Here is a 53,717-nt window from a genome sequence, read left to right on the forward strand (position 1 = left end):
TCGATGTCGCCTCGGAGTTCCGCTACCGCGAAATGCCGCTATCGGCTGATGACGCGGCCTTCTTCATCTCGCAGTCGGGCGAAACCGCCGACACGCTGGCGTCGCTGCGCTATTGCCGCAAGGCGGGCATGAAGATCGGCGCCATCGTCAATGTGCGCGAATCGACCATGGCGCGCGAATCCGACGTCGTGCTGCCGACGTTGGCCGGGCCGGAGATCGGCGTCGCCTCGACCAAGGCTTTCACCTGCCAGCTTTCGGTGCTGGCCTCGCTGGCGGTGCGTGCGGGTGTGGCGCGCGGCACGATCTCGAAGGATGAGGAAAAGACGCTGGTGCGCGCTCTTTCGGAGGCGCCTCGCTACGCCAACCAGGTACTGAAGCTCGAAGAGCAGATCGAGCGCATCGCGCGCGAAATCTCGCGCTACAAGGACGTGCTCTATCTCGGACGCGACACCAATTTCCCGCTGGCCATGGAAGGCGCGCTGAAACTCAAGGAAATCTCCTACATCCATGCCGAGGGTTATGCCGCGGGCGAACTGAAGCACGGGCCGATCGCGCTGATCGACGAGAACATGCCGGTCATCGTCATCGCGCCGCATGATCGCATCTTCGAAAAAACCGTGTCGAACATGCAGGAAGTGGCGGCGCGCGGCGGCAAGATCATCCTGATCACCGACGCCAAGGGCGCGGCGCAGGTCAGCGTCAAGACGATGGAGACGATCATCCTGCCCGACGTGCCGGAAATCATCTCGCCGATCATCTATGCGCTGCCGATCCAGATGCTGGCCTACTACGCCGCCGTGTTCATGGGGACGGACGTCGACCAGCCGCGCAACCTGGCGAAATCGGTGACGGTGGAGTAGTCGGCGCTCATCGGGGGTCTAAAAAACTTCGCAGTTCCAAAGCGCCGTCCGCTTCACTAGTGTGGCGCTGCAACCCGCGTCCCCGGTGAACCATGTCCGATGCTCCCAGAACTTCAGGCATGACCCGGCTGAGGAACTATTTCCTCACAGGCTTTATCGTCTGCGCGCCGCTGGCGATCACCGCCTATATCGCCTGGTCGTTCGTCGGCTGGGTCGATTCCTGGGTGAAGCCGTACATTCCGGCGCGCTACAGCCCCGACACCTATTTGCCGTTTCCGGTGCCCGGCTTCGGCCTGATCGTGGCGCTCGTGCTGATCACGCTGATCGGCTTCATGACCGCCAACATCGTCGGTCGCGCCATCGTCAATTTCGGCGAACGGCTGCTTGGCCGTATGCCGCTGGTGCGCGGCATCTACGGTTCGCTGAAGCAGATTTTCCAGACGGTGCTGTCGAACAAGGGCGATATGTTCCGCCAGGTCGGGCTGGTCGAATATCCGCGAAAAGGCGTCTGGTCGCTGGTCTTCGTCGCCAGCGAGAAGGAAACCGAGATCAACCAGAAGCTCGACCATGCAGGCGACCCGATGATCGCCGTGTTCATGCCGTGCACGCCGAACCCTACCACCGGTTTCCTGATGTACGTGCCGAAATCCGACATCGTGCTGCTCGACATGACGATCGAGGACGGCGCCAGGCTGATCGTCTCGGCCGGGCTGGTGGCGCCCGAAGTCAAGCCGAAAATGGTGACGATGAACGGCCAGCCGATCGACGGAGATCTCGCCAACCCGCCGCTTGGCGGGCTGATCGCCGAGGGCGCTCAGCCGGCGCGCAAGAGCCGTACGGCCTCGTCGCGGCCGAACAAATAGAGCAGCAGGCGCAGCGCCTCGCCGCGCTCAGACTGTAGTTCCGGGTCGCGCGACAGGATCAGCCTTGCATCGTCGCGGGCTGCTTCGAGCAAGTCGGCGTGCACCTCGATGCGCGCCACCTGGAAGCCCGGCGTGCCGGACTGGCGGGTGCCGAGCAATTCGCCTTCGCCGCGCAGCTTCAGATCCTCTTCGGCGATCAGGAACCCGTCCTCGGTCTCGCGCATCACCGACAGCCGGCGCTTTGCCGTCTCGCCGAGCGGGTCCTTGTAGAGCAGCACGCAGGAAGAAGGCTTGTCGCCGCGCCCGACGCGGCCGCGCAGCTGGTGCAGTTGCGCCAGGCCAAAACGCTCGGCGTGTTCGATGACCATGATCGTGGCGTCCGGCACGTCGACGCCGACCTCAATAACGGTGGTGGCGATAAGGATGCGGGTTTCGCCGGCCTTGAAGGCGCGCATCGCCTCGTTCTTTTCGGCGCCCTTCATGCGGCCGTGCACGAGGCCGATGCGATCGCCGAACAAGGGCTGCAGCGAGGCAAAACGGTCCTCGGCCGACATAAGCTTGATCTCTTCGGATTCCTCGACCAGCGGGCAGATCCAGTAGATCTTCTGACCGTCGGCAACCGCGTCCAGCATGCGACCGACCAGCTCGTCAAGCCGTTCCAGCGGCAGCGTGACGGTGCGGATCGGCTGGCGGCCGATCGGTTTTTCCGTCAGCTTGGAGACGTCCATGTCGCCGAAGGCGGTCAGCACCAGAGTGCGCGGGATCGGCGTCGCCGTCATCACCAGCATGTCGGGGGCGTCGCCCTTGGCGGTGATGGCAAGCCGCTGGTGGACGCCGAAGCGGTGTTGCTCGTCGACCACGGCAAAGACGAGGTCGTGATAGGTCACCGTTTCCTGGAACAGCGCATGGGTGCCGACGACGATGTCGATCTCGCCGCTGGCGAGACCTGATAGCGTTTCAGTGCGTTCGCGGCCCTTTTCGCGGCCGGTCAGGATAGCGACGCGCAGGCCGGCCTGTTCGGCCAGCGGCGTGATTGTCGCCAGATGCTGGCGCGCCAGGATTTCGGTCGGCGCCATCAAGGCCGCCTGGCCGCCGGCCTCGACTGCGCGCCCCATGGCCAGCAGCGCCACCACCGTCTTGCCGGAGCCGACATCGCCTTGCAGCAGGCGCAGCATGCGCTCGGGGTCGGCCAGATCGGCATTGATTTCGGCAAGCGCGAATTCCTGGCTGCCGGTCAATGAATAGGGCAGGGCTGCGCGCAGTTTCTCGACGATGCGACCGTCGCCGATGAGCGGCCGGCCCGACAGGCGGCGCACTTTTGCCCGCACCAATGCCAGCGAGACCTGGCCGGCGAGAAGCTCGTCATAGGCAAGGCGGCGCCATGCCACCCCCTCGATGGCGACATCGATCGGGTCCGCGGGATAGTGGATGCGGGCGAGCGCGTCGGCGAAGGCGGGGAAAGTCTGCTTGCGCATGAAGGCGCCGTCCTGCCATTCCGGCAATTCCGGCAGCCGGCCGAGCGCCTGGCCGATGGCGCGGCGCAGCACCTTGCCCGACAGGCCGGCGGTCAGCGGATAGACCGGTTCGATCAGCGGCAGTGTTTCCGCCTCGCTCACCAGGGCGATATGGTCGGGATGGACCATGGTCGGGCGGCCGTTGAACCACTCCATGCGGCCCGAGACGATGACATGCTCGCCCACCGGCATCGCCTTTTCGAGATAGGCGGCATGAGCGTGGAAGAAGATCAGGCCGATCTCGCCGGTGTCGTCATGGGCATAGACGCGGTAAGGCACCGACCGGTTGCCGCGCGGCGGCGGCTGGTGGCGGTCGATGCGCACGTCGAGTGTGACGATGGCGCCGGCAGGCGCAAGCGCGATGCCGGGACGATTGCGACGGTCGATGACGGTGTGCGGCAGCACGAACACCAGGTCGCCCGCGCGCGCCGGCCGTTCGCCGAGATCGGCCGCCACTACCTTCTCGATCAGAGCGCCAACCTTGGGGCCGACGCCGGCAAGCGAAGTGATGGGGACGAAGAGAGGGTCGAGGAGGGAGGGGCGCATGCCTTTACCCTCCCCCCTGTGGGGAGGGTCGATCCGCGAAGCGGAGCGGGGTGGGGGTAGGTGCGCGTCTAACTTCAGAAGAAGGCGGCGCACCAGCGCCGCACCCCGTCTCACCCGCTTCGCTTTGCGAAGCGTGCTCGCCGACCCTCCCCACAAGGGGGAGGGTGAAGTGCGGGCGGTGTCCGGCACCAGCGTTGTCAGGAGTGTTCTTCACACCCGGGATGTTTAGCCGCCCACCCGTGCGTTGCAAGGCTGACACCGCCCTCTATCCACGCTATATGCGCCGCACCAAGCAAGGATGCGGCACGATGACCGGGACGAAACGATCGAGCGAGGGGCTGGATATCAGGCGCCGCAAGCTGTTGTTCCGCTCCTGGCATCGCGGGATGCGCGAGATGGACCTTATCCTCGGTACCTTTGCCGACAACGAGATCGGCGCCTTGACCGGCGATGAAATCGACCAATATGAAAAGCTCCTCGACATTCCCGACACCGAATTCCTGCCCATGGTCACCGGCGAACGCCCGGTTCCCGGGAATATCGACTGTGCCGTCCTGCAAAAGATCTTGGCATCGCGCCGGACCATGACATTTTAAACGTGCAACCATGAGCCTCATTCCCAAAATCGGCCTGCCGAAAGGCCGCGCCGGCCAGTTCATCGTCGACGGCGTTGCCGATGGCTACGAAGCCTTTGCGCTGGTGCAGGCGATCCATGAGATTGCGCCTGACAAACCCGTGCTGTTTGTGGCGCGCGACGGCCAGCGCCTGCCGTCGATCATCGAGGCGCTGACCTTTGCCGCCCCCGGCCTGCCGGTGCTGGAGTTGCCGGCCTGGGATTGCCTGCCCTATGACCGCGTTTCGCCAGGCTCCGATGCCGCTGCCAAGCGGCTCGATGCGCTGACGGCGATGATCGCGCTGGCGAAAAAGCCGCATCGCGCCGTCATCCTGACCACTGCCAATGCGCTGTTGCAGCGTATTCCGCCGGCCGATCTGGTCGAAGCGCAGACTTTCCACGCAAAGCCAGGCAATCAGATCGACATGAACGCGCTGGTGTCGCGGCTGGAGATTTCCGGCTTCGAGCGGGTGCCGACGGTGCGCGGTATCGGCGAATTCGCCGTGCGCGGCGGCATCCTCGACCTCTACGCACCCGGCTGGACGGAAGCACTGCGGCTCGATTTCTTCGGCGACACGCTGGAATCGATCCGCGTCTTCGACGCCGCCACGCAGCGCACCACCGGCCAGCGCAAGTCGATGGCGCTGCAGGCGATGAGTGAGGTGGCGCTGACCCCCGAAACCATCAGCCGCTTCCGCCGGTCCTATATCGAAGCCTTTGGCGCACCGCAGCGTGACGACGGGCTTTATGCGGCGGTGAGCGAGGGCCGGCGCTTCGCCGGCATGGAGCATTGGTTGCCGTTGTTCTACGAGCGGCTGGAGACGGTATTCGATTATCTGCCTGATGCGCCGGTGATCTTCGACCACCTGGCGCATGAGGCGCTGGCCGAACGCCACACGCTGATCCTCGACCATTACGAAGCGCGCCGCAAACAGGCCGACGCCGCGTTGAAGGACGCCGTGCCGTACAAGCCGGTGGCGCCGGACCTGCTCTATCTCTCGCCGGAAAACCTCGTGGCGTCGCTCGGACCGCGCGAATCCATCGACTTCACTGCTTTCGATGCGCCTGATGTCGGGGCCAGGAAGGTCTTCCATGGCGGTTCGCGCCATGGCCGCAGCTTTGCCGAGGAACGGGCTGACCCAAACATCAACGTCTTCGATGTCGTCGTAAAACACATCGCCGACGAGCGCGCGGCGCGCCGGCGGGTCATCGTCGCCGGTTGGACCGAAGGATCGCTCGATCGGCTCGGCCAGATCCTGGCCGAGCATCATCTCGGCAATCTGGTGCCGGTGGCGACGTTGGCCGAAGCCGAAAAGCTCGAGCCGGGGCAGGCCGCCCTTGCGGTGCTGCCGCTGGAATCCGGCTTCGAGACCGAACAGCTGGTTGTCGTCGCCGAGCAGGACATTCTGGGCGACCGGCTGATCCGCCGCTCGAAGCGCAAGAAGCGCGCGTCGGATTTCATCGCCGAGGCCTCGTCGCTGTCGGCCGGCGACATCGTCGTCCACGCCGATCACGGCATTGGCCGCTTCATCGGCCTGCGCACCATCGAGGCGGTCGGCGCGCCGCATGACTGCCTGGAAATCCACTATGCCGGCGACGACCGGCTGTTCCTGCCGGTGGAAAACATCGAGCTTCTGTCGCGCTACGGCTCTGACACAGCCGAGGCGACGCTGGACAAGCTCGGCGGCGGCGCCTGGCAGTCGCGCAAGGCGCGGCTGAAGAAGCGCCTGCTCGACATGGCCGGACAGCTGATCCGCATTGCCGCCGAGCGCCAGATGCGTACCGCGCCGCCCATGGTGCCGGCGGAAGGGCTTTACGGCGAATTCTCGGCGCGCTTTCCCTATGAGGAGACCGACGACCAGCAGGGCGCGATCGATGCCGTCGTGGACGATCTCGGCGCCGGCAAGCCGATGGACCGGCTGATCTGCGGCGATGTCGGCTTCGGCAAGACCGAAGTGGCGTTGCGCGCCGCCTTCATCGCGGCGATGGAAGGGTTCCAGGTCGCGGTCGTGGTGCCGACGACGCTGTTGTCGCGCCAGCATTTCAAGACCTTTTCGCAGCGCTTCTCCGGCCTGCCGATCCGCGTCGGCCAGGCCTCGCGGCTGGTCGGCGCCAAGGAACTGGCGGAAACCAAGAAAGCCATCGCCGGGGGGCAGGTCGACATCGTCATCGGCACCCATGCACTGCTCGGGTCGGCGATCTCGTTCAAGAATCTCGGCCTGCTGATCATCGACGAGGAGCAGCATTTTGGCGTCAAGCACAAGGAACGGCTGAAGGACCTCAAGACCGATGTCCACGTGCTGACGCTGTCGGCGACGCCGATCCCGCGCACGCTGCAGCTTGCCTTGACCGGCGTGCGCGAACTGTCGCTGATCGCCACGCCGCCGGTCGACCGCATGGCGGTGCGCACCTTCATCTCGCCTTTCGACCCGCTGGTCATCCGCGAGACGCTGCTGCGCGAACGCTACCGCGGCGGCCATTCCTTCTATGTCGTTCCGCGCATCAGCGATCTCGCCGAAATCCATGATTTCCTGCGCGAATCCGTCCCCGAGCTGAAGGTGGCGGTGGCCCATGGCCAGATGCCGCCGGGCGAACTCGACGACATCATGAACGCCTTCTATGACGGCCAGTACGACGTGCTGTTGTCGACCACCATCGTCGAATCCGGGCTCGACATTCCGACCGCTAACACGCTGATCATCCATCGCGCCGATATGTTCGGCCTGTCGCAGCTCTACCAGCTGCGCGGCCGCGTCGGCCGTTCCAAGGTGCGGGCATATGCGTTGTTCACGCTGCCGGCCAACCGCAAGCTCACCGACACGGCCGAGCGCCGGCTGAAGGTGCTGCAGTCGCTGGACACGCTTGGCGCGGGCTTCCAGCTCGCCAGCCACGACCTCGACATCCGTGGCGCCGGCAACCTTCTGGGCGAAGAGCAATCCGGTCATATCAAGGAGGTCGGATTCGAGCTCTACCAGCAGATGCTGGAGGAGGCGGTGGCCGAGGTGAAGGATTCCGGCGAGGTGCAGGATGGCGGCTGGTCGCCGCAGATCGCCGTCGGTACGGCGGTCATGATCCCGGAAAGCTACGTGCCGGACCTGCAGCTCAGGCTGGCGCTTTACCGCCGCCTTGGCGATCTCGAAAACACGGAGGAAATCGACGCCTTTGGCGCCGAGCTGATCGATCGTTTCGGTCCGCTGCCGGAGGAAGTGAAACATCTTCTCAAGATCGTCTTCATCAAGGCGCTCTGCCGCAGGGCCAATGTCGAAAAGCTCGATGCCGGCCCCAAGGGCGTCGTCATCCATTTCCGCAAGCGCGAGTTTTCCAACCCGGTCGGGCTGGTCAAATACATCGGCGAACAGGGCTCGCTGGCCAAGATCAGGGCCGACCACAGCGTGGTCTTCATCCGCGACTGGCCGACGGCGGAAAAGCGCCTGGCGGGCTCGGCTGTCGTCATGACGCAGTTGGCGCGGCTGGTGGAGAAGGCCGCATAGCCCGCCGGCTACCATTCGCCAGCGCTTGAATTCCGGTCTAGAATAGAAAATCGGCTTCGTGTATGGAGCCGCCATCCCCATATGGGGCCGGGAATGGCGGGCAAAAGCCTGCTGGAAAGAGCGTTTGGGTGCAGCGATGACGAAATGGTCGCCGAATTCTTGGAGAGCAAAGCCGATCAAGCAGGTTCCTGCTTATCCGGACCTTGCCGCGCTGAAGAGCACGGAGGCCCAACTCGCCACCTTTCCGCCGCTGGTTTTTGCCGGTGAGGCGCGCAAGCTGAAGAAGCAGCTTGCGGCCGTTGCTGCCGGTGATGCATTCCTTCTGCAGGGCGGCGATTGCGCCGAGAGCTTCGCCGAGCATGGCGCGGACAACATCCGCGATTTCTTCCGCGTCTTCCTGCAGATGTCGGTGGTGCTGACCTTTGCCGGCGCGCAGCCGGTGGTGAAGGTCGGCCGTGTCGCCGGCCAGTTCGCCAAGCCGCGCTCGTCCGACAATGAGACCAAGGGCGAGGTGACGCTGCCAAGCTACCGTGGCGACATCATCAACGGCATCGAGTTCGACCCGAAGTCGCGTATTCCCGACCCGGCCCGCCAGGAAATGGCCTACCGCCAGTCGGCGGCGACGCTTAACCTGCTGCGTGCCTTCGCCCAGGGCGGCTACGCCAGCCTGGAGAATGTGCATCGCTGGATGCTGGGCTTCGTCTCCGACAGCCCGCAAGGCGAGAAGTATGGCATGCTCGCCAACCGCATCACCGAGACGATGGACTTCATGAAGGCCGTCGGCATCACCTCGGAGACCAACTACGCGCTGCGCGAGACCGACTTTTACACCAGTCACGAGGCGCTGCTGCTCGGCTATGAAGAAGCACTGACCCGCGTCGATTCGACCTCGGGCGACTGGTACGCAACGTCGGGCCACATGATCTGGATCGGCGACCGCACCCGCCAGCCCGACCATGCCCATGTCGAATATTGCCGCGGCATCAAGAACCCGCTTGGCCTCAAATGCGGCCCGTCGCTGACGGCTGACGGTCTGCTGGAGCTGATCGACCTGCTCAATCCGGAGAACGAGCCGGGCCGGCTGACGCTGATCGCCCGCTTCGGCTCCGACAAGGTCGCCGACCATTTGCCGAAGCTGGTGCGCGCGGTGCAGAAGGAAGGCCGCAGCGTGGTGTGGTCGTCCGACCCGATGCACGGCAACACGATCGAGGCCGCCGGCTACAAGACGCGGCCGTTCGACCGCATCCTCAAGGAAGTCCAGACCTTCTTCGAGGTGCATCGCGCCGAAGGCACGCATCCCGGCGGCATCCATGTCGAAATGACCGGCAAGAATGTTACCGAATGCACCGGCGGCGCCCGCGCCATCACCGCCGAGGAATTGCAGGATCGTTATCACACCCATTGCGACCCGCGCCTCAACGCCGACCAGGCGATCGAACTGGCATTCCTGGTGTCCGACCTCTTGAAGAAGAGCCATCCGGTCCAGCACAAGCAGGCCGTGAACGGCTAAGAGCCTGTTTTCAGAATTGAAATGATAAGCGCCGGAGAAATCCGGCGCTTTTTCGTTTAGATCAACGCCCGCGTTCCCAGCGCAATCCGTTGAGCCGGGGATCATTGGCGAAGGCGGTTCTGGAAAACTCGAGGCGCCTTTCCGGAAATTCGCAGATCGCTTGGACGCCGAAGGAGCCGAGCCGGATGCGCCATGTGTGCGGCTCCAGCGGCTTGGCCTTGGTAAAGCCGCGGCATGTCAGCAGCGCCACATTGACGCCCTTCGGGTCGCGCGCCGAACGGTAACGGATCGCCTCCAGCCCAGCCTCACGCGCGACATCGGCAATCGCCTGGCTGGCGGCGTAGTCGGTCGGATGCGTCCACTCAGCCTGATCGCGGTCGAGCGGCGGCCGCGTGAGGTCGACAGCCTTGTCGGTGCGGATCGCGGCGGCGAAGGCGGTGTATTCGGCGGCGTCGTGCGGCCATGGCGTGTCGGGCGAATCGGCGAAGAACAACAAGCGGTAGAAGGCCATTTCGGCGACCGCCGTCATGATCGTCTCCGCGGCATAGTAGACACCCAGGGTGCGGCCAGCGCGGCGGAAGCGCGAGCCGTAGGGATAGATCGAGCCGTAGCGGAAGGGCGTCGCCAGGAGATAGTGGAGATGCCGGCATTCCATGGGGATTTGCGGCTTGGTCTCCTCGATCAGATCCTCGAGCAGCGCCTGTTCGTCCAGCGTGTCGACGATCTTCAGCGTCGAGACGCGGTGCTGCGCCTCGACCATGCGCCAGTATTTGCCGTCGAGCCGGACGGCTTCAGACGAGAGCGCGTCGGGAGTCCAGATAGGCAATGACATCGACAAGCCCGGTAATGGTGAGGATCTTTTCAAGCGGGCTGCCATCGAAAGCCGTGTTGGCGTTCTTCAGCCATGCCCGGGCTATCGTCTCGTCACCGCCGACAATGGCATCGAGCGAACGGAACAGCCGCACGAACAGCACCGCGAGTTCGAACGGCTTGGTGCCGCGCTCCAGCAGGAATTCCTGCCTGCGCATGCGTGAAACCGTGGCTTCCGAGACGCCGATGATCGACGCAAGCACCCTGGCGGTTATATCCAAGAGTTCGGCGGCGCGCAGCGTGGCCTTGGTCAGAACCGCGTTTTCGGCCGCCGTCGCGGTGAGATCAGGGGCGGCATTGGGTTGTGTAACAGACATGGCCTCTCTCTTTCCATGGAAAATATAGTCCACTAAAATTCATATGGAAAGAGGCGGGATCCGATAAATTTGCCTGTGCCCGGGAATTGGCTGCACGCCGAAGTGTCAGTCTTTCTTGTATAGCAGCCAGTTCTTGCCCGTGCGGCCGGCCATTGTCGAGTGCCGGGTGACGCGGTTGCGCCCGCCAACCTTGGAGCGGTAGAGCGCCCGGTCCGCCTTGGTGTAAAGATCCTCCGGGCTTTCCGCTTCGGAAGCCATGCAGATGCCCATGGAAACGGTCACCGTGCCGTAATTGGCGCCGGTCTGGCTGCTGGTGAACGGCGTCTGTTCGATCAGCACGCGGATGCGTTCGGCGATCTCGTAAGTGGTATCCTCGCTGGCGCCCTCGACGATCAGCGCGAATTCCTCCCCGCCGGTGCGGGCAACGAACATGTCTTCACGGATGCTGGTCTGGAAGATTTCAGCGACGATCTGGATGATCTTGTCGCCGACCGGGTGGCCGTAGCGATCGTTGACACCCTTGAAATGGTCGATGTCGGCAAGGATCAGGGCGTTGAACAGGATCCCCTTGTTGGAGGTGTAAATCGCCGTGATTTGCTTGTCGAAGGCGCGGCGGTTCCAGATATGGGTCAAGGGGTCGGTGTCGGCGAGCCGCTTGTACTCCTCAAGCTTCGACTTGACGCTCTCCAATTCCGCCGTCTTGTCGCTCAGCGTGGTTGCAACCTGCTTGCCGTGGTCGAGGGTCGAGTTGGTGGCCGCCGCCATGGCGCTGGCGACCTTCTGCAGCAGATCCTGCGAAAGCAGGCTGCGGTTGGCGAGGCCACTCGATGTCTCATCGAGGATCTTGCCGTATTTCTCGATATGGCTACGTTCGCTGCGCAGCAGCAAGGCGATGTCCTCGAGTTCCCTGGCCAGCACGTCGCGCGCCTGCTCGACAATGCCGGGACCGTGATGCTGGGCAAAGAAAGCGCGGCCGATGCGGTCGAGATCGTCCTGCGTCGGCTGGTTGCCCAGCGCGACGACGGCCAGGCCGAGTTCGCGATTGGTGCCTTTCAGTGCTTCGTAGAAGATTTCGTAATTGCGCGGCAGGCCAAGCACGCCGAGCTGACGCATGGTCGCCACAACGGCTGTTGCAATGTCGCTGTTTCGGTCGGTCTGGACGGCTGCCGGCTGCATGTTCTGTTCACTCTGCCTCTGGGAACCATCGCAGACCGTGCGAGATGCCGCCGACCGGAGAGTGCCAGCCGTATTTCGGATCATCCTGCGAAAGACACGTCCCCAATCGCGACATTCGCTTGGCAACGACCATAGATGCGCCGGCGCTAAAGTTTCCTTAATGTGCCGCCAGGTAACGCGTCCGTTCTACCGCAGGCTGCAGAAATGGTTTGCAAAGATCCTGAGGTCAGGTCCGAACACGCCCACCCCATGTCGCATTTGCCGGTGCCCGGCTGCGGCAAAACTGAAATCCTCTCGGCCAGCGGCGAAGCCGTGAACGATGGACGGTGGAGGCAGGGATGAGCAACAACCACAGCGGATCTTGCCTGTGTGGAGCAGTGCGTTTCCAGACGCGAGGGCCGTTGCGCGGCGTCATTTATTGCCACTGTTCGCAGTGCCGCAAGCAGAGCGGGCATTTTTACGCCGCGACCAACGTCGCCGACGGCGACATCACGATAACCGGCGCCGACAACATCAGCTGGTACGAATCGTCTTCCTTTGCCAAGCGCGGCTTTTGCAAGATCTGCGGCTCGGTGCTGTTCTGGAAGCCGGGTCAGGATGCCTATGTCTCAGTTCTGGCCGGATCGTTCGACAACCCGACCGGGCTCCAAGGCCAATGCCACATCTTTGTCGGCGACAAGGGCGACTACTATACGATCGACGATGGACTGCCGCAGTTCGAGAAGTCGACGCCGACGACCAAGGTTGCGGAGGAGTGATTTTGCGGCGCCTGCCTTATTCCCTTCATCCAGCCATTGCGATATCCCCTGCCGGTGATTCGAAGGGGATGCGGCATGCAGCGGCTGATCGGTGCTTACTTCAATTCTGTGCGAGCCTTTCGCAAGCTCGCCGCCAGCGAAAGGGCATTTCAGCAGGAACTGATGCTGCTGGTGCTGGCGCTGCCGCTCGGCTGGTTCGTCTCGGTCTCGTGGCGCGGCTACGCGCTGTTGATCGGCGCGGTGCTGCTGCTCATCATGGTCGAAGTGCTGAACACCGGCATCGAGGCAGCCTGCGATGCCTTCAGTCGCGAGTTCAACGTCGACATCCAGCTCGCCAAGGACTGCGGCTCGCTGGCGGTGCTGATTTCGGTTGTTATCGTCGCCGGCGTCTGGGGAATCGCCCTCATCGAGCGCATCACGGGACTACCGATCTGATCTGAACGCTCCCATATGTTAGTCACCAAAGGAGACTGACGTCGTGGAAGCCAATTTTCTGCTGCTTGAAAGAGCCGGCCTGCCGGAAGACCTGCGCTGGCTGGCGGAAAAATATCCGCGCGAGACATGGCAGGGCCACGCCAACATCCACGGCATGGCAAACATGTGCCTGCAGCGGCACGACATGTTCCGAGAGCTGGGCGGCATGCTCACCAACGGCATTGGCGACTATCGCGAAGGCAGGCTGGCGGCGCCGGATTTCGCGCGCTGGTTCGCGCCACGCCTCAACCATTTCCTCGGCAATCTCGACGGTCACCACAATGTCGAGGACTACCAATATTTCCCGGCTTTCGCCAAGGCGGAGCCGCGCCTGAAGCGCGGCTTCGAAATCCTCGATGCCGACCATCACACCATTCATGAGGGGCTGGAGCGCAACGCCGAGACGGCGAACGCCTTCATCCGCACGCTCGAGGAGAGCGAGGACAGGCAGCGCTTCGCCGCCGACGCCTATGCGGACGAGAACAGCCGGCTGATCGCCATGCTGAAGCGGCATCTGGCCGACGAGGAAGATCTCATCATCCCGCTGATCCTCGATCGCGGCGACCGGGCTCTGGTCGAGGACGACGACTGAACCTTACGATGTGGTTTCGCTGTCGCGGGCGTCCTTGGCGCGCTCCCTGCCGGCGACGGTGCGGGCGATGAGCCAGGCAAGGATGGCGACACCCAGACCTATGGCAAGCGCGATCAGCAGCCGTTCGTGATGGAGCAGTGCCTTGCCTATCATCTGCTCGGCGCCGAGACCGAAGACGTAGCCGATGCCGCAGAACAAAGCCGCCCAGACCAGCGACGACACCGCGTTGAGGATAACGAAGCGCGCTACCGAAATGCTGGCGAAACCGGCCGCGATGCCGCCGACCAGGCGCAGGCCATAGATGTAGCGGTTGGACAGGACGAATATGTTGGGATGGGACGAGACGAGACGGTAGGCGTGGTTGAAGCCGGGCCTCGCCTTCAGTTTCAGCACCCTGGGATGGTCGGCAAAGCTGCGGCCGAGGACGAAGAAAAACGTGTCGCCGACGAAGGCGCCAATGGCGGCCGCGAGGAAAGCTTTCCAGAGGATGAAGACATGCTGATGGGCGAAGAAGCCGCCGAGGATGGCCGCACTTTCGCCTTCGGCGACACAGCCCAGGAAAACCGCGATCAACCCGTATTGCTCGATGAGGTGATGGACGATCCCGGTCATTGAGAGGTTTGCCGGCCCGACAGTTTTTCGTCTATGCGGTTCACCTGTTCGGCCAGGCGCGCAATGTCCTCGCGCACGCCGATGATCTGGCTGTGGCGCAGTTCGTCCAGCTTTTCATGCAGAGCCATGATCTCGATCTCGGCCTTGAGGTTGACCTCATAGTCATGCGCGGCGTCGATGCGGTCGCGCGCGGCCTGGCGGTTCTGCGACATCATGATCACCGGCGCCTGCAGGGCGGCGATCATCGACAGCACGAGATTGAGGAAGATGAAGGGGTAGGGATCGAATGAGTCTCGTCCCAGCAGCCACCAATTGGCGCCGATCCACAGCACCAGGAAAGCAATGAAGGACAGGATGAACGTCCACGAGCCGCCGATGCGGGCAATGGCATCGGCGATCCGGTCGCCGGCGCCCTGAAGGCCGGTGAGGCTGTCGTTGATATCCTGCGAGATGGGCTTGCGGTCGACAGTGCTCTGCAACACCCGCCGCTCGAGCTCGCTGAGGGTTTCAGGCGTTCGCCTCAACCAGCGGTTGGCAAGTTCTGGCACGGTCTTGTGCATGGATGTCTCCATAGGAAAAGCGTCGGCTTGGCAGCCTTGTTTGCATATAGGAAGATGGCGTTTCGTCAAAAGCGCGGCGCGAGGATGCAGGATGCCCGATTTCGCGAAGATTCGCGCCCGTGCTGCAAAACGCAAAGGCGGCGACGCGGTGCTGACCTCGCTGCTCGGGCCGGCGCCTGACAATGCTGCCGTTGCCGACATTACGGACGATCGCATCCTGTCGACGATGGCCGAGCGGGTATTTGCCGCCGGCTTCGTCTGGCGCGTTATCGAACAGAAATGGCCCGGGTTCGAGGACGCGTTTCTCCATTTCGAGCCGAAACGGCTGTTGTTTCAACCTGATGACTTCTGGCACGACCTGACGGCTGATCAACGCATCGTGCGCAACCCGCAGAAGATCAAATCCGTCCGCGACAACGCCGCCTTCGTTGAGCGTGTGTCGAAGGAACATGGCGGTTTCGGCAAATTCCTCGCGGAGTGGCCTGACGACGACCAGGTCGGGCTGATGGCGTATCTCGGCAAGCATGGCAGCCGGCTTGGCGGCAACACCGGCCAGTATTTCCTGCGCTGGCTGCATTGGGACGCCTTCGTCATCTCGGCCGATATGGTCGCGGTTTTGCGTGACGCCGGCCTCGACATCGCCGAAAGTCCGACGTCGAAGAGGGATCTCGACAGGATTCAGGCGCAGATCAACAAATGGGCGCAGGAAACCGGCCTGCCGCGCCGGCACATTTCGCGCATTCTGGCGATGTCGATCGGAGAGAACCATTCGCCGCAATCGCTGCGCGAATATATGGGCGACGACTGATCACCGAATTGGTCCAAACGAACGCCATTGCTCGGGCAAATTTGCCGCGCTAAACCGCACAGATGACCCAGAAGACCGCACCCGATATTCTGCGCATCGCCGTTGCCCAGCTCAACCCGACGGTCGGCGATGTCGCCGGCAACCTTGCCAAGGCGCGCGAGGCGAGGGCGGATGCCGCCCGCCAGGGCGCCGACATCGTGCTCTACACCGAGCTTTTCCTTGCCGGTTATCCGCCGGAGGATCTGGTGCTGAAGCCGGCCTTCCTCAAGGTTTGCGAGAAGGCCGCTCAGGATTTTGCCGCGGATACCTCCGATGGCGGGCCGGGCGTCATCATCGGCACGCCGCTGAAGCGCAAGAGCGGCACCCACAATTCGATCATCGTCGCCGATGGCGGCAAGATCCTCGCCGAGCGCTACAAGCTCGATTTGCCAAACTATGGCGAGTTCGACGAGAAGCGCGTCTTCCAGGCCGGGCCCGAGGCTCAGGGACCCGTCAACTTCCGTGGTGTGCGCATCGGAATTCCGATCTGCGAGGACATCTGGGGCGACGTCGGCATCTGTGAAACCCTGGCCGAGAGCGGCGCGGAAATCCTGCTGGTGCCGAACGGCTCGCCCTACTACCGCGCCAAGATGGACGTGCGCCATCAGGTCGTTATCCGCCAGGTCATCGAGACCGGTTTGCCGATGATCTATGCCAATCAGATCGGCGGCCAGGACGAGCTGATCTTCGACGGCGCCTCTTTTGCCATCGGCGCCGACAAGACGCTCGCCTTCCAGATGAGCCAGTTCGAGGAAACTGTCGACGTCACCACCTGGAAGCGCAACCGCGTCGCCGCAGGCGCGCAAAACGCAGAAGAGTTCGACGGCTGGGTCTGCTCGGAAGGGCCGATGTCGAAAATCCCCGAGCGCGAGGAGGCGGACTACCGCGCCTGCATGCTCGGCCTGCGCGACTACGTCAACAAGAACGGCTTCAAGAACGTCGTGCTGGGTCTCTCCGGCGGCATCGATTCGGCGATCTGCGCCGCATTGGCCGTCGATGCGCTCGGCGAGGAGCGGCTGCGGGCGGTGATGATGCCCTACCGCTATACCTCGGAGGATTCGCTGAAGGATGCCGAGGATTGCGCCCGTGCGCTTGGCTGCCGCTATGACATCGTGCCGATCTTCGAACCGGTCGAGGGTTTCCTACACACGCTGGCGCAGCTTTTTGAAGGCACCAAGGAAGGCATCACCGAAGAGAATCTACAGAGCCGCGCGCGCGGCACGATCCTGATGGCGATTTCCAACAAGTTCGGCTCGATGGTCGTCACCACGGGCAACAAGAGCGAGATGTCGGTGGGCTACGCCACGCTTTATGGCGACATGAATGGCGGCTTCAACCCGATAAAAGACCTCTACAAGATGCAGGTCTATGCGCTGTCGCGCTGGCGCAACAGCCATGTGCCGCCGGGCGCGCTCGGTCCCTCAGGCGAGGTGATCCCCAGGAATATCATCGACAAGGCGCCGTCGGCGGAATTGCGCGAGAACCAGACCGACCAGGATTCGCTGCCGCCCTATCCGGTGCTGGACGACATTCTGGAATGCCTGGTCGAGAACGAAATGGGCGTCGACGACATCGTCGCGCGCGGCCACGACCGGGCGACGGTGACGCGCGTCGAACATTTGCTCTACATTGCCGAGTACAAACGCCGGCAAGCGGCGCCGGGTGTGAAGATCACCCGGAAGAATTTTGGCCGCGACCGCCGCTATCCCATCACCAACCGTTTCAGGGATCGCGGCTAAACCTCTGATTAAATTGAAGAACCTTGGGGGGGACGCATGTTTATCAGCTATTTCAAGGGAACACCTGAGTATCACATCCTGCGCTTCAAGAACGGCAAGATCAGGGAGCAGGGGCGCGGCATCTCCTTCTGGTACGGCACGTTCGGCACCACGATAGCGATGGTGCCGGTGACGTCGCTCGATAACCCCTTCATCTTCACCGAGACGACGGCGAATTTCCAGGATCTGGCAATCCAGGGGTCGGTCAGCTACCGCATCATCGATCCACTCAAGGCAGCCGAAGGTTTTGATTTCAGCGCCAAGCTCAGCCGTGCCGACGTCGTCGGCGACGGCCGGGAGAAGATCGCCGAGCGCCTGGTGCTGGCGATACAGAGCCGCGCCCGCGCGGTGGTTTCGAGCATGACGCTGGAACAGGCGCTAGCCGAGGTGACCAAGCTCGGTGGCAATCTCGCCGAACTCCTGCGCAACGATCCGATTGCCGCGACCGCCGGCCTGTCGATCGAGGAGGTTCACATCACCTCGGTCCAGCCGACGCCGGAGATCCGCAAGGCGCTCCAGACCGAATATCGCGAGGCGCTGCAGCGCCAGGCCGATGCCGCGATCTATGGGCGCCGTGCCTGGGGCGTGGAGAAGGAGCGCGAGATCAAGCAGAGCGAGCTGGCGACCGAAATCGAGCTTGCCGAACGCAACAAGCTGCTGGTCGATACCGAGGCGCGCAACAAGCTGACGCTTGCCGAGGCGGAAGCCAAGGCCCAACAGCTCGAACTCACCGTCTATTCGTCGGCGCCGGCGCACGTGCTCACGGCGATGGCCTTCAAGGCCTGGGCGGAAAAGGGCGGTTCGGTCGGCAATCTGTCGATCACGCCTGATATGCTCACCAGCGCGCTCAGCCAGCTTTCCACTCCGAAAGCCGGGTCCTGAAAGGCAAGCTCGGGTGGCAAGCGACCAGAGCGGCAGGCCGATCGACCGGGTGATCGTCGTCACCCGCAAGACCGAGCTGGAGGAGCTGACGACGCGCTTCAACACGCAGGGACAGGCGCGCTTTTATCTCCGGCAGGCCGGCATGAATTTCGACCCGGTCAAGGCGGCGCATGACGTCTATCACCAGGCGCTCGACCGGGTGATGGGTTCGCTTCCCCAAGGCCTCAAACAGTTGCGGCTCGACCGCGAACTGGTCCCGCAGTTCGAATTCGGCTCCGACGCGGTGATCGCGCTCGGTCAGGACGGGCTGGTGTCCAACACCGCGAAGTACCTCCCGTACCAGCCGCTGATCGGCATCAACCCGAACCCGGCGCTTTTCGACGGCGTGTTGCTGCCGTGGAATGCCGACGATACCGAAAAGGTCCTCGGCCTGACGATCGCCGGCAAGGCGAAGCGCCAGGCGGTGGTGATGGCCGAAGCGCGCTCCAATGACGGACGCCGGCTGATCGCTTTCAACGATCTGTTCGTCGGCGCCTCGACGCATGTCTCGGCGCGCTACGAGTTGACCTATGGCGGCAGGACCGAGCGCCAGTCGTCGAGCGGCATTATCATCTCCACGGGCGCCGGCTCTACCGGCTGGCTACGCTCGGTGATGGCGGGCGCCGCGGGACTGGCTGCGGCCTATGGTGACAACTCCGTGCCGACCGTGCCGCCGCAAGGCTATGACCGCGAAGGCGAACAGCTGTTCTTTTCGGTGCGCGAACCGTTTCCGAGCAACACGACCGGCGTGTCGCTTGTGCATGGCGTCATCACCCGCGACCGGCCGCTGGTGGTTTCTTCGCGGCAGAGCAGGGGCGGCGTCATCTTCAGCGACGGGATGGAGCTCGATTTCGTCGAGTTCAATTCCGGCACCGACGTGACCATCGCGATCGCCGACCAGAAGGCCTATCTCGTGGTGCCGTAAGCGCGCCAGGTCGGTAACCAAACCACGGGCCGGACCGAAATTCGGCCGCCCTCATTCTTTGCGAGGCACCATGCCCGACTCTGAGATCAGCTTCGACATGTCACGGATCGACTTCCGGGCGACCTCCGACCTGTTGATGGCGAGTTATTGGGGCGCCGGCCGCAGCGATGAGTTTCATCGCCGCGCTTTTGCCAACTCGTTCTGCACCGCGGCCTATATCGATGGGAACCAAGTCGGTTTTGGCCGGGCCATCACCGACCGTACGGTGTTTGCCTATCTCGCCGACATCATCATCTGGCCGCAGCATCGCGGCCAAGGCATTGGCACGCAACTGGTGCGGGCGCTCATCAACCACCCTGAACTCAGCACGGTCTCGCACTGGAGCCTGTCGACCAGTGACGCGCATGGCCTTTATGAGAAGCTGGGCTTCAAGGCATCGATCGACGGCCGCTACATGCGCCTCGATCGCAACCCGGAATGAGGCATAGCGAGGGGGTTGACCGGCTGTTGTTGCAAGATAACCTCACTGGTTGGACCAGTTACGCTTTGCCACGTGCCCGGCCTTGGCGATCCTTCATGGCGTCTCTATAAGGACCGCTCCGCAAGTGCCTTGCGGGAGGTCCGAATGGCAGTATTTCACATGGTAATGCGAGGCCGCGAAGCCTAGGTCTCACCTGGCGTCCGGCGAAGGTTTGTCCTTCGCACCGATGCCGGGTCGAGCACAGGCTTCTGCCGATGCCGGTCGCCACCCGGCAAATCGGGCGCGCCGCCACCTATGCCGAACCTCCGCAGCCCCGGGCGAATTGCCCAGCGCGGTTTTCAATTTCAGACCTTACCGGGACCGGGCAGATTTGCGCCCGGATGACAACATGGCTCGTTTCCGAATCGATCTGCGTGCAAGCGCCTTTCGCAGCGTTCTTGGCTTCACGCTCAGCCACTGGCGGCGCCAGCCGTGGCGGCTTTCGCTGATCATGGGCAGCTTCCTGCTGTCGACCCTGGCCGACGTCTTGACGCCGCTCTATTCCGGCCGGCTGGTCGACGCCGTCGCCAGCAGTGCGTTGGCTGACGATGTCGCGTGGAATGCGGCAATGGCGGCGTTCTCCGCGCTCATCGCTTTGGCGCTGACCGGCGTGGTGCTGCGCAACCTGGCTTTCATGGGTATTGTCGAGCTGACGCTGAAGATGATGGCCGACGTCGCCGCCGACGCGTTCCATCGCGTGCAGCGCTTCTCAACCGACTGGCACGCCAATAGCTTTGCCGGATCGACGGTGCGCAAGGTCACGCGCGGCATGTGGGCTCTCGACCTGCTCAACGACACCATCCTGATTGCGTTGCTGCCGTCGGTCGCCATGCTGGTCGGCTCGACGTTGCTGCTCGGCTGGTTCTGGCCGCTGATGGGGCTGGTCGTGGCAGTCGGCTCGCTGCTGTTCATCACCGTGACGGCGCTGCTGTCGCTCGGCTATGTCGCGCCCGCGGCACGGCTCGCCAACAGCTGGGATACGCGGCTTGGCGGCTCGCTTGCCGATGCCGTGAGCTGCAATGCCGTGGTCAAGGGTTTCGGCGCCGAGACGCGCGAGGAAACGCGGCTTGCCAAGGTCGTCGCCAAATGGCGCGCGCGGACCAGCCGCACCTGGGTGCGCGGCACCATCAACGGCACGACGCAAGGCGCCATGCTGCTGGTGCTGCGGACGGCAGTAATCGGCCTGTCGCTGATGCTGTGGGCCTGGGGCCAGGCAAGTGCGGGCGATGTCGCCTTCGTGCTGACCTCGTTCTTCGTGCTGCAGGGCTACCTCAGGGACATCGGCACGCATATCCGCAATTTGCAGCGTTCGGTCAACGACATGGAGGAACTGGTCGATTTCCAGTCGCAACCGCTCGGCGTCGAGGACCGGCCCGGCGCCAAGCCGATCCGGATCACGCATGGCCACATCGCCTTCGATAACGTCACCTTCCACTATGGTAGCCATCGCTTGCCGCTCTACCGCGACTTTTCGGTGGAGATAGCGGCGGGCGAGCGGGTCGGACTGGTCGGCCATTCCGGCTCGGGCAAGACGACCTTCGTGAAGCTGATCCCGCGTCTCTATGATGTCAGCGGCGGCAGGATCCTGATCGATGGCCAAGACATCTCCCAGGTTGCACAGGCGTCGCTGCGCGCGCAGATTGCCATCGTCCAGCAGGAGCCCATCCTGTTCCACCGCTCGCTGGCGGAAAACATCGCCTATGCCCGTCCGGACGCCACGCAGGCCGAGATCGAGCATGCCGCCAAGCTCGCCAGCGCGCACGACTTCATCACCGGCCTGCCGAAGGGCTACGGCACGCTGGTCGGTGAACGCGGCGTGAAACTGTCGGGCGGCGAGCGCCAGCGGGTGGCGATCGCGCGCGCCTTCCTGGCGGATGCGCGCATCCTGATCCTGGACGAGGCGACATCGAGCCTCGATTCGGAATCGGAAGTGCTGATCCAGCAGGCGATGGAGCGGCTGATGGTTGGCCGCACGACGCTGGTCATCGCGCACCGTCTGTCGACGGTGCGGGCGCTGGACAGGCTGCTCGTGTTCGACCGTGGCAAGATCGTCGAGGAAGGCTCGCATGACGAGCTGATCCGGCTGAAGGGCGGCATCTACCGCCGCCTGTTCGAGCGGCAGGCGCTGGAACTGACCAAGGGCCTGGTGATCTGAGCTGAACGCAGAGCCCTATCCGAGGGATAGGGCTCTGCCTGGTTCATCCAGGCATTCGCTCGAATGGCTGAAGCGCTGGGTCGATCGTGTCCCAGGCGTGGCCGCGCACGGTGTAGGTGACCGCCTGCGGGTCGAACTGGCCGGGATCATCGAGGCTCGTGGCCTGGATAGCCGTCACCTCCGGCATGGCGACGAACGTTACGTAGACCGGCGTGCCGCAGGTCGGGCAAAAGGCCTGGGCTTTTTCATTGCCGCTGTCGGCGATCATCCGCCACGTGCTCGGCTCGCCGGTGATCTTTACGTCAGCGCGCCGGCCGAAGGTCACATAGGAACAATGGCCAGTACCGCTGCGCTTTTGGCAATCGAGGCATTGGCAGTGGTTCTGAAAGATCGGTTCGCCGCTAGCCTCATAGCGGATCGCGCCGCAGGCGCAGCCGCCGGTAAAGTGCTTGGTCATCATCGTTCTCCGCGGTTGCTTCAGGCCGATTTCGGCTTGGCGAACAGGTCGATGCCTGTGCCGGTTTCGAGGAAGGATTTCATGCTGGACAGCACGGCCGGCCAACCCTGGCTGATGCCCTTGGCCATGCCGCTGCCGGCTTCGAGCTCGTCATGGCTGACGGTCAGCTTGACCATGGTGTCGTATTCCTCGATGGCGAACGTCACCTGGCTGTGCTTGGTCGGATCGTCGGCCTGCGAGGCGTTGGCCCAGCTCATGACCAGCCGGGTTGGCGGCGAGATTTCGACGACCTTGCCAACGAGTTCGACGGTCCGTTCGTCATTGGCGCGGATGTGTTCCCATTTCGAGCCGGGCTTCCAGTCGGAGACGTTTTCGTGGCCCCAGTAGCGCTTGGCGATATCGGGCCTGGTGATGGCTTCGAACACCTTTTGTGGCGTCGATCTGATGTAGGTCACGTAGACAAAACTGGTGGTTTCCCGGGTCATTGGTCGTCTCCTTCGAGTTCTTGTTTCAGGTCGTGCAGCAGGCTCAGCCGCTGCCGTTCGAATTTTCGCACCCACCGCTCGTAGACTTCGTGCAGCGGCACGGGGTTGATGAAATGCAGCTTCTCGCGGCCACGCTTGACCGTGCTGATCAGATTGGCCGCTTCCAGAAGATCGATGTGCTGCGTGGCGGATTGCCTCGCCATGTCGAGATTTTCGCAAAGCTCGCCGAGCGTCTGGCCGTTCTTCTCACACAGAAGATCGAGCAGCATTCTGCGGGTCGGGTCGCCCAGCGCTTTGAAAACCTTGTCGGCGTCCATCGGTCTCACTCATCTTGAAGACACAATATGCAGGTAAATGCCTGCATGTCAAGCTGTGGCTAAGCTTGGCCTGAAGGGGAGGGATTTATAGTGTCGGATTGCTGGCGCGCGGAGCGAAGCACCGAGCCCGGAATCGGGGCAAGAACCGGTGCGGGCGCGCAGGACTATGCAGCGGTGGCTGTGAGCTAGGCTCTAACGACGAACTTGTCGGGATCGGCGCAGAAATGGGCGATGATCTGGCAGAGGTCCGGCTCGTTGACCATGCGTACGGCCTCGGCCCCATTGACCCATTTGCGGGTGCGCGCGCGCTTTTCCTTCCAGCGGTCGGCAACGTGCTCGACCTGCAGCGGAAACACCAGCACTTCGCAAGGGACTTCCTCGCCGGACGCGAGGGCCTTGGCGTAGAAGTAACGACCGGCCTCGAAAAGCGAAATCTTGCCACGCAATCCGGCTTCCTCGCCCGCCTCGCGCGCCGCTGCCTCGCAGAGCGGCTCCCTGGCCTCGGGCCAGCCCTTCGGCAGCACCCAACGCCCGGTGTCTCGGCTGGTGATCAGCATGATCTCGACGCCGTCTTCGTTATTGCGCCATGGCAAAGCGGCAACCTGCAGGCGACAAGGCGAAGTGCCGAAGAGCTTGCGGACCCTTTCAGCCAGATGGTCGTGTGTCGCCGGTGTCGTGAGCATCAGTGAAAGCTACCCGAGCCCTCAGAATCGTTAGCCGCCGTATGAATCTTACCGACAAGTGTAAGTCTTAAAAGTAAAAAACATCACACCGACCCGTCAAACTGCGCCAACAGCTGTCGATTCGACAGAATATTGTCCCTTCCAGTGCCTGTTTTCATAGCAAACGGGGCGGGTTTGGCCGTCTGGGCAGAAATGGGGCTGGCGCGAATCAGCCTGCGTGATCGTCGGCGATCGGCTTCTGGTAGGTAAAACCCATGTCCCAGGGAAAGTAGATCCAGGTGTCCTGACTGACTTCGGTGATAAAGGTGTCGACCAGCGGCCTGCCTTTCGGCTTGGCGTAGACGGTGGCGAAATGCGCCTTGGGCATCATGGCGCGCACGATGCCTGCCGTCTTGCCGGTGTCGGTGAGGTCGTCGATGATCAGCACGCCCGCGCCATCATCGGCGAGCAGCGCCGGGGTGATCTCCTTCAGCACCTGCAACTGCCCCTGGCTGGTGTAGTCGTGATAAGAGGCGACGCAGACCGTCTCGATCACGCGTATTCCGAGTTCGCGCGAGATGATGGCGGCGGGAACCAGGCCGCCACGGGTGATGCAGACGATGGCCTTCCACTGTCCCTTGTTGGCGCCGGCAAGCCGCCAGGCGAGCGCCCGGGCATCGCGGTGGAACTGGTCCCAGGAGACCGGAAAGGCTTTTTCGGGAAGGGACATTCTGCACTCCGCGCGCACCATTGTGGAATGCGCGCGGAATTAACTGGAAAGTCAGGGCATTGGCAAGGGCGGGGCCAGTCTGTGGAGTTACCGCGACAAAAAGGCCGCCACCGGCACGCTGCGCAACACGGTGCGCGTGACGCCGCCGAACAAAAGCTGACGCAGCCAGGAATGGCTGTAGGCGCCGAGCACCAGAAGGTCGGCTCCGGTCTCGGCGATCCGGGTCTGGATGACGTCATCGACCGAAGCATTACCCGATTTCTGCACCGACACGCTGACCGTTGCGCCATGCCTGGAGAGTGCCGCGGCGATCTCGGCGCCGGCGGCTTCCGGGTTGTCATCCAGCGTATCCGGCGGATCGATGACCAGAATGTCGGTTTTCTCGGCCTCGATGATGAAGGGCAGCGCGTCGAAGGCGGCACGCGCCGCCTCCTTGCTGCCGTTCCAGGCCAGCAGCACATGTTTGAATGTGGTGACCAACGGCCCCTCATGCGGCACCACCAGCACCGGCCGGCCGGCATCGTAAACCAGCGCGTCGACATCGGCGCTCTGGTCGCCGCCGGTCTCGCGCTGCGCGGCGATGATCAGGTCGGCGGCGCGCACGCTGGAAATACCCGTCAGCGCGCTGTCGCCGGAAAAGCTCTCGAGGCTGCGCCATTCGAAGGAAAGGCCGGAATTCTCGATCTGCCGAACGAAAAGCGCCTGCAATTTCTCGGCGCGCTCGCGGTTCATGTCGGCGGAGACCTGCAGGAACTCGGTGTCGGGGAAGCCGGTTGCCGAGGTGTAGGGAACGGGCAGCGCTTCGGCATGGATGCCGATGAGATGGCTCTCGAACCGGTCGGCAAGCGGGATGGCGCAGTCGAGCACGCGTTCGGCGTCCTGTTCGTTCTGCAATATGGCGACGATGGTCTTGAAGCGCATGCGAAATCCCTCAAATCTGCCAGCGCGTGCTGCGCCCGAGGGAAAACGTGGGAGTGCGGTGCTTGGTTCCGGCCCGGCGATGGTCCGCGAACCCAGGGTCACTTGGCGGCGGTGAAGCCGGCCACCATCGCCTCGACGTCCTTGCGTGCCGAATCCAGCGCCTCCTGGCTGCGGGCGCGGACCACCAGCTCCGTCCAGAACTTGCCGTCGCCATATTTCGGATAGGAGCCGATGACGGTGTCGGGATGCGCCTTCTGGATGTCGCCCAGGGGACCGCCGATCAAGCCTTCGCCGAACGGGCAATGGACGGTGGCCGACAGCATCTTGGTGCCGGCCTTCAGCGTCGGCACGACATTGTCGAGCATGGCCTGGAAAATCGCCGGCACGCCGGCCATGACATGGACGTTGCCGATGCGAAAGCCGGGCGCGACGGAGACCGGATTGTCGATATGGTCGGCGCCGCGCGGCATGCGCGACATGCGCTTGCGGGCCTCGGTATATTCGATGCCGCGCGCGGCATAGCTCTCGCCCAGCATGGCATAGGCCTTGGCGTCGTATTCGCACGGCACCCCAAAAGCCTTGGAAATCGAATCGGCGGTGATGTCGTCATGCGTTGGGCCAATGCCGCCGGTGGTGAAGACATAGGTGTAGCGGGCGCGCACGGCATTCACCGCAGCGACAATCTCGTCCTCCTCGTCGGGAACGATCCGCACTTCCTTCAGGTCGATGCCGATGGCCGTCATAATGTCGGCGAGGTGGCCGATATTTTTATCCTTGGTGCGGCCGGACAGAATCTCGTCGCCGATGACAAGCATGGCGGCAGTGACGATTTCAGGCATGGAAGGCTCCGGCAAACAGGCCCGTTGGCAGACAAGGTCGCCTGAGGCAGAAAGAAGGTCGCCTGAGATAGCGCGACATCGAACTGGCGGCAATGCCGACACAAGCCGCCATCTGCCTTGCCGAGCGTTCGTCAGTGGGTGATGGTGCGCGCCGGTCCGCTCCCGGGTGAAAACATGCTGGTATCAATTCTGCTGTGGCTTGTTGCCAGCCTGTCCGTGCTGGCTCTCGTCATCGTAGCCTGCCTGGTCGCGGCAACGCTCTGGATTGCCGCCAAGGCCGAAAGGCTGGTGCCGGCCGGCGGAAACTTCGTCGAGATCGACGGCAGCCGCGTCCATTATATCGAAACGGGCGAGGGACGGCCGATCCTGTTCGTGCACGGACTTGGCGCCCAGCTTCATCAGTTCCGGCACACGCTGTTCAACCGCTTCGGCCCCGGTTACCGGCTGATCGCGCTCGACCGGCCGGGATCGGGCTATTCGGTGCGGGCCAAAGGAGCCACCGGCCGCTTGCCTGAGCAGGCCGATATCATAAGGCGCTTCATTGAAACGCTCGCGATGGAAAGGCCGCTTGTGGTCGGGCATTCCCTGGGCGGCGCTGTCGCGCTGACCCTGGCCGTGGAACATCCCGACGCGATTTCCGGCATGGCCTTGCTGGCGCCGCTGACCCATCTGGAAGCCGGCGTCCGCGAGAAAGCGGGCCTGCTCTATATCCGTTCGCGGCTTTGGCGCTGGATCATGGCCTACACCGTCGCGATACCGACAAGCCTCAGATATGCGCGGCAGACACTGGAGTTCATCTTCTCGCCGCAGGCCGTTCCCGCCGACTACATGATCGATGGCGGCGGATGGCTCGGGCTGAGGCCTGTCCATTTCCATGCGACCTCCACCGATTTCGTGGCGGTCGAAGAGGATCTTGGCCGCATCGAAGAGCGCTATGGAGAGATCGCCATGCCGGCCGGGATTTTCTTCGGGACAGCCGATCGCGTCATCGCCATGCGCATACATGGGGAGCCGATGAAGGACAGGATCGAAGGGCTCGATTTCGAGACGGTCGAAGGCCTCGGCCACATGCCGCAATTCGTCGAGCCGGACCGCGTCATCGCCTTCATCAAGCGCATTGCCGAGCGGGCATTCGCCGGCCAAGACCTCACCACAGCCTCACAACAATTTCACTGAACCATTCGGCTGATATCCGGTTTACCCCGTGTCGCACCCAAGGCGGCGGATACGGAGTAATTCAATGTACAGGAAAGTTTTTGCAGCATCCGTGCTGACGATCGGTCTTGCCACATCGGCGATGGCGCAGTCATCGGACGGCACGTATTCCAACCATCACAGCTGGTGGCCGTTCGGCAACGAGCAGTCATCGACGGTCGACCAGAGCACCACCGGCAGCATCAATGCCGACGATAGCCAAGGCTATGGCGGCGCTACGGGGCCGTGCGCCTCCGACCCGTCAGGACCCTACGGAAATGTGAGGCCCAACGTGAACGATCAATATTGCGGCAAGTGATCAAGCCGCGGCTTCGACTGACCGGCAGGATGTCCCGCCTGTTTGTTTTGACGCAATTCCCTAGGGAATTGCTTAGGCGAGCATCCACGGCCGGCAGCGAAAGCTGAGGGGCAAAGATCAGTCGGAAACTTCGGTCTGCGGCCGGTCGCGGCCGTCGGCCAGTTCGTCGTGCCACTTGCCTTCGGCATCCTCATACTGGATGCCGTCCGTGGCGCCGGCGATCTGCTGTTCGGCCGAGGCGATCTCGGCGGCGCGCAGCGCATCCTGGTGGGTCGGGAATGTCTCCGAGAATGTCGAACCGACCTTGTAGGCCCAGCCCCCGTCATGCTCGACGATCTTGTAAGTCAGCTTCGCCATGAAATCCTCCGGTTCGTCCGTCCGCTCAATGCGGCCCGTTATTCAATGCTATCTGGGCTTCAATGCAGTTTGGCGTCTGGCAGCCGGTCTTCGGGAACCAGCACTTCCGATTCCTTGGCCGCTTCGATCAAAGCCCTGCGTGCATCGGCCGTCGAACGATAACCTTCCAGCACTTTGAGGCAAGTGTCGAGAGCATCACGATGGCGCGGGCCGCGATTGAGCGGCCACACCGTCATCAGGCACTCCGCCGCTTCCTGGGTGCTGCGGATCTGGCGATATTTGCCGACATGGCCGAGTTCGACCACGACCGGGGTTTCAAAAGGTTTGTTATCCATGATGGCCGCAACGCAAAGCAGCCAATATGGTTGCAAAAATGGCCGTCAGCCTGCGCCCAAAAGTCGCGTCGCGTTTGCGACGCGCTTTTGATTTCTGTTTAATGCATGTCGTTGTCCCAAAACCGGGTCCCACTTTTGGGCGACATGCATTGGCGTCTCAGCAACCGCAATCGTTCGTCTCAGTAACCGCAGTCGTTGCGCAGCCAGTGGGCGTTGGCCCAGCCGGTCCGTCCGCCGATTTCGACCTGGTACCAGTTGCCCCGGCGGTCGAAAATCTCCGTGTGGTCGCCGTTGAACAATTGCCCGATCATGCGCGACGACGAGTTCGGCCGTGCGCGCACGGCGAGAAACCCGCTGCCGGTATCGAGATCGTAGTGCCTGGACAGGCCGTGCACCGTGCCTTCGCAATATTGCGCGCCGACCGGAGACGACGCGGCGAACGACAGCGCGACCACCGTCGGCGCAGCCTGTTCAGCCCTTCGTCCAGTGCTGCATCGTGGTCACCGAGCGGGCGAGCTGTGGCGCGGGATGGATTTTCTCGCTGAAGGTGGCGGCGGCGCGCCAGCCCCAGCGCGGATCGGCGAGGAAGGCGCGGGCCAGCGCGACCATGTCGGCGCGGCCGTCGGCGACGATCGCCTCTGCCTGCGAGGGATCGTCGATCAGGCCGACAGCCCGTGTCGGGATGCCGGCGCCCTTGCGCACCGCTTCGGCCAGATGCACCTGATAGCCGGCGCCGGTCGGCAGCTTCTGCAACGGCGAATTGCCGCCGCTCGAACAGCAGATATAGGCAACATCAAGCGCCTTCAAGGCTTTGGCCACCTCGATCGCCTCGTCGACCTCGAAGCCGCCATCGACCCAGTCCTTCACCGACAGGCGGGCGCCAAGCATCAGGTTTGGAACTGCCTTCCTCACCGATTTGGCGATCTCGATGAGGAAACGCATGCGGTTTTCCAGCGAGCCGCCCCAGCGGTCGGTGCGCTGGTTGGAAAGCGGCGACAGGAACTGGAAGATCAGATAGCCGTGCGCGGCGTGCAGCTCGAGGAAGTCGAAGCCGGCGCGCGCGGCCCGCCTCGCGGCTTGAGTGAAGCGCTCGACAAGCTGCAGGATTTCATCTTCCTCCAGCGCATGCGGCACATTCCAGCCGGTGTCATAGGCGATGGCCGAGGCCGAGACGGTCTGCCAGGGATCCTCGCCCGGCTGCAATGGGCCGCCGCCTTCCCAGGGCTTTCGGTTGGATGCCTTGCGGCCGGCATGGGCAAGCTGAATACCGAATTTCGTTTCCGGCGCGGCGACGCGCCTCGCTGCATCCAGCGTGCGCCGGGCGGCCGCCTCGTTGTCGTCGGAATAGAGGCCGAGGCAGCCATGGGTGATGCGGCCGCGCCGTTCGACGTCGGTCATCTCGACGGTGACCATGCCGGCGCCCGACATCGCCAGGTTCATCCAGTGATAGAGATGCCAGTCGCTGGCCGAGCCGTCTTCGGCGGAATACTGGCACATCGGCGCCACCGCGATACGGTTCGGAAAGGTCAGGCCGTCGAGGGCGATCGGCTGGAAAAGCGCTGCGGTCATCAAAAAACTCCGGAGAGGGACTGCAGCTATTTAGGCGATGGCAGTTGCCGGCACCAGACACGAGGCGGTGAAAGCTTCGCCGTTTCGGTTGCGCGCAAAACCGTTCGCGGTTACGCCATGGCGCCGACAGCTTGGAGCTCATCATGGAAGATCGTATCCGCATCCGCTCGGAGGAAGTCCTGTCCGACGACTGGGCGGTCCTGAAGAAGACCGTCCTCGATTATCGCCGGCGTGACGGGCAGTGGGAGACGCAGATTCGCCAGACCTACGATCGTGGCGACGGCGCGGTGATCCTGCCTTTCGATCCCGAGCGTCAGACGGTGCTTCTGGTGCGGCAGTTCCGCTACCCCGCCTACGTCACCGGCCACCGCGAACCGCTGATCGAGGCCTGCGCCGGCCTGCTCGACAAAAACGATCCCGAAACCGCCATCCTCAAGGAGGCCGAGGAAGAGCTCGGCTATCGCCTACAGAACATCGAGCGGCTGTTTTCCCCCTATATGAGCCCGGGCAGCGTCACCGAACGGCTGTGGTTCTTCGTGGCGCGCTATTCACCCGCCGACCGCATCTCGGCCGGCGGCGGCGCGGCCGACGAGGGCGAGGACATCGAGGTTCTGGAAATGCCTCTTGATGAAGCGCTGGCCGGCATTTCAGACGGCCGCATCATCGACGCCAAGACGATCATCCTGATCCAGCATTTGAAACTGTACCCGATGAAGGGCTAGCTCGGCGAAGCTCGACGTGCCTCACTGCTGCGGGCAGGGTGGCACGTCCACTTCGCGGATGAAGTTGCGCAGGTTGCAAGGACACCGGAATGGCGCGTGGCGCAAAGGCATGGCTGAAGCGAAACAGCGCGCGGGCATCTCTCCTGTTGCTGAACGCCGCGCTGCTTGTCCGCTACCGCCGGTTGACCCAGCGTTTCCTGGAGCGGATGCGGCATCTGCCGAATTTTGCAGCCCCGGTGACGTTCACGGAAAAGATCCACTGGCGCAAGATTTTCGATGACGATCCTCGCTTTGCCGGTCTTCTCGACAAGCTCAAGTCCAAGGAAATCGTCAGGGAGCGGCTTCCCGGGCTCGCCATCCCTGAGGTGCTGTGGCAGGGCGACGATCCGCGCCAGATCCCCTTCGATGACCTGAAAATCCCCTACGCCGTCAAATGCAACCACGGTTGCGCCATGAATGTCATCGTTCGCGATCCGGCCAACGCCGACCGGAAGGCGATCATTGCCGAGATGACGGAATACCTTGGCCAAACCTATGGCGCCCGCAAGCTGGAGCGCAGCTATGCGCACATAGAGCGGCGCGTTTTCGTCGAAGCGCTTGTCGGCAAGGACCAGGATTATGACCCGGTCGACTACAAATTCTGTGTGCTGGCTGGCCGCGTCGCCTACATTGTCGTCGTCGCCTTCCGTTCCACGGTCAAGAATACCGCCCACCTGGATCGCGATTGGCGCCCGCTGAACATTGCCCAGGGCGCGATCGACTCGAGCCTGGAAATTCCCCGTCCCAAGAGCCTGGCGCGGATGATCGAGGCAGCCGAGGCGCTTGGCAGCGAGTTCGACATGGTGCGTGTCGATTTCTACGAGGAGGAGGGGGAGCCGATCTTCGGAGAATTCACGGTCTACCCACGCAGCGGCTTGCTGCAATTCGACCCGGCTGCCTTCGACCGCGAACTGGGCGCGCATTGGGATATTGGCGCGTCAGCTTACCTCAGTCGTTTGCCCAGCCGATTTGCCCGGCGATATAAGGCAACGCTGGTCGCCGCCGGCTATCTCGACGTTTGACGGCTACTCGGTGGCCTGCCACCCCGAAGCTCGAAGAGCGAAGGGTGGTGCGGAGAACCCATACGATTAGAGATCGAGGGAAACTGATAGCTCAGCAGGTCAATAGCCGTGATTTCGAAGTGCTGCCTCAACTGAGCCGTAGCGGTCAATTTGCCCTGCTGGGATCAATCTTCGTGAGCCGCTGCCTGGTCTCGACCACGCGCCTTTGCGCAGATCGGATTCGGCAACACAAGGCGAGATTCATAGCGACGCCGCAGTCTTCATGGAGCAAGTTTTCAGCGCGCTTCCTGCTGCGACCCGGCCGATTACCGCTAAGGTTACCGGCAAGCTCTCCCACGTCCGGACTGGGTCGAGATCATTTGAAGAACTCTTTCAGCTTGTTGAGTCGACTGTCGCCAGAGGCCCTCCGGTCTTCAGGACTCGGCGCCTCGCCGATCGTATCCTGCTGGATAAAGCGAGGTTCTCAGCCACCATTTTCTCGCTGAGTACCAGCGCGAACTCGGTCTGTTTGATGCGCTGCTGAGCATCAGCGAGTTGCATCGTGAAAAGATCGGTTGCCATTGTTGATCCGGGATCCGCGAGATTCATGATTGCGTAACACATGGCGGGCGAAATCGTTCCTAATTGTCGGGCGAAGCCGGTGCCGCAAAGGGCGGCTGAGTTTGAACTTCCCACCCGACCAGACGTCCGCGAGCGCCAAGGCATCGACAGCCCAGTGATCGGAGGGCCACTACGAGCGGGCGCAACCCGACCACTTAAGTGATCAGCCTCGCTACAGCCTTGACAGGTACAGTCGCGGCCTCATCAAGGGGAGGTATCAATGGTCTCGGCGATTGGAAACCAACATCGGCAGGCAGCTGAAACTCGACCGAAACCCGCAAAGACAGAACCGGGCGAAGGATTTGCGCCAGGCAAAAGCGCAGACAGCGTAGGACATCGCGCCAAGGCAATGGCGGCAGAAAGTGGCGACACGGATTCTGGCGCCCAGGGGCGCGCCGCATCGACAATCGCCAGGATGGATATCACCGTTTTGGCTCCACAGAGCGAAGAGCCGCCTTTGGAGTAGCCCGGGCGGCCGTGCCGCTGCCTCGGTCCTTGTGCAGCACAACGCGCGCTGGCTACGCTCGGTGGACATCGTCGTCTCGAAACACTTCGGGCGTTGCACTGCCGCGAGCCGCCTTCGCTGCTGGTCGAGGGGCTGTAACCCTTGGTGAGGCCGGCATCGCCTCGCCGGTCGTTGCGAGCCCACGATCGCGCGGCCAAGCGACCTTCCCTGTGTCGCTCTCTATTTGATACTAGGGGACGGCGGTTTCATCACGGGCAATTGCAGCTGGTCAATGGTTGCGACGATGCCGGCGGCAATGGCTTCCGCCTCATGGATCAGTTCCGGACCATAGAGCCCATTGACCATCTCTTCGCTCGGCAGCACGCCAGGAGGACAGTGCTCTTCCATTGTGCGCCGGATGAGCGTCAGCGCTGCCCGGCATTGGTCGGCTTCGATCTTCATAGCCCTTCAAACATCCAATTCGTCTAAAATGTTCCGGAACTAATTTAGCAATTGCTAATTGAAGTCGCAGTTCTGAGAGTCAGTGCATGCGTCTGAAATTCATCAAGCCTATGGAACCCGAACTGGTCGACACGCCGCCGATGGGCGATGATTGGATTCATGAGATCAAATTCGATGGCTACCGCACCCAGGTCATCAAGGATGATGACGGGATTCGGCTGATCACCAAGAACGGTTATGATTGGACGGGCCGCTACATCCAACTTGCCGGTGAGGCGGAAGCGATCGAGGCGAAAGACTTCATCATCGACGGCGAGACCATTACGATCAATGAGGCTGGCCTATCCGACTTCCATGCGCATCAATCAGCCGCGACCAGCCGCAAGCCTTCGCGCGATCTGTATCTGCTAGCATTCGACCTCTTGCACCTGAACGGGCATGACTTGCGGAACACGCCGGTGGAAGACCGTCGCGAGATACTCCGGGCGTTGATCCCGGAAGGCGGCCGAATTCAGTTCAGCGAAGCGATGCCGGGCACTGGCGACGCCGTCTTTCACCTGGTCGACCAGGCTGGGCTTGAAGGTATCGTTTCAAAGCGGAAGGGCAGCAAGTATCGGTCGGGTCCGACGACGAACTGGCGCAAGATCAAGTGCTATGCCGAAAAGGAGATGGACATCATCGGCGTGCAGCGCGAGGCCGGCAAGCCTGCCATGGTGCTGATGGCCGACAAAGGCCACTATGCCGGCGGCGCCTTCGTCACCTTCAAGGCGGACAAGCGCCAGCGCCTATGGGACCGCGTGCAAGGCAAGATTGGCGGGCCGGCGCCGAAAGGGCTCAAGAGTGACAAGGCCGAATGGCTAAAGCCGGGCCTGGTCGGCCGCGTGCGGTTCCTGAAGGGCGAGGAGAAGCTTCGCCATGCCAAGCTGCTGGATTTCCGGGAGGAGACTTAGCCCGGAGGCTTGTCCCGGGGCTGTGCCGGTCCTGTCCCGTTCCACTGGATGAACTTCGCCCTCTGGCCGGTGATGGTCTCGATCGACTTCAACAGGGGTCCATGGACCTTACGTAGAGCTTGGTAGTGCTCGCCGTGGTACGCCAGGAGCGGCCCGACGATGCTCTTGTGCAGCGCTTCGGCTGCCGCCAGGAAGCGCTCGATTTCAGCCCGGGAAAGTTGTTCCGAAGGTTTGGTTCTGGCCATTGGCGCTCTCCATTGAGGGGTCGCCGCAACGAGGACTATAATCCTACATGCCGGACTGCCTGACAAGAGGGCTCGCCGGCCTTACCCCGCAGGTAGCAGTAGGGCGACGGCGCCAAGCGCAGCCATCAGGAGCAACCACCAGCAAAGATGAGCAACGGCAGGCCCGGCGACCTCCTTTGGCACACGGACAAACAAGAAGGTCGCCGAGCCTTACCGGCGCTGCTTTGTGAGGGAGACGACGCCGGATGAGATGAGAGTATGCGATCGTGCTAATCTCTGCGAACCATGCGAACGAAGGAAAGCCTTGTGGCACGGACGTTGAGATCAAGGTCGGCGGGGCGCTGATGCAGGATTCTTCCAAAGCGGTAGTGAGTCCAGAGCGGAACATTAGCGTCGGCTAACGGTTAATTCGGCAGTGTTCCGAACCGTGATTGGTAGAGCGATGGTGACGTTTCATCTTGTCTATTTTTCCGGCCTCACGGCAGACCAGCTGCTAGGCAGCGCCGTTCCTATCCTGGCGTGTTTGCTGCTTTATAACGCTCTGGCTACGGACGCCTAACTGATGGGTCGGCCAGCGGCCGGCCTCCTTGGCAGCCGGCGATTGCCATCCCGATGCCAACTTCAAGACCTATCACGAGGCCAAAGACAAGCTTGCCGACGAAATCAATGGCGAGGGCCGGACAGGACGCCACACGTCCAGGCAGGGCTCTCTGACGGCATTGGCGTTGGCCCGTTGGCAATTCGGGGGTCCATTGTTCCCATTTCTGTTTCTCCCAAAACTGCCCGCTGCCTCACGGTGGCGAGCTTTTTCGTTATAGGGCCCTCCGCGCTGGGCAATCTGTTCCAGGAGCTTCTGTGATGCCTCTATGACGCGGCAAACCTTGGAAAAGGTTTCCGTGGCAGGACCGGGGTACGATTCTAACCAACTACCGCTGTATAGGCCACTAGCGCCCGACGATCCGGCTAATCATGTCGTCATCAGGTGCGCTGTCGGTGAATTCCCGTAGCAGCGCCTTCGCGTGGTCTACCCAATGCTCTTCAGCCAAGTTCAACTCCCGAACGGATCTCCTGAAGGTCTCGCACACCACATCGAAATCGAAGGCGTCAATGCTGTAGCCTTCCTCGTCATGGTCCATCGGCCGCCTCCCCTATGGGGGAAACTGTACGGAATCGTACGAAGCAAGTGCAAGCGCATTCAAAAGCAATTGGCTGATGCCGCCCGATCGTTCCACAATGTGTTGCTAATATGCAGCACCGACTGAATCTCCGATCAGCGGCACTTGTGGTTGGTTCCAACAGCTGCACGTTGACGGCAAGATGCCAAAGCCAACGACATGCGGGCGACGAAGATGGACAAGCGACAAAACACAAGAAATGTTGAGTTGGTCGGTCTTCTGGCCGTGCCGTTGTCAGTTCTAATCACGCTGCTGATAGCTGGAATGATCCTTTGCTGAAATGTTTGAGTGGCAAAAGGCTGGGGCGGCGGGTTTTTCCCCTTTGAAAGAAGTCACGATGTCCCAATCCGTCGAACCCCCGATATTGCCAGAGGATAGCCCAGACCGTGAGGTGAACTGTGAAGTCGCATTAGAAGCCGCGTTTGCGGCCTTGGTGACTGCGTCAGAAGCGCAAGGTTGGACGCCACAGGAAACGGCTGCAACTCTTCTTAAAATCGCGACGGAGCATGCCCACCGGGTTGAGGCCGCTGCGGCCCCAGCCGGCTCCCGTTCTGCGGCCACATCCTGATCTCATAATGACCGTCAAGGCCGGACGACGCGTATTTCTCATGTCGGCCTTCATTGTAAGTTCCGGTACGGAGATCCTTCGAAAGGCACCCTCGATGTCGACATGCTCCATAGCGTATGAAGAGCTACCAGCACGCTTGTAATATAGCTTTTGACGCTGCGGTGTGGTCGACGTTTCCGACCGTGGCACGTCGATGACCATGAGCTCGGCGTTTTGGTCGGCATTCGATGCAAATCCAGCGACGCGGATATCGTCGTTTTTCGGATGCAGTAAATCCCCAACTGCCGAGCTTACGACCGAAGGGGCTACTTTCCAGTTCGGGATTGGCTCAAGCGCAGTTGCGCAGTCGGCCCGTCACTGTTCTTACGGCAGCCAATACCGAACACCAAAACACCACCGGCCGAATTGATGAAGGCTGACAGTGCTTTTGCCAACGCCGCCCGACCATCCTTAGTTGGTTGTTCGTGAGGTGTGAAAGCGGGCCCCTGTTTTCCAACCGCAGGTGTCTTGAAGTCTAGCTAGGCTTTCCTCAACTGCTCATTTAGCAGAGCTTCCCTATGAGCGACCAAGTCTTGAAAATCCAGCATGGCAGTTCCCGGCTTTGTATCCCGGCTGCCCCTGCGGCTACCTGCGTCAGCCTTTTCTATGGTAGCCAGTGAGTTCGTACAGAACGAATCCTAAAACTAAGCATTTCAATTGGTGCGGACGACGGGAATCGAACCCGTACGATCAGAGATCGAGGGATTTTAAGTCCCTTGCGTCTACCAATTCCGCCACGTCCGCAGGCCAGCCCTTTTCAGACGCCAGCGAAAACCCGTCAAGCCATCTTTTGCCGAGTGTCGGACTCATGAAAGGTGGTTCGCGATTTCAAAACAATTGGTTGTGGCGAAAATCTCAGTCGCCGAGAAGGCTCAGAATTTGTAGCTGAGATTAATACTAACCGCGTTCAGCTTCACATCCTGATCGCGATCGTTGAAGGGTTCCGCCACGTCATAGTGCTCGGAGCCGAAATCGTAATAGCGATATTGCGCGCCGACGATGAATTTGTCGGTCAGCGCGTAGTCGACGCCGGCACCCAAGGTCCAGCCGACATTGGTGCGTGTGCCGGCGAACGACGCGCCCGCGACTTGCGAAGTTTCGATGCCGGCAAAGGCGACGCCGCCGACGCCGTAGACCAGCACGCGGTCCATGGCGAAGCCCGCTTTGGCGTCGACAGATCCGAACCACTTGATGTCCGTGCGGAATGTGCTTCCAAGGCCTGATACGGCCGTACCGTCGACGGCGGAATAATTGAGCTCCGCCTCGGCGCCGAGCACTGCCTGGTCGAACTGCCACAGGCCGGCGACATGGGCCCCGACGAAACCGCCGTCAATGTCGGGCGAGATGGAAAACGGCGCGCCTTCCGTCACTGATATGTCGGACTGGCCCCAGCCGTAGCCGGCCTGCAGGCCGGCATAGTAGCCGGTCCAGTCGAAGCCTGGTTCGGTCATCGGCACCGCCATCGGGTCGGCGGCGAATGCCGGCGCGGCCAGAGCAATCAGAAATCCGGCACTGGCAATCGTCAGACAGCGCATCGAGTTCTCCGAAAAGGCGGTTCAGAAGGCGCCTTGTCGGAAGGTAATCCTATTCGCCGCAAAACGGAACCCATTGTTCAACAATCGGAATGCACCCGTTGCTGCGCTGGGTGCTCTAGCTGGGGGCGCTATTTGGCGTCAATGAAGTCCAGCGCCGCCTGACTATATTCGTCCGGCGCCTGCAGCATGGCGAAATGACTGGCGTTGGGCAGGATGATGAGCTTGGCGCCCGGAATGACGGAGGCCATGTATTCGGTGTGTTCGCGCTTGATCGCCTCGTCATGGTCGCCGGCAACGATCGCGGTCGGCGTGGTTATCTTGCCGAGCTGTTCCTTGGTCCAGGCCGGCTCCGACTCCCACATGTGGCTGATCTGCGCCACGAAGGCATCGTACTGGTCGGGAGTCTTCGACAGTTTCTTGTAGTCGCGGCCCGAGCGGTCGATATAGGCGGCAAAGGTCTTGTTGGTCAGCACACCCGGATCGACGCCATCGGTGGTGACGTTGGCGGCCTGCGCAAAGAGCCGTGTCAGCCGCTCCGGATGATGCAGCGCGATGTCGATGCCGATAATGCCGCCGTCGCTCCAGCCGACAAGAGCGGTCTTGTCGATCTTGAGATAGTCGAGCAGCGCAAGATAGTCCGACGCCATGAGGTCATAGCCGTAAGGCTGCTCGGTGCGGGCAGAGCGGCCATGGCCGCGGCTGTCGGCGATGATAACCTTGTGCGTCTTGGACATGGTCGCCACCTGGCTTGCCCAGATGTCGCCATGGCCAAGGCCGCCATGAATCAGGAGAATCGGATCACCGGCGCCGAAAACGGCATAGTACATCTGAATGCCGTTGACCGGCGCATATCCGCTCTGATCCGGTTTGGGCATCGCCGCCGGCTCCGGCAAGGTCTGCCAACGCTCCTCGGCGGATGCAAAGCCGGACGAGATCAGGAACAGGGTGACGAAGGCGAATGCTTTCAGGAACCGGATCATGACTTCACCTCAGGAGGTTTCGGGCTCATCACAACAAAAACCCGCCTCGCGGCGGGTCGTCGGCGCAAATCAGCACCATCGCCAGAATAGTAGCATAAGTGCCGGCACAAGCCAAACTGAATGACTGCACCGTTGATGCTGTCGTCGGGGTGAACAGGTGCAGCGCATCCGCCCGGGCGAGTTCTCATTGACCGGATTTCGTCCGCAATCGCTGGTCAAAACGTTGCCGGCTTGGCACAGTCGGGCAAACAGGAGTCTTTCATGGCCAAGCAGCCGTCGGCGACGAAACCCAAGCCCTGGACCGAGATGGCGACGCATCTGGTCGACGTCGCGACGGGGCGCAAGCCTGCCGATCTCGTCATTCGCAACGGCCGCTGGGTGAACGTGCACTCCGGCGAAATCATAGCCGGCACCGACATCGCCGTTGCCGGCGGCCGCTTCGCCTATTGCGGGCCGAATGCCAGCCATGCCATCGGCCAGGGCACCAAGGTGGTCGACGCCGGCGGCCGCTATCTCGTGCCCGGCCTGTGCGACGCGCACATGCATGTCGAGAGCGGCATGGTGACCGTCACCGAGTTCTGCCGCGCCGTGATCCCGCACGGCACCACCTCGATGTTCATCGATCCGCATGAGATCGCCAACGTGCTGGGCCTGCCCGGCGTGCGGCTGATGCATGACGAGGCCGTCGCCATGCCGATCAACGTGCACGTCCAGATGCCGTCCTGCGTACCGTCGGCGCCGGGTCTGGAGCATGCCGGGGCCGAACTGACGGTCGCCGATGTCACCGAGGCGATGACCTGGGAAAACATCATCGGGCTCGGCGAAGTGATGAATTTTCCCGGTGTCGTGGCCAACGATCCGGTGATGTCGGGCGAGATCGCCGCCACGGTGCGAGCGGGCAAGACGGTCGGCGGCCACTATGCGTCGCGCGATCTCGGCCTGCCGTTCCATGGCTATGTCGCCGGCGGGCCGGAGGACGACCATGAAGGCACACGCGCCGAGGACGCAATCGCCCGTGTGCGCCAGGGTATGAAGGCAATGCTGCGGCTGGGCTCGGCCTGGTACGATGTTGCCTCGCAGATCAAGGCGGTGACCGAGAGCGGTCTCGACCCGCGCAACTTCATCCTGTGCACCGACGACAGCCATTCCGGCACGCTGGTGCATGAAGGCCATATGGACCGGGTGGTGCGCCACGCCATCCAACAGGGATTGAAGCCGGTGACGGCGATCCAGATGGCGACGCTGAATACCGCCCAGCATTTCAAGCTGGAGCGCGAACTGGGCTCGATCGCGCCGGGACGGCTGGCCGATCTGCTGATCGTCTCCGATCTTGCCGCCATGACCATCGACGAGGTCTATGGCCGCGGTATCAGGCTGGCCAAGGGCGGCAAGCTCGAGATCGACATTCCGGCCTATGATTACCCCAAATCGGCGAAGAACACCGTCAAGCTCGGCAAGAAGCTGAAGCCAGGCGACTTCGACATTGCGGCGCCCAAGGGCGCCAACGAGGTGCGGGTGCGGGTCATCGGCGTGATCGAAAACCAGGCGCCGACGCGGGCGCTGGAGGCCGACCTGCCGGTCGAGGACGGGCTGGTCGCCATGGACCGCCGCAACGACATCTGCCAGATCGCGCTGGTCGAGCGCCACCGCGGCACCGGAGGCGTCACCAATGCCTTCGTCTCCGGCTTCGGCTATATGGGCGACTGCGCCATGGCGTCGAGCGTCGCGCATGATGCCCACCACATCATCTGCGTCGGCACCAACAAGGAAGACATGGCGCTGGCCGTCAACCGGCTGGGCGAGGTCGGCGGGGGCGTGGTGCTGTTTTCGAAGGGCAAGGAACTGGCGCTTGTCGAAATGCCGATCGCCGGGCTGATGTCGGACGAGCGGGCGGAAATCGTGGCGGCCAAGGCGGAGAAACTGACCGAGGCGATGCGCAAGATGGGCTGCTCGCTCAACAACGCCTACATGCAGCACTCGCTGCTGGCGCTGGTCGTCATTCCGGAGCTCAGGATTTCCGATGTCGGCCTGATCGACGTGACGACGTTCCAGAAGGTCGATCTTTTTATCTGAGATCAGCCCGGTGCTTGGCTCTCATCCGCCGGTGGCGATGGTCAGCACCTTGAATGGCGTGGTGATGATGATCTCGGCGACGGAGCCGACGGCCTTGCCGATGCCTTGGCCGAGATTGTCGATCTGGCCCTGCGTGGGTTCGTCCGATGCCAGGCCGGCTGGAGCGCGCAGACGGTCGCCGAGCAATTGCACCAGGAACGGGTTGTCGGCGAATTTGGCGTGGTTCAGGCGGTCGCCGCCCTTGATCTGGCTGAGGTCGGCCACGACCACGCCGTAGCTGGCAATGTCGGCGGCGTTGCCGTAGTCGCCGACGCGCGGCTTGTCACCGGATATCAGGCTGGACAATCGCAGAGCACGGTCGTCGGCGGAAAGCAGGATGACGAACGGCCTGTCGGGCTTGCCGTAGCGGATCATCTGCTTCTTGAAGACGTCGACATCGATATCGGGCGATGCCAGGACGACACGGCCGAGCTTGCCGTCGAGATCGCGGTCGCCGGTGATGGCGAGCTGGCGCAGCGCTTCCATCGTCACCCAGGTTCCCATCGAATGCGCGATGATGTCGATGCTCTTGACGTTTGTCTTGGCGAGCATCCTGAGCGTCGCCTCGAGGTCGTCGCGCGCGGCGTTGGCGCTGTCCTTGTCGTAGATATAGCCCGTGGTCTTGCCGCTCGAAGCCCACGAAAACAAGATCGGCGTACCCGGATATTCGGTGTCGTGGGCGATCTGCGTCAGCCGGTAGACCCCATCGTCGAAGCCGTTGTTGAAGCCGTGGACGAAGACAAGCGCGCGGTCGCCATTCATGGCGATGTTGGCGCCGACGGCCTTGGCGAATTGCGAGGCGTCGCCATAGTGGACGACATCCGTGGCGGTGAATTGCTTGGCCGGGTTCGAATTGGCCGAGCCCTTGGCGCGCTCGATGGCGCCGACCTGGTGGACCTTCGGCACGGTGACGTCGACGCGGGCGTAGCTGGTGGTCAGCGAGCGATCGCCATCGAACACCTGGCGTGGGTCCTTGGTCGCCTGCTTGCGGGTGGTGGCGACGAAGATTTCGTGGGTGCCCGCGATGTCGGAGGCAGGCACCGAAACCGTCGTCTTGTTCAACAGGTCATGGGTGTTCGGGCCGGCGCAGCCGGCGGCAGCGAGCGCGAACGCAAGGACCAGGACAGTCTTCCAACGCTCGTTCACGCGGGCTCCCGCTGGCGCATTGGCGCCGATTTCAATGTCGTAGAGGCAGAGACCGGCCCGGTCCAGTTGAAAGTGATCGGCCGAGCGGCATTCGCGACCTCACGCGGCGACGGTGGCCGCAAGGCAACAGCCTTATTGTCCGAGCGCGCTGATGCGGTCGGTCACCGTCTGGTCGCTGGCAAAGCCGTCATCCTCGCGCAGCCGCTGGCCGATCATCTTCACCAGTTCGGGATTGTCGGCGAACTTGGTGTGGTTGAAGCTGTCGCCTCCCTTGACCTTGGAGAGGTCGACCACGGTGACGCCATAAGCGGCGAGGTCGGCGGCATCCTTGTAGTCGCCGACGCGTGGCCGCGATCCGGCAATCAGGCCTGAGAGCCGCAGCGCACGGTCGTCGTCGGAGAGCAGCAGGATGAACGGCTTGTCCGGCTTGCCGTAGCGGCGCATCTGGCTCTTGAAGACGTCGACGTCGATGTCGGGAGAGGCCAGCACGACATCGCCGAGCTTGCCGCCGAGATCGCGGTCGCCGGTGATGGCCATCTGGCGCAGCGTTTCCATGGTCACCCAGGTTCCGAGCGAGTGGGCGACGATGTCGATGCGCCGCGCGCCGGACTGCTGCAGCATGCGCAATGTCACCTCCAGCTGATCGCGGGCGGCGCTGGCGCTTTCCTTGTCATAGACATAGTCGGTGGTTCTGGCGCCCGATGCCCAGGAAAACAGCACCGGCGTGCCGGGATAGCCGGAATCGTGGACGATCTGGGTCAGGCGGTAGACCGCGTCGTCGAAGCCGGTGTTGTAGCCATGCACGAAGACCATGACGCGGCCGCCGCGCGCGGCGATGTCGGCATTGAGCGCACTGGAGAATTTCGGCTGCGCATCGTAGCCGACGACCTCGGAAGCCATGAAGTACTTCGCCGGGTCGTTGGACCTGCCGCGCGAGCGGCGCTCGATCTGGCCGGTCTGGTGGATGCCGGGAACGGTGACGGTGACGCGGGCGTAGTTCAGCGTCGCCGAGCGTTCGCCGTCGAAAACTTTGTTGGGATCGTCGGATTTCTTGCGTGTGGTGGCAATGAAGATCGAGTGATTGCCCGAGATTTCGGTCACCGGCGTGGACATGACGGCGCTGCCGAGCAGTTCCTCGGTTTTGCGGCCGCCGCAGCCGGCGATCAACAGGGCAAGTGCAAGAATGCAAATCGTCTTCAAACGCACGTCAAAATTCCAATCGAAAGATGAATTCACTTAGAATTCACTTTGAGGCCCAAAGGCCTGTCTACCCTCGGCCCGTCTACCCTCCGCGACACCTCCCGGACAGTGAGAGTGCGGCAGAAGTAAGTCGTGTCCAGCCGAAATGTGGTCAGCGTCGGGTCACAGCCATCGCACTGTTGCGCGAAAGCCAGAATGGCGGCAGGAACGCAGGGATGTTGGAGAAGGGCAATACCTCGGGCTTGAGCCTGATGCCGAGCACATCGCCCATGAAGGCGCGGCGCGCCTCGATGCGGCGCCATGCCTCGGGATAACGGGCCGCGATCTCCTCGCGCAACGCCTCATCGGCAAGCGCGATACCGTCTTCGATGTTGGTGGTGAAATAGCTGGTTCCGGTCGCCGGAATGATGTCGACCTGCAGCGCCATGCCCGATTGCAGCTTGATGTCCGAGCCGGAAAACACCGGCGAATGCATCCATTCGTCGATATGGACGAGATGGCCGGGATTGAGCGAGACGCCGAAGAACGGGTCGCCTATGCGGTCATGCACGGCTTTCCAAAGCGCTCCGCCGGCAACGCCTATGCCGATGGTCTCGTACCAGTCGACGACGGCGGCGAAATAGGGCGCTACCAGCTGTTCGACATAGTCGCTTATCTCGCGCGGCAGTTCGGCCGCGCTCTCGACCAGGAAGCCGGCGCGGGCGTTGAGCGAGCCCTGGATGCCATAGGCCATGGTGACGGGATCGCCGCGCTTGATGATGTCGAGGCGCGGGCTAGGCAAGCCGTAGGGCGCACGCCTGCCGGCGGACAGCATCGGGTGGCAGCACAGGGGCAGGCCGTTGATCCCCATCAGCCGCGCGGCCTGCAATTCGCTCATGCCGGGCTGAATATTCCCAAGCACGTTGCGCAGGCCCTGCGAGGAAAAGGTCGCGGCGAATTCGAAGGACGCCAATTGGTCTGCCTCGTTGATGGCGCGTAGGCCGTCGGATGGGTTCATCAACAGGTTGGCGGCGTTGACCACCGCGCCTCTGTCGCCGGCCAGTGTGCGCAGCGTATCGGCGATGAAGGACGGCAGGTCGAGCGTCGTCTCGCCAAAGCCGCCATCGCCGGGCCCGAACGGCTTCCAGCCGATGGCGCCGATTTTCTGCCCGGTCTTCAGGCCGCAGGCGGCAAGCGTGTCGGCAAGGGAAGCGGAGCGGTCGCGTGGCTGCGCTGGTAGCGAGAAGGTCTGGTAGAGCACGCGCTCATAGGGTCCGTCGCAGATTTCGGCATAGCCCCAGCCTTCATTCCCGACGAGAAGTTTCGGCTGGCTGCCGGGGACGATGACCAGCAGGGTCTCCTCGAAACGAGGGTCGTAGCCACTGAGATAGGCGACATTGGCCGCGTGCTCTCGGTCGCCATAGACGGCGAAGGCATCGAGCCCGGCTTTAACCCCATGCGCCAGTAGAGCATCGATGCGCGCTTCGTAGGTCTGGCGCTTAAGCAGCGGCATCACGGTCGGCTCGCCGAATTCAGGAAGGTCTACGGTCTTCAGGGCGACAGCCGAAACAGGCATGAGGATGGCTCCAGTGGATTTCATCCGGCGCATCAAAGCGGCGGCCAGCGGGCATCGGTGGCCGCAAACGGCGATTTGTGCAATAGGCTTCGCCTTCGAACCATTCGATCCAGAGGTGACGGCGCCATGAACAGTTTCTCCTCCCGTGTCGCCACCGCCGCAGCCGCGATCCGCGAGATCTTTCCCGAAACGCCGCTGCAGGAAAACGACTATTTGTCGAAGAAGACGGGGGCTCGGGTGCTCTTGAAGCGCGAGGATCTTTCGCCGGTGCGCTCCTACAAGATCCGCGGCGCCTTCAACTTTTTCCGCAAGGCGCTGGCCGCAGGCAACGAGGCCGAGCTGTTCGTCTGCGCCTCGGCCGGCAACCATGCGCAAGGGTTTGCCTTCGTCTGCCGCCATTTCGGCAAGAAGGGCGTGGTCTTCATGCCGGTGACGACGCCGCAGCAGAAGATCGACAAGACGCGGCTGTTCGGCGGCGAGTTCGTCGAGATCCGGCTGGTCGGCGATTTCTTCGACGATTGCTACCGCGCCGCCTTCGAATTCACCGAAAGTTCGGGCGCGCATATGGTGCCGCCTTTCGACCACAAGGACATTATCGAGGGGCAGGCGACGGTCGCCTATGAGATCGCCGACCAAATGCCGGGCGCGCGCATGCCCGACATCATCATGCTGCCGGTTGGCGGCGGTGGCCTGGCCGCGGGGGTGACGCACTATTTCGCCGATCAGCAACGTGACGCGCGGTACGTCTTTTGCGAACCGGCCGGTGCGCCGAGCCTGTATCAGAGCCTCGCCAGCGGCAAGCGCGTCCGGCTCGCCAATGTCGACAATTTCGTCGACGGCGCGGCGGTGGCCGAGATCGGCCGCGAGCCGTTGCGCCACCTCAAGGAGTTCGCCGCCGATGCGGTGCGGCTGATCCCGGAGAACCGGCTCTGCGCCACCATGATCGAGATGCTCAACATCGAAGGCGTGGTGCTGGAGCCGGCCGGCGCCTTGGCGATCGACGCGTTGAAAGATTTTTCGCGCAAGGAAATCCGCGGCAAGACCATCGTTGCGGTGGTGTCGGGCGGCAATTTCGACTTCGAGCGGCTGCCCGACGTGAAGGAGCGGGCGCTGCGCTTCGAGGGGCTGAAGAAATACTTTATCATCCGCTTTCCGCAGCGGCCGGGCGCGCTGCGCGACTTCCTCGAACTGCTCGGTCCCGACGATGATATCGCCCGCTTCGAATATCTGAAGAAATCGGCACGCAATTTCGGCTCTGTGCTAATCGGCATCGAAACCAGGGACCGGCGCAATTTCGACCTGCTGAAGGCGAATTTCGAGGCCGAGGGCGTCCACTATCAGGACATCACCGACAACGAGACCCTGGCCGGGTTCATCATATGAGCGGTGCCGTGTTCGTCGCGCTGTTTTCCGGCATCAATGTCGGCGGCAACCGCATCGTCAAGATGGCGGAGTTGCGGGCGTTTTTCGAGGCGCTCGGCTTCACCGATGTCGCCGGCTATGTGCAGAGCGGCAATGTCGTGTTCCGGACCAAGAAGGGCGACGCCGCCACGCTGACCAAACAGATAGAGGCGGCCTTCGAGAAAAATGGGGCTTTCACTCGCGCATCATGGTGCGCGATCTCTCCTGGTTCGAACGGTTGGTGAAGGAGAATCCTTATCCGGAAGTCGCCGGCGATCCGACCAAGCTTCACGCCTACACGCTGGAGCGCCAGCCGACGGCGGACGAGATCGCCAGGCTTGCCGAAAAATGCACCGGCCCGGAAAGCTTCGAGGTTAAGGGCGACGTGCTCTACCTCAAGGCGCCAGACGGGCTCGGCAAATCGGTGTTCGCCGGGCTGATCCCGCGCGTGCTGAAAGTGCCAGGCACCGCGCGCAACTGGCGGTCGGTGCTGGCGCTGCTGCAGATGGCGCGTTCGCTTTGAATCGCTTAGATCTGCGTTGCGGTTGCGATGCTAATTAAGTCTCGGCTAAACAGTTGTTTTTTCTGCAACAATTTCCGATTTTCCGGCTTGGGCAGCTTAATGAATACTGCATGTCTGTGCTATGCTCTTTCCGACTGCATTGGGGAGTTTCATGAAACGTCTGCTTCTCGCATCCACTTTCCTGATTTCGGCTTGCGGCGCGACGTTCGCCGCCGACGTGATTGAGACCGTACCGGCAGGGTTTGTCTGGTCGGGTGGCTATGTCGGCATCAACGCCGGCTATGGCTGGGGACGCGGTGACGCGGTCGACCAGACGGATTCCTTCTTCGATGAGGAGCTTGGTCAGACCCATGACGTCGATACCGACGGCTTCCTCGGCGGCGTTCAGGCCGGTTACAACTGGCAGTCCGGAGCATTTGTCTATGGCGTCGAAGCCGATCTGGGCTATCTCGGCCTCGACGGCGACAGGACTATCGTCGAAGAGCCGGACAATTTCGGATCGGCGAAACTGGGCGTCTATGGCGATCTGACGGCACGTCTGGGCTACGCCACCGACAGGCTGCTGATCTACGCCAAGGGCGGCGCGGCGGCGACTCACTACAAATTGAGTTATGGCGATACTTTCGATTTTGACGGGGTGCCCGACCCGGACAGCAGCGCATCGAGGAGCGGAGGCCGCTTCGGCTATACGATCGGTGGCGGTGTCGAATGGGCCTTCGCCGACAAATGGACCACGAAGCTGGAATACCAGTACTTCGACTTCGGCAAGGTCCGTTTGACAGATATCGAGGGCAACGACGCAAGGGTGAAGATCGACGCCCATACGATCAAGATCGGCCTGAACTACAAGTTCTGATCGATCCGTCGTTCCGACAATTCAGATGGCGTCGCAACCAAATGACGCCATAACGTTGTCCGGGGCTGGCAGCTTCCGGCGTTCGGCGTTGCGGCTGACAGCAGATCAGGTCGCCGGAGCCTGCTTCCACTCGAAAGTCAGCTCCTCGCGGAAGGCGAAGCGCTTGATGTGATCGGCAACGACGCTCTCCATGCGCTCCAGCGATCCGCTTTCATCCGTCGACACCGTGATATGCAGCGCTGCCGCATCGGCATCGAGAACCGTGCGGCCGAGCGACAGATCGATGGTGCCGTGGTTTGGATCGAACTCGACGGGAAATTTGTGCGCCCAGTGCTTGCACAGCTGCTGCAAATAGCGGCTGGCATATGCGGTGGTGACATCGGCACGGCTGGTCGGCATAAATGAATTCTCCTGGATGAGGCACTGGCTTTGTTTGGCTGGCGCGACAGGCAGGTAAATAGGTGCCGTTGCTCGAAATGGCAAAGGCGGCCGGCTTGTCGGCGCGGCCGCCTCGCTCAAGATGGCGTGATCGCTACCAGGTGCCGGTGTTCGGCATCGATGCCCACGGCTCGGCCTTGGGCTTGGCCGGGCCCTTCTGCAGCAGTTCGAAGGAGATGCCGTCCGGCGACTTGACGAAGGCCATGTTGCCGTCGCGCGGCGGCCGGTTGATGATGACGCCATTGTCCATCAGATGCTGGCAGGTGGCGTAGATGTCGTCGACCTCATAGGCGAGATGGCCGAAATTGCGGCCGCCCTTGTACTCCTCCGGATCCCAATTGTAGGTCAGTTCGATCAGCGGCGCCTTCTCAGTGATGCCGCTTTCTACATCCTCGGAGGCGGCGAGGAAGATCAGCGTGAAGCGGCCCTGCTCGTTTTCGTAGCGGCGCACTTCCTTAAGGCCGAGCTTGTTGCAGTAGAAATCAAGCGAGACATCGACGTCGGCGACACGGACCATTGTGTGGAGGTAGCGCATGGGATTTCCTCGGGAATGTTTGGGTTGCGAGGCAACATAAGGTCCACCCCGCCGAAGGGCAACGAGCATCGGACTGGAAAAGTGGTCACCGGTTTTGGAAAAAATCAGATTGCTCTGACAAAAGCGTCGGACACAAGTGGTTGCCGATTTCGGCGAAATCCCTTGCAAATTGCCGACCGGTTGACCGCCTTGATGGATCGTCATTGCTGTCGGCAGCGACGCCGGCAAACAACAAGTCAGCTATTCCTGTATTCAACCGCGAAAAAAGGCACGGCAGGTCTTGCACACCCCGGAAGCGGCGGTGTTAATCTAATGTCAAGAATCACTTGCGGTTTTCTTGAAAAAAAGGGGGCGTTCTTATGGGGGATAAGGCCTCTTTCACGAGGCGGGATGAGAACCTTGACGACGCCCTGAAGAGTGACAGTGGCGGCGATAGCGCCGACCTTGTCGAAATCGCCGGCGCCATCAAATGGTTCGACGTGGCCAAGGGCTACGGTTTCATACTTCCCGATGACGGTTCTTCGGGCGACATCCTCCTCCATGTCACCTGCCTTCGAAAGGACGGTTTTCAGACGGCATTGGAGGGCGCGCGTGTCGTGTGCCTTGTCAAGCATGGCGACCGTGGTTTGCAGGCTTTCCAGGTGCTGTCCATGGACACCACTACGGCGGTCCATCCGGCCGAGATGCAGGAACAGCGCACCCATGTGGCGGTGACGCCGGAAAGCGGGCTCGAGCGGGCGCTGGTCAAGTGGTTCAACCGCACCAAGGGCTTCGGCTTTCTGACGCGCGGGGAGGGCACCGAGGATATCTTCGTCCATATGGAGACGCTGCGCCGCTATGGCATCACCGAGCTCAGGCCCGGACAGGTCGTGCTGGTGCGTTTCGGACGCGGTGACAAGGGCCTCATGGCTGCCGAGATTCACCCCGATATGGGCACCTTGCCGGTCGCGCATTAGGACGCGAGCCTTCCTGAGGAAGTCAGGACGGCGTTTTTCTTGGTTTCACCACGATCTTATCCGAATACCTGAGACCACTTTTAGGGATCATGGTCTTTGGTCGAGGATTTCCAATGGCGTACAGGAACTGGCTGACAGCGGGCGCGCTCTGCGTCATCGTTGCGGTAGCCGCAGGCGCTTACTTCTATTCCGGGCAGCCGACCGCATCCCAGCAGACGATCGCCGGCGGTCAGGCGATGATCCTTCCCGTCGATCCGACACCCTTGGTCGTGGCGACGAAAGGCGGCGATAAATCCTTTTCGATCGAAGTCGCCGACACCGACTCGGAACGCGAGGCCGGCCTGATGTATCGCCAGGATATGGCCGACAATCATGGCATGCTGTTCGTCTTCGAGATGCAGAAGCAGGTCGGCTTCTGGATGCACAACACGCCGATGCCGCTCGACCTGATCTTTGTTGGACAGGACGGCAAGGTCCGGGCCGTCAAGCACGGCACTCCATTGTCCGATGCAGTCATCTCGCCGGGTGTGCCAGTGCGCTTCGTGCTGGAGCTCAAGGCCGGCACCGCCGCCAAAAACGGCATCGACCATGGCGATCTGCTGCGCCATCCGGCCGTCGGCACGGTGTCCGGCCCCGGCATGCCGCCATCGGACAAGGGCAACGCGCCCACGCCCGGCGCCGGCTGAGCCGCTCCCGATGCAATTCTTCTCCCATGACGGGTTCGACTTCGCCTTCCTCGACCGCCAGCCGGCGTCGGGGGCGGGCGATCCGGTGCTGATGATCCACGGCTTTGCCTCCAGCCACTATGTCAACTGGGTATCGCCCGGCTGGTTCAAGACGCTGAACGACGCCGGCTATCGCGCCATCGCCTTCGACAATCGCGGCCACGGCTCGTCGTCGAAAAGCTATGACGAGGCCGACTACACCCCGGCCAAGATGGCCTCGGACGCGGCAGCGCTGCTCGACCATCTCGGCATCGGGCGCGCCCATGTCATGGGCTATTCGATGGGCGCGCGCATTTCGGCGTTCCTGGCGCTGTCGGATCCGGACAAGGTGGCGACGCTGGTCTTCGGCGGGCTCGGCATCGGCATGGTCGACGGGGTCGGCGACTGGGATCCGATCGCCGAGGCGCTGCTGGCCGACGATCCGGCCGCCACCAGCCATCCGCGCGGCCGCTCGTTTCGCGCCTTTGCGGATCAGACGCGCAGCGACCGCCGCGCGCTGGCCGCCTGCATCGCCACGTCGCGCGAACTGCTCAGCGAACACGACATGACGCGCATCGCCCAACCGACGCTGATTGCGGTCGGGACGACAGACGATATCGGCGGCTCGCCCGACGAGCTCGCCGCGCTGATGCCGAACGCCAAGGTGTTTCACATAGACGGCCGCGACCATATGCTGGCTGTGGGCGACAAGACCTTCAAGCAGCGGGTTTTGGAGTTTTATGCCGAAAATCCGCTTTAACCGGTAAGCGATTTTTCGGGCGATATGGATTGGGCGGCCGGCGAGGGGTGGCAAACAATGGCTCAATGGGGAAGAAGCGCCGACGCTCTGCCGGGCGCCGTCTTGACGAGCAAGTTCGGCAAGCGTTCCGTCATCCTGGCGCTGCTCGCCTTCGGTGCCGGTGTGATAGCGCTGACCACAATGGTGGCGCTGCCGACCCACGCATCCGAGCGTGCCCAGAACATCGCCACGGGTTTCTTCATGGCGGTTTTCCTGCTGGCAGGGCCGTTGGCGCATATTGCCGGATTGATTTTCGGGCTGATGGCGCTGGTGCGTTCGAACGATAGCCGCGTGCTCGGGGTCGTCGGCATCCTGCTCAACGGTGGTTCCCTGGCGGTTGGCTTCCTGCTGCTTGTGGCAATGGCATCGACGATAGGCGCTTTCACCTGATCGGGGACGAGTAATGGCCGGATGGGGAAGAAGCACGATAGCAATGCCCGGCGTGGTGGGGCGGAGCAGCTTCGGCAAACGCGCGGTGATCCTGGCCCTGCTGGCGTTCGCAATGGATTTTGCGGCGGTGGTCACGCTGGCGTTGATGCCAGGCGAGGCGTCGCTGGCCGCTCAAAACGTCCTCGGCGGGGTTTTTCTGGCGGTGTTTCTCGTTGCGGCGCCGCTGGCGCACATCACCGGCGTGGTTTTTGGCTTGATGGCACTGGGACGTTCAAACGACAATCGTGTCCTCGGCATCGTCGGTATCATCCTCAACGGGCTGTCGTTGGTGATCGGCCTGTTCTTTGTTTGGGCGGCCACCAAGTCCGTTGGCGCCTTCAGGTGATCGATCTTCGTCTGGCTTGCAGCCGGAGGCGGTGCCGCTTTGGTTGACCTTCTCGTCACCTATATGGACATGCGCGAACCGAATTCGGCGCCGGCTTTCGACTGCCCGCTATCGGGCGCCACGGTGGCGCGTGAAACACTTGATGTGGCCGACTATATCAGCCTCTACCACGCGGTCGGCGAGCCCGTGCAATGGGACCAGCGGCTGCGCATGCCGGCGGAAGACCTCGAGCGCCTGCTGGCGCTGCCCTCGACACATATCCACGTGCCGCGCGTCGAGGGCGTGGCCGCTGGCCTGTGCGAATTCAACGGCGTCGGCCAGCCTGAGGTCGAACTGGTTCATTTCGGGCTGATCCCCGTCTTCCACCGCCGCAGGCTTGGGCCATTCCTGCTCGACCAGGCGCTTCGCGCCATCTGGTCGCGGGCGCCGCAAAGGGTCTGGCTTCATACCGACACATACGACCATCCGGCCGCGCAATCGGTCTACAGGCGCGCCGGTTTCAAAGCCTATGCGCAGCGCATGGAGACATTTCCGGATTAGGATTTGAGCGTTTCTAGAGACCGCGCCAGGTTTTGCCTGGCCTGGGGCTCGAACCTGTGGCGGAATTCCTGCGTGTGAAAAATATGCTGGCGCGCGAGGAAAGTCTTGAGAATCGCGCCGCGACCGGCGCGCCACATCGGCTCCTCGACCCAGCCATATTCGCGGCGGACCGCTTGTTCATAGGCGTCGAAAGCGTCGGCTGACGCACCCAGGATCGCCAGGTCCATATCGAGGAAAAGCGCTGCGTCGCGGAGGGCGTTCTGATCGGCAAGGCCCCGTGGTTGAAGGCTGGGCAGTTCATGCGTGGCAGTGGCGACGATCATCGCCGCGATGCGGCCGAGGCGCTCCGGATCGGTGCGGGCGGCAAGTTTGTCCTGCGCAAGTGCTGCACTCCTGGCCTCGTTGTCCTTGGCGCGGCTGTCATATATGGCGTCATGGAACCAGATTGCGGCTTCGACGGCGCCGGAATCATGCAGCGATGCTCGATATTCGTCCGCCAGCGCCAGCAACGCCTCGATATGGGCGAGGTTGTGATAGTGGCGATCCGGAGCTTGATAGAGCGCGGAGAGCGCGCGTTTCAGCGGAGCGTCGATCAAGGGTTCGTTTTCCATGGCGGCTTGAATTTCCGTGAACCAAATCCATTTCACCGAGCACTAAGGAAAATTGAGTTCAATCGTGCTATGATCTGGCTTATATGTGCCGCCGGAGAATAGGCAAGCGGCCAGGACGCAGGACAAGACGTCGATGAACAGCATCAGCATTTCCCGCCCCACAATGGTCCAGCCGGTCGATCCGATCTGGCGTTCGGTCCGCGACGAGGCGATGGAAGCGGTCAACCGCGACCCGCTTCTGGCGGCGTTCCTCTATTCGACCATCCTCAACCAGGAGAGCCTGGAGGAAGCTGTCATCCATCGGCTCGCCGAGCGGCTCGCGCATCAGGACATCGGCTCCGACCTCATCCGCCAGACGTTCAAGTCGATGCTGGCCGACGACAAGGAATGGTCGTCGATCGTGCGTGTCGACATCCAGGCCTATTACGACCGCGATCCGGCCTGCGACCGCTTCATCATGCCGGTGCTCTATTTCAAGGGTTTCCATGCCATCCAGACGCACAGGCTGGCACATTGGCTGTGGAATCAGGGCCGCAAGGATTTCGCGCTCTATCTGCAGAGCCGCTCGTCCTCGGTGTTCCAGACCGACATCAACCCGGCCGCCCGCATCGGCAAGGGCATCTTCATCGACCACGCCACCGGCCTCGTCGTCGGCGAGACGGCGGTGATCGAGGACGATGTGTCGATCCTGCACGGC

General features: G+C 62.4%; 57 protein-coding genes, 1 tRNA gene and 1 pseudogene (2 of these 59 only partly in view). 30 read left to right on the forward strand and 29 right to left on the reverse strand.

Features of this window, described 5'->3' with window-relative positions:
• Window positions 1-860, forward strand: the final stretch of a protein-coding gene (glmS, locus tag ACYG9Y_RS09435) for a glutamine--fructose-6-phosphate transaminase (isomerizing) (protein ID WP_023729847.1). Its footprint begins 964 nt before the window's first position; 860 of the gene's 1,824 nt are visible here — the last part of the coding sequence; the start codon falls outside the window, past its left edge; the stop codon is at window positions 858-860.
• A 92-nt stretch (window positions 861-952) separates the two neighbouring features.
• A complete protein-coding gene (locus ACYG9Y_RS09440; protein ID WP_031193123.1) occupies window positions 953-1,723 on the forward strand; it encodes a DUF502 domain-containing protein in 771 nt (256 codons plus the stop codon).
• On the opposite strand, the gene recG is transcribed toward ACYG9Y_RS09440, so the two are convergent.
• Window positions 1,675-3,783 carry an ATP-dependent DNA helicase RecG gene (recG, locus tag ACYG9Y_RS09445; RefSeq protein ID WP_023738964.1) on the reverse strand — a complete coding sequence of 703 codons (2,109 nt, stop codon included), beginning with the start codon at window positions 3,781-3,783 and terminating at the stop codon, window positions 1,675-1,677. The genes ACYG9Y_RS09440 and recG overlap by 49 nt on opposite strands.
• A gap of 308 nt (window positions 3,784-4,091) precedes the next feature.
• On the opposite strand from recG, the gene ACYG9Y_RS09450 reads away from it, so the two are divergent.
• From ACYG9Y_RS09450 to ACYG9Y_RS09460, 3 genes are all read left to right on the forward strand, one after another.
• Complete coding sequence (locus tag ACYG9Y_RS09450) at window positions 4,092-4,379, forward strand: FAD assembly factor SdhE (RefSeq protein WP_023738963.1); 288 nt, start codon at window positions 4,092-4,094, stop codon at window positions 4,377-4,379.
• Window positions 4,380-4,389: 10 nt separating this feature from the next.
• Window positions 4,390-7,887 carry a transcription-repair coupling factor gene (gene mfd / locus ACYG9Y_RS09455; RefSeq protein WP_023738962.1) on the forward strand — a complete coding sequence of 1,166 codons (3,498 nt, stop codon included), beginning with the start codon at window positions 4,390-4,392 and terminating at the stop codon, window positions 7,885-7,887.
• A 136-nt stretch (window positions 7,888-8,023) separates the two neighbouring features.
• Window positions 8,024-9,397: a class II 3-deoxy-7-phosphoheptulonate synthase gene (locus ACYG9Y_RS09460; RefSeq protein ID WP_023738961.1), complete on the forward strand. Its 1,374-nt coding sequence runs from the start codon at window positions 8,024-8,026 to the stop codon at window positions 9,395-9,397.
• A 61-nt stretch (window positions 9,398-9,458) separates the two neighbouring features.
• Here ACYG9Y_RS09460 and ACYG9Y_RS09465 read toward each other — a convergent pair whose 3' ends face one another.
• The 3 genes from ACYG9Y_RS09465 to ACYG9Y_RS09475 form a co-directional block, all read right to left on the reverse strand.
• A complete protein-coding gene (locus tag ACYG9Y_RS09465; RefSeq protein WP_023738960.1) occupies window positions 9,459-10,229 on the reverse strand; it encodes an RES family NAD+ phosphorylase in 771 nt (256 codons plus the stop codon).
• Window positions 10,189-10,584: an MbcA/ParS/Xre antitoxin family protein gene (locus tag ACYG9Y_RS09470; RefSeq protein WP_023667557.1), complete on the reverse strand. Its 396-nt coding sequence runs from the start codon at window positions 10,582-10,584 to the stop codon at window positions 10,189-10,191. The genes ACYG9Y_RS09465 and ACYG9Y_RS09470 overlap by 41 nt, the downstream gene beginning before the upstream one ends.
• Before the next feature lie 105 nt (window positions 10,585-10,689).
• Window positions 10,690-11,760 carry a GGDEF domain-containing protein gene (locus tag ACYG9Y_RS09475; protein ID WP_023681555.1) on the reverse strand — a complete coding sequence of 357 codons (1,071 nt, stop codon included), beginning with the start codon at window positions 11,758-11,760 and terminating at the stop codon, window positions 10,690-10,692.
• Window positions 11,761-12,098: 338 nt separating this feature from the next.
• On the opposite strand from ACYG9Y_RS09475, the gene ACYG9Y_RS09480 reads away from it, so the two are divergent.
• The 3 genes from ACYG9Y_RS09480 (at window position 12,099) to ACYG9Y_RS09490 (ending at window position 13,584) form a co-directional block, all read left to right on the forward strand.
• Window positions 12,099-12,518, forward strand: coding sequence for a GFA family protein (locus tag ACYG9Y_RS09480; RefSeq protein WP_023738959.1), 420 nt, complete (start codon window positions 12,099-12,101; stop codon window positions 12,516-12,518).
• Between the two features lie 75 nt (window positions 12,519-12,593).
• A complete protein-coding gene (locus tag ACYG9Y_RS09485) occupies window positions 12,594-12,953 on the forward strand; it encodes a diacylglycerol kinase (RefSeq protein WP_023667554.1) in 360 nt (119 codons plus the stop codon).
• A 43-nt stretch (window positions 12,954-12,996) separates the two neighbouring features.
• On the forward strand, window positions 12,997-13,584 hold the full coding sequence (locus ACYG9Y_RS09490) for a hemerythrin domain-containing protein (protein WP_023738958.1): 588 nt from the start codon (window positions 12,997-12,999) through the stop codon (window positions 13,582-13,584).
• A 3-nt stretch (window positions 13,585-13,587) separates the two neighbouring features.
• Here ACYG9Y_RS09490 and ACYG9Y_RS09495 read toward each other — a convergent pair whose 3' ends face one another.
• Both ACYG9Y_RS09495 and ACYG9Y_RS09500 read right to left on the reverse strand, forming a co-directional pair.
• Window positions 13,588-14,196, reverse strand: a complete 609-nt coding sequence (locus ACYG9Y_RS09495; RefSeq protein WP_023738957.1) for a DedA family protein — start codon at window positions 14,194-14,196, stop codon at window positions 13,588-13,590.
• Window positions 14,193-14,756, reverse strand: coding sequence for a DUF1003 domain-containing protein (locus ACYG9Y_RS09500; protein WP_023667551.1), 564 nt, complete (start codon window positions 14,754-14,756; stop codon window positions 14,193-14,195). Before ACYG9Y_RS09500 ends, ACYG9Y_RS09495 begins: the two co-directional genes overlap by 4 nt.
• Before the next feature lie 91 nt (window positions 14,757-14,847).
• Here ACYG9Y_RS09500 and ACYG9Y_RS09505 point away from each other — a divergent pair, with 91 nt between their 5' ends.
• The 6 genes from ACYG9Y_RS09505 (at window position 14,848) to ACYG9Y_RS09530 (ending at window position 21,902) form a co-directional block, all read left to right on the forward strand.
• Window positions 14,848-15,564: a DNA-3-methyladenine glycosylase I gene (locus ACYG9Y_RS09505; RefSeq protein ID WP_023738956.1), complete on the forward strand. Its 717-nt coding sequence runs from the start codon at window positions 14,848-14,850 to the stop codon at window positions 15,562-15,564.
• A gap of 62 nt (window positions 15,565-15,626) precedes the next feature.
• Complete coding sequence (locus tag ACYG9Y_RS09510; protein ID WP_023681548.1) at window positions 15,627-17,342, forward strand: NAD+ synthase; 1,716 nt, start codon at window positions 15,627-15,629, stop codon at window positions 17,340-17,342.
• A 36-nt stretch (window positions 17,343-17,378) separates the two neighbouring features.
• Entirely contained in the window at window positions 17,379-18,263 is an 885-nt protein-coding gene (locus ACYG9Y_RS09515) for an SPFH domain-containing protein (protein WP_023695413.1), read from the forward strand.
• Window positions 18,264-18,276: 13 nt separating this feature from the next.
• Window positions 18,277-19,227 carry a diacylglycerol kinase catalytic domain-containing protein gene (locus ACYG9Y_RS09520; protein ID WP_027050400.1) on the forward strand — a complete coding sequence of 317 codons (951 nt, stop codon included), beginning with the start codon at window positions 18,277-18,279 and terminating at the stop codon, window positions 19,225-19,227.
• A 70-nt stretch (window positions 19,228-19,297) separates the two neighbouring features.
• On the forward strand, window positions 19,298-19,708 hold the full coding sequence (locus ACYG9Y_RS09525; RefSeq protein ID WP_023710609.1) for a GNAT family N-acetyltransferase: 411 nt from the start codon (window positions 19,298-19,300) through the stop codon (window positions 19,706-19,708).
• Between the two features lie 388 nt (window positions 19,709-20,096).
• Window positions 20,097-21,902: an ABC transporter ATP-binding protein gene (locus tag ACYG9Y_RS09530; RefSeq protein WP_023738955.1), complete on the forward strand. Its 1,806-nt coding sequence runs from the start codon at window positions 20,097-20,099 to the stop codon at window positions 21,900-21,902.
• 43 nt (window positions 21,903-21,945) lie between these two features.
• On the opposite strand, the gene ACYG9Y_RS09535 is transcribed toward ACYG9Y_RS09530, so the two are convergent.
• From ACYG9Y_RS09535 to ACYG9Y_RS09565, 7 genes are all read right to left on the reverse strand, one after another.
• A complete protein-coding gene (locus ACYG9Y_RS09535; protein ID WP_023725741.1) occupies window positions 21,946-22,359 on the reverse strand; it encodes a GFA family protein in 414 nt (137 codons plus the stop codon).
• Window positions 22,360-22,379: 20 nt separating this feature from the next.
• Complete coding sequence (locus ACYG9Y_RS09540; RefSeq protein WP_023688339.1) at window positions 22,380-22,844, reverse strand: SRPBCC family protein; 465 nt, start codon at window positions 22,842-22,844, stop codon at window positions 22,380-22,382.
• Complete coding sequence (locus ACYG9Y_RS09545; protein WP_023681541.1) at window positions 22,841-23,161, reverse strand: ArsR/SmtB family transcription factor; 321 nt, start codon at window positions 23,159-23,161, stop codon at window positions 22,841-22,843. Before ACYG9Y_RS09545 ends, ACYG9Y_RS09540 begins: the two co-directional genes overlap by 4 nt.
• A 185-nt stretch (window positions 23,162-23,346) precedes the next feature.
• The gene (locus ACYG9Y_RS09550; protein WP_023667541.1) at window positions 23,347-23,844 is read right to left on the reverse strand and encodes an NUDIX hydrolase; all 498 of its coding nucleotides are present in this window, start codon (window positions 23,842-23,844) and stop codon (window positions 23,347-23,349) included.
• Window positions 23,845-24,052: 208 nt separating this feature from the next.
• The gene (gene gpt, locus ACYG9Y_RS09555) at window positions 24,053-24,553 is read right to left on the reverse strand and encodes a xanthine phosphoribosyltransferase (protein WP_023667540.1); all 501 of its coding nucleotides are present in this window, start codon (window positions 24,551-24,553) and stop codon (window positions 24,053-24,055) included.
• A gap of 87 nt (window positions 24,554-24,640) precedes the next feature.
• Complete coding sequence (locus ACYG9Y_RS09560) at window positions 24,641-25,474, reverse strand: universal stress protein (protein ID WP_023738954.1); 834 nt, start codon at window positions 25,472-25,474, stop codon at window positions 24,641-24,643.
• A 98-nt stretch (window positions 25,475-25,572) separates the two neighbouring features.
• Complete coding sequence (locus ACYG9Y_RS09565) at window positions 25,573-26,313, reverse strand: competence/damage-inducible protein A (protein ID WP_023738953.1); 741 nt, start codon at window positions 26,311-26,313, stop codon at window positions 25,573-25,575.
• A 174-nt stretch (window positions 26,314-26,487) separates the two neighbouring features.
• On the opposite strand from ACYG9Y_RS09565, the gene ACYG9Y_RS09570 reads away from it, so the two are divergent.
• Both ACYG9Y_RS09570 and ACYG9Y_RS09575 read left to right on the forward strand, forming a co-directional pair.
• A complete protein-coding gene (locus tag ACYG9Y_RS09570) occupies window positions 26,488-27,489 on the forward strand; it encodes an alpha/beta fold hydrolase (RefSeq protein ID WP_050593136.1) in 1,002 nt (333 codons plus the stop codon).
• Between the two features lie 64 nt (window positions 27,490-27,553).
• Complete coding sequence (locus ACYG9Y_RS09575) at window positions 27,554-27,826, forward strand: hypothetical protein (protein ID WP_023738951.1); 273 nt, start codon at window positions 27,554-27,556, stop codon at window positions 27,824-27,826.
• Window positions 27,827-27,943: 117 nt separating this feature from the next.
• Here ACYG9Y_RS09575 and ACYG9Y_RS09580 read toward each other — a convergent pair whose 3' ends face one another.
• The 4 genes from ACYG9Y_RS09580 to ACYG9Y_RS09595 form a co-directional block, all read right to left on the reverse strand.
• Complete coding sequence (locus ACYG9Y_RS09580) at window positions 27,944-28,183, reverse strand: DUF2188 domain-containing protein (RefSeq protein WP_023667535.1); 240 nt, start codon at window positions 28,181-28,183, stop codon at window positions 27,944-27,946.
• Between the two features lie 59 nt (window positions 28,184-28,242).
• The gene (locus tag ACYG9Y_RS09585) at window positions 28,243-28,521 is read right to left on the reverse strand and encodes a DUF982 domain-containing protein (protein WP_032891817.1); all 279 of its coding nucleotides are present in this window, start codon (window positions 28,519-28,521) and stop codon (window positions 28,243-28,245) included.
• A gap of 176 nt (window positions 28,522-28,697) precedes the next feature.
• Window positions 28,698-28,973 carry an SH3 domain-containing protein gene (locus ACYG9Y_RS09590; protein ID WP_023688344.1) on the reverse strand — a complete coding sequence of 92 codons (276 nt, stop codon included), beginning with the start codon at window positions 28,971-28,973 and terminating at the stop codon, window positions 28,698-28,700.
• A 16-nt stretch (window positions 28,974-28,989) separates the two neighbouring features.
• Window positions 28,990-30,087, reverse strand: a complete 1,098-nt coding sequence (locus ACYG9Y_RS09595; RefSeq protein ID WP_023738950.1) for an NADH:flavin oxidoreductase/NADH oxidase — start codon at window positions 30,085-30,087, stop codon at window positions 28,990-28,992.
• A gap of 143 nt (window positions 30,088-30,230) precedes the next feature.
• Here ACYG9Y_RS09595 and ACYG9Y_RS09600 point away from each other — a divergent pair, with 143 nt between their 5' ends.
• Complete coding sequence (locus tag ACYG9Y_RS09600) at window positions 30,231-30,809, forward strand: NUDIX domain-containing protein (protein ID WP_023667531.1); 579 nt, start codon at window positions 30,231-30,233, stop codon at window positions 30,807-30,809.
• A gap of 89 nt (window positions 30,810-30,898) precedes the next feature.
• The gene (locus tag ACYG9Y_RS09605) at window positions 30,899-31,870 is read left to right on the forward strand and encodes an ATP-grasp fold amidoligase family protein (protein ID WP_023738949.1); all 972 of its coding nucleotides are present in this window, start codon (window positions 30,899-30,901) and stop codon (window positions 31,868-31,870) included.
• A 1,285-nt stretch (window positions 31,871-33,155) separates the two neighbouring features.
• On the opposite strand, the gene ACYG9Y_RS09610 is transcribed toward ACYG9Y_RS09605, so the two are convergent.
• Window positions 33,156-33,377: a hypothetical protein gene (locus tag ACYG9Y_RS09610; protein ID WP_023681532.1), complete on the reverse strand. Its 222-nt coding sequence runs from the start codon at window positions 33,375-33,377 to the stop codon at window positions 33,156-33,158.
• Window positions 33,378-33,463: 86 nt separating this feature from the next.
• Between ACYG9Y_RS09610 and ACYG9Y_RS09615 the strand changes: the two genes are divergently transcribed.
• Entirely contained in the window at window positions 33,464-34,327 is an 864-nt protein-coding gene (locus tag ACYG9Y_RS09615; RefSeq protein WP_023738947.1) for an ATP-dependent DNA ligase, read from the forward strand.
• On the opposite strand, the gene ACYG9Y_RS09620 is transcribed toward ACYG9Y_RS09615, so the two are convergent.
• The 5 genes from ACYG9Y_RS09620 to ACYG9Y_RS09640 form a co-directional block, all read right to left on the reverse strand.
• The gene (locus ACYG9Y_RS09620; RefSeq protein ID WP_023695401.1) at window positions 34,324-34,572 is read right to left on the reverse strand and encodes a hypothetical protein; all 249 of its coding nucleotides are present in this window, start codon (window positions 34,570-34,572) and stop codon (window positions 34,324-34,326) included. The two genes, ACYG9Y_RS09615 and ACYG9Y_RS09620, sit on opposite strands and share 4 nt — an antisense overlap.
• Before the next feature lie 944 nt (window positions 34,573-35,516).
• Window positions 35,517-35,708 carry a hypothetical protein gene (locus tag ACYG9Y_RS09625; protein ID WP_023667524.1) on the reverse strand — a complete coding sequence of 64 codons (192 nt, stop codon included), beginning with the start codon at window positions 35,706-35,708 and terminating at the stop codon, window positions 35,517-35,519.
• Window positions 35,709-37,012: 1,304 nt separating this feature from the next.
• Window positions 37,013-37,098 (reverse strand) — tRNA-Leu (locus tag ACYG9Y_RS09630).
• A 128-nt stretch (window positions 37,099-37,226) separates the two neighbouring features.
• Window positions 37,227-37,889 (reverse strand): outer membrane protein, encoded by a 663-nt coding sequence (locus ACYG9Y_RS09635; RefSeq protein ID WP_023738946.1) that lies wholly within the window; start codon window positions 37,887-37,889, stop codon window positions 37,227-37,229.
• Between the two features lie 128 nt (window positions 37,890-38,017).
• Window positions 38,018-38,869: an alpha/beta fold hydrolase gene (locus tag ACYG9Y_RS09640; RefSeq protein WP_023735346.1), complete on the reverse strand. Its 852-nt coding sequence runs from the start codon at window positions 38,867-38,869 to the stop codon at window positions 38,018-38,020.
• Window positions 38,870-39,130: 261 nt separating this feature from the next.
• On the opposite strand from ACYG9Y_RS09640, the gene ade reads away from it, so the two are divergent.
• Window positions 39,131-40,942, forward strand: coding sequence for an adenine deaminase (gene ade, locus ACYG9Y_RS09645; protein ID WP_023738945.1), 1,812 nt, complete (start codon window positions 39,131-39,133; stop codon window positions 40,940-40,942).
• 21 nt (window positions 40,943-40,963) lie between these two features.
• Here the strand turns inward: ade and ACYG9Y_RS09650 are convergent, their stop codons facing one another.
• The 3 genes from ACYG9Y_RS09650 to ACYG9Y_RS09660 form a co-directional block, all read right to left on the reverse strand.
• Window positions 40,964-42,127: an alpha/beta hydrolase gene (locus tag ACYG9Y_RS09650; protein WP_023706607.1), complete on the reverse strand. Its 1,164-nt coding sequence runs from the start codon at window positions 42,125-42,127 to the stop codon at window positions 40,964-40,966.
• A 132-nt stretch (window positions 42,128-42,259) separates the two neighbouring features.
• The gene (locus ACYG9Y_RS09655; RefSeq protein ID WP_023706608.1) at window positions 42,260-43,333 is read right to left on the reverse strand and encodes an alpha/beta hydrolase; all 1,074 of its coding nucleotides are present in this window, start codon (window positions 43,331-43,333) and stop codon (window positions 42,260-42,262) included.
• 145 nt (window positions 43,334-43,478) lie between these two features.
• The gene (locus ACYG9Y_RS09660; protein ID WP_023738944.1) at window positions 43,479-44,882 is read right to left on the reverse strand and encodes an aminopeptidase P family N-terminal domain-containing protein; all 1,404 of its coding nucleotides are present in this window, start codon (window positions 44,880-44,882) and stop codon (window positions 43,479-43,481) included.
• 126 nt (window positions 44,883-45,008) lie between these two features.
• On the opposite strand from ACYG9Y_RS09660, the gene ilvA reads away from it, so the two are divergent.
• From ilvA to ACYG9Y_RS09675, 3 genes and pseudogenes are all read left to right on the forward strand, one after another.
• Window positions 45,009-46,265, forward strand: coding sequence for a threonine ammonia-lyase IlvA (gene ilvA / locus ACYG9Y_RS09665; protein WP_023706610.1), 1,257 nt, complete (start codon window positions 45,009-45,011; stop codon window positions 46,263-46,265).
• Window positions 46,262-46,806 (forward strand): annotated as a pseudogene (locus ACYG9Y_RS09670) (DUF1697 domain-containing protein). The gene ilvA and the pseudogene ACYG9Y_RS09670 overlap by 4 nt, the downstream one beginning before the upstream one ends.
• 151 nt (window positions 46,807-46,957) lie before the next feature.
• Window positions 46,958-47,662 (forward strand): outer membrane protein, encoded by a 705-nt coding sequence (locus tag ACYG9Y_RS09675; RefSeq protein ID WP_023706612.1) that lies wholly within the window; start codon window positions 46,958-46,960, stop codon window positions 47,660-47,662.
• Window positions 47,663-47,767: 105 nt separating this feature from the next.
• On the opposite strand, the gene ACYG9Y_RS09680 is transcribed toward ACYG9Y_RS09675, so the two are convergent.
• A complete protein-coding gene (locus ACYG9Y_RS09680; RefSeq protein WP_023681521.1) occupies window positions 47,768-48,061 on the reverse strand; it encodes a DUF2218 domain-containing protein in 294 nt (97 codons plus the stop codon).
• Window positions 48,062-48,194: 133 nt separating this feature from the next.
• On the reverse strand, window positions 48,195-48,635 hold the full coding sequence (locus ACYG9Y_RS09685; protein WP_023667513.1) for a VOC family protein: 441 nt from the start codon (window positions 48,633-48,635) through the stop codon (window positions 48,195-48,197).
• A 359-nt stretch (window positions 48,636-48,994) separates the two neighbouring features.
• Here ACYG9Y_RS09685 and ACYG9Y_RS09690 point away from each other — a divergent pair, with 359 nt between their 5' ends.
• The 6 genes from ACYG9Y_RS09690 to ACYG9Y_RS09715 all read left to right on the forward strand — a co-directional run bounded on the left by ACYG9Y_RS09690 (window position 48,995) and on the right by ACYG9Y_RS09715 (window position 52,409).
• Complete coding sequence (locus tag ACYG9Y_RS09690; RefSeq protein WP_031196524.1) at window positions 48,995-49,591, forward strand: cold-shock protein; 597 nt, start codon at window positions 48,995-48,997, stop codon at window positions 49,589-49,591.
• 113 nt (window positions 49,592-49,704) lie between these two features.
• Window positions 49,705-50,277 (forward strand): DUF192 domain-containing protein, encoded by a 573-nt coding sequence (locus tag ACYG9Y_RS09695; RefSeq protein ID WP_023691205.1) that lies wholly within the window; start codon window positions 49,705-49,707, stop codon window positions 50,275-50,277.
• 10 nt (window positions 50,278-50,287) lie between these two features.
• Complete coding sequence (locus ACYG9Y_RS09700; RefSeq protein WP_023706613.1) at window positions 50,288-51,055, forward strand: alpha/beta fold hydrolase; 768 nt, start codon at window positions 50,288-50,290, stop codon at window positions 51,053-51,055.
• Window positions 51,056-51,112: 57 nt separating this feature from the next.
• On the forward strand, window positions 51,113-51,484 hold the full coding sequence (locus tag ACYG9Y_RS09705; RefSeq protein WP_286438986.1) for a hypothetical protein: 372 nt from the start codon (window positions 51,113-51,115) through the stop codon (window positions 51,482-51,484).
• Window positions 51,485-51,527: 43 nt separating this feature from the next.
• Window positions 51,528-51,869, forward strand: a complete 342-nt coding sequence (locus ACYG9Y_RS09710) for a hypothetical protein (protein ID WP_023706615.1) — start codon at window positions 51,528-51,530, stop codon at window positions 51,867-51,869.
• A 39-nt stretch (window positions 51,870-51,908) separates the two neighbouring features.
• Window positions 51,909-52,409 carry a GNAT family N-acetyltransferase gene (locus ACYG9Y_RS09715; RefSeq protein ID WP_023738942.1) on the forward strand — a complete coding sequence of 167 codons (501 nt, stop codon included), beginning with the start codon at window positions 51,909-51,911 and terminating at the stop codon, window positions 52,407-52,409.
• On the opposite strand, the gene ACYG9Y_RS09720 is transcribed toward ACYG9Y_RS09715, so the two are convergent.
• The gene (locus ACYG9Y_RS09720) at window positions 52,406-53,020 is read right to left on the reverse strand and encodes an HD domain-containing protein (protein ID WP_023734417.1); all 615 of its coding nucleotides are present in this window, start codon (window positions 53,018-53,020) and stop codon (window positions 52,406-52,408) included. The genes ACYG9Y_RS09715 and ACYG9Y_RS09720 overlap by 4 nt on opposite strands.
• Window positions 53,021-53,153: 133 nt before the next feature.
• On the opposite strand from ACYG9Y_RS09720, the gene cysE reads away from it, so the two are divergent.
• Window positions 53,154-53,717 carry the 5' portion of a serine O-acetyltransferase gene (gene cysE, locus ACYG9Y_RS09725; RefSeq protein ID WP_023667506.1) on the forward strand. It continues 285 nt past the right edge of the window, so 564 of the gene's 849 nt are visible here — the first part of the coding sequence; the start codon lies at window positions 53,154-53,156; the stop codon falls past the right edge of the window.

The organism is Mesorhizobium sp. W050, from assembly GCF_054719535.1.

Excerpts from the sequence above, each read along its gene's own strand:
- ACYG9Y_RS09440 (WP_031193123.1), top strand. The coding sequence starts at position 953 with ATGTCCGATGCTCCCAGAACTTCAGGCATGACCCGGCTGAGGAACTAT.
- recG (WP_023738964.1), bottom strand. The coding sequence starts at position 3,783 with ATGCGCCCCTCCCTCCTCGACCCTCTCTTCGTCCCCATCACTTCGCTT.
- ACYG9Y_RS09450 (WP_023738963.1), top strand. The coding sequence starts at position 4,092 with ATGACCGGGACGAAACGATCGAGCGAGGGGCTGGATATCAGGCGCCGC.
- mfd (WP_023738962.1), top strand. The coding sequence starts at position 4,390 with ATGAGCCTCATTCCCAAAATCGGCCTGCCGAAAGGCCGCGCCGGCCAG.
- ACYG9Y_RS09460 (WP_023738961.1), top strand. The coding sequence starts at position 8,024 with ATGACGAAATGGTCGCCGAATTCTTGGAGAGCAAAGCCGATCAAGCAG.
- ACYG9Y_RS09465 (WP_023738960.1), bottom strand. The coding sequence starts at position 10,229 with ATGTCATTGCCTATCTGGACTCCCGACGCGCTCTCGTCTGAAGCCGTC.
- ACYG9Y_RS09470 (WP_023667557.1), bottom strand. The coding sequence starts at position 10,584 with ATGTCTGTTACACAACCCAATGCCGCCCCTGATCTCACCGCGACGGCG.
- ACYG9Y_RS09475 (WP_023681555.1), bottom strand. The coding sequence starts at position 11,760 with ATGCAGCCGGCAGCCGTCCAGACCGACCGAAACAGCGACATTGCAACA.
- ACYG9Y_RS09480 (WP_023738959.1), top strand. The coding sequence starts at position 12,099 with ATGAGCAACAACCACAGCGGATCTTGCCTGTGTGGAGCAGTGCGTTTC.
- ACYG9Y_RS09485 (WP_023667554.1), top strand. The coding sequence starts at position 12,594 with ATGCAGCGGCTGATCGGTGCTTACTTCAATTCTGTGCGAGCCTTTCGC.
- ACYG9Y_RS09495 (WP_023738957.1), bottom strand. The coding sequence starts at position 14,196 with ATGACCGGGATCGTCCATCACCTCATCGAGCAATACGGGTTGATCGCG.
- ACYG9Y_RS09500 (WP_023667551.1), bottom strand. The coding sequence starts at position 14,756 with ATGCACAAGACCGTGCCAGAACTTGCCAACCGCTGGTTGAGGCGAACG.
- ACYG9Y_RS09505 (WP_023738956.1), top strand. The coding sequence starts at position 14,848 with ATGCCCGATTTCGCGAAGATTCGCGCCCGTGCTGCAAAACGCAAAGGC.
- ACYG9Y_RS09510 (WP_023681548.1), top strand. The coding sequence starts at position 15,627 with ATGACCCAGAAGACCGCACCCGATATTCTGCGCATCGCCGTTGCCCAG.
- ACYG9Y_RS09515 (WP_023695413.1), top strand. The coding sequence starts at position 17,379 with ATGTTTATCAGCTATTTCAAGGGAACACCTGAGTATCACATCCTGCGC.
- ACYG9Y_RS09525 (WP_023710609.1), top strand. The coding sequence starts at position 19,298 with ATGCCCGACTCTGAGATCAGCTTCGACATGTCACGGATCGACTTCCGG.
- ACYG9Y_RS09530 (WP_023738955.1), top strand. The coding sequence starts at position 20,097 with ATGGCTCGTTTCCGAATCGATCTGCGTGCAAGCGCCTTTCGCAGCGTT.
- ACYG9Y_RS09535 (WP_023725741.1), bottom strand. The coding sequence starts at position 22,359 with ATGACCAAGCACTTTACCGGCGGCTGCGCCTGCGGCGCGATCCGCTAT.
- ACYG9Y_RS09540 (WP_023688339.1), bottom strand. The coding sequence starts at position 22,844 with ATGACCCGGGAAACCACCAGTTTTGTCTACGTGACCTACATCAGATCG.
- ACYG9Y_RS09545 (WP_023681541.1), bottom strand. The coding sequence starts at position 23,161 with ATGGACGCCGACAAGGTTTTCAAAGCGCTGGGCGACCCGACCCGCAGA.
- ACYG9Y_RS09550 (WP_023667541.1), bottom strand. The coding sequence starts at position 23,844 with ATGCTCACGACACCGGCGACACACGACCATCTGGCTGAAAGGGTCCGC.
- gpt (WP_023667540.1), bottom strand. The coding sequence starts at position 24,553 with ATGTCCCTTCCCGAAAAAGCCTTTCCGGTCTCCTGGGACCAGTTCCAC.
- ACYG9Y_RS09560 (WP_023738954.1), bottom strand. The coding sequence starts at position 25,474 with ATGCGCTTCAAGACCATCGTCGCCATATTGCAGAACGAACAGGACGCC.
- ACYG9Y_RS09565 (WP_023738953.1), bottom strand. The coding sequence starts at position 26,313 with ATGCCTGAAATCGTCACTGCCGCCATGCTTGTCATCGGCGACGAGATT.
- ACYG9Y_RS09570 (WP_050593136.1), top strand. The coding sequence starts at position 26,488 with ATGCTGGTATCAATTCTGCTGTGGCTTGTTGCCAGCCTGTCCGTGCTG.
- ACYG9Y_RS09575 (WP_023738951.1), top strand. The coding sequence starts at position 27,554 with ATGTACAGGAAAGTTTTTGCAGCATCCGTGCTGACGATCGGTCTTGCC.
- ACYG9Y_RS09580 (WP_023667535.1), bottom strand. The coding sequence starts at position 28,183 with ATGGCGAAGCTGACTTACAAGATCGTCGAGCATGACGGGGGCTGGGCC.
- ACYG9Y_RS09595 (WP_023738950.1), bottom strand. The coding sequence starts at position 30,087 with ATGACCGCAGCGCTTTTCCAGCCGATCGCCCTCGACGGCCTGACCTTT.
- ACYG9Y_RS09600 (WP_023667531.1), top strand. The coding sequence starts at position 30,231 with ATGGAAGATCGTATCCGCATCCGCTCGGAGGAAGTCCTGTCCGACGAC.
- ACYG9Y_RS09605 (WP_023738949.1), top strand. The coding sequence starts at position 30,899 with ATGGCGCGTGGCGCAAAGGCATGGCTGAAGCGAAACAGCGCGCGGGCA.
- ACYG9Y_RS09610 (WP_023681532.1), bottom strand. The coding sequence starts at position 33,377 with ATGAAGATCGAAGCCGACCAATGCCGGGCAGCGCTGACGCTCATCCGG.
- ACYG9Y_RS09615 (WP_023738947.1), top strand. The coding sequence starts at position 33,464 with ATGCGTCTGAAATTCATCAAGCCTATGGAACCCGAACTGGTCGACACG.
- ACYG9Y_RS09620 (WP_023695401.1), bottom strand. The coding sequence starts at position 34,572 with ATGGCCAGAACCAAACCTTCGGAACAACTTTCCCGGGCTGAAATCGAG.
- ACYG9Y_RS09625 (WP_023667524.1), bottom strand. The coding sequence starts at position 35,708 with ATGGACCATGACGAGGAAGGCTACAGCATTGACGCCTTCGATTTCGAT.
- ACYG9Y_RS09635 (WP_023738946.1), bottom strand. The coding sequence starts at position 37,889 with ATGCGCTGTCTGACGATTGCCAGTGCCGGATTTCTGATTGCTCTGGCC.
- ACYG9Y_RS09640 (WP_023735346.1), bottom strand. The coding sequence starts at position 38,869 with ATGATCCGGTTCCTGAAAGCATTCGCCTTCGTCACCCTGTTCCTGATC.
- ade (WP_023738945.1), top strand. The coding sequence starts at position 39,131 with ATGGCCAAGCAGCCGTCGGCGACGAAACCCAAGCCCTGGACCGAGATG.
- ACYG9Y_RS09660 (WP_023738944.1), bottom strand. The coding sequence starts at position 44,882 with ATGCCTGTTTCGGCTGTCGCCCTGAAGACCGTAGACCTTCCTGAATTC.
- ilvA (WP_023706610.1), top strand. The coding sequence starts at position 45,009 with ATGAACAGTTTCTCCTCCCGTGTCGCCACCGCCGCAGCCGCGATCCGC.
- ACYG9Y_RS09675 (WP_023706612.1), top strand. The coding sequence starts at position 46,958 with ATGAAACGTCTGCTTCTCGCATCCACTTTCCTGATTTCGGCTTGCGGC.
- ACYG9Y_RS09680 (WP_023681521.1), bottom strand. The coding sequence starts at position 48,061 with ATGCCGACCAGCCGTGCCGATGTCACCACCGCATATGCCAGCCGCTAT.
- ACYG9Y_RS09685 (WP_023667513.1), bottom strand. The coding sequence starts at position 48,635 with ATGCGCTACCTCCACACAATGGTCCGTGTCGCCGACGTCGATGTCTCG.
- ACYG9Y_RS09690 (WP_031196524.1), top strand. The coding sequence starts at position 48,995 with ATGGGGGATAAGGCCTCTTTCACGAGGCGGGATGAGAACCTTGACGAC.
- ACYG9Y_RS09695 (WP_023691205.1), top strand. The coding sequence starts at position 49,705 with ATGGCGTACAGGAACTGGCTGACAGCGGGCGCGCTCTGCGTCATCGTT.
- ACYG9Y_RS09700 (WP_023706613.1), top strand. The coding sequence starts at position 50,288 with ATGCAATTCTTCTCCCATGACGGGTTCGACTTCGCCTTCCTCGACCGC.
- ACYG9Y_RS09705 (WP_286438986.1), top strand. The coding sequence starts at position 51,113 with ATGGCTCAATGGGGAAGAAGCGCCGACGCTCTGCCGGGCGCCGTCTTG.
- ACYG9Y_RS09710 (WP_023706615.1), top strand. The coding sequence starts at position 51,528 with ATGCCCGGCGTGGTGGGGCGGAGCAGCTTCGGCAAACGCGCGGTGATC.
- ACYG9Y_RS09720 (WP_023734417.1), bottom strand. The coding sequence starts at position 53,020 with ATGGAAAACGAACCCTTGATCGACGCTCCGCTGAAACGCGCGCTCTCC.